Source organism: Stenotrophomonas sp. STEN030 (assembly GCF_056759995.1).
The window spans coordinates 56,275-112,679 of sequence record NZ_JBRREB010000005.1; the positions used below are offsets into that span (position 1 = coordinate 56,275).

Annotated in this window: 55 protein-coding genes (2 of these 55 only partly in view); 30 read left to right on the forward strand and 25 right to left on the reverse strand. The window is 59.9% G+C overall.

The genetic code is table 11. The annotated features are described in order from the left end of the window. The 3 genes in view from ACVOLR_RS02710 to ACVOLR_RS02720 are tightly spaced (at most 23 nt apart) and all read left to right on the forward strand, a layout consistent with a single transcriptional unit that may run on beyond the window. Nucleotides 1–1,011, forward strand: the 3' portion of a protein-coding gene (locus ACVOLR_RS02710; RefSeq protein WP_481535059.1) for a glucokinase. The gene continues 36 nt to the left of window position 1, outside the view; the window shows 1,011 of its 1,047 coding nt (coding positions 37–1,047); its start codon lies off the left edge, out of view; its stop codon occupies nucleotides 1,009–1,011. Between the two features lie 23 nt (nucleotides 1,012–1,034). Next, nucleotides 1,035–2,042 carry a glycosylasparaginase gene (locus ACVOLR_RS02715; RefSeq protein WP_481535060.1) on the forward strand — a complete coding sequence of 336 codons (1,008 nt, stop codon included), beginning with the start codon at nucleotides 1,035–1,037 and terminating at the stop codon, nucleotides 2,040–2,042. Continuing rightward, the gene (locus ACVOLR_RS02720; protein ID WP_481535061.1) at nucleotides 2,039–2,776 is read left to right on the forward strand and encodes a copper homeostasis protein CutC; all 738 of its coding nucleotides are present in this window, start codon (nucleotides 2,039–2,041) and stop codon (nucleotides 2,774–2,776) included. Before ACVOLR_RS02715 ends, ACVOLR_RS02720 begins: the two co-directional genes overlap by 4 nt. A gap of 136 nt (nucleotides 2,777–2,912) precedes the next feature. Here ACVOLR_RS02720 and ACVOLR_RS02725 read toward each other — a convergent pair whose 3' ends face one another. Further along, nucleotides 2,913–5,066 carry a TonB-dependent siderophore receptor gene (locus ACVOLR_RS02725; RefSeq protein WP_481535062.1) on the reverse strand — a complete coding sequence of 718 codons (2,154 nt, stop codon included), beginning with the start codon at nucleotides 5,064–5,066 and terminating at the stop codon, nucleotides 2,913–2,915. 792 nt (nucleotides 5,067–5,858) lie between these two features. Here ACVOLR_RS02725 and ACVOLR_RS02730 point away from each other — a divergent pair. The 6 genes from ACVOLR_RS02730 to ACVOLR_RS02755 all read left to right on the forward strand — a co-directional run bounded on the left by ACVOLR_RS02730 (nucleotide 5,859) and on the right by ACVOLR_RS02755 (nucleotide 12,754). After that, entirely contained in the window at nucleotides 5,859–6,407 is a 549-nt protein-coding gene (locus ACVOLR_RS02730) for a fimbrial protein (protein ID WP_481535063.1), read from the forward strand. A 77-nt stretch (nucleotides 6,408–6,484) separates the two neighbouring features. Further along, nucleotides 6,485–7,237 carry a fimbrial biogenesis chaperone gene (locus tag ACVOLR_RS02735; protein ID WP_481535064.1) on the forward strand — a complete coding sequence of 251 codons (753 nt, stop codon included), beginning with the start codon at nucleotides 6,485–6,487 and terminating at the stop codon, nucleotides 7,235–7,237. Then, a complete protein-coding gene (locus ACVOLR_RS02740; protein ID WP_481535065.1) occupies nucleotides 7,221–9,803 on the forward strand; it encodes a fimbria/pilus outer membrane usher protein in 2,583 nt (860 codons plus the stop codon). Before ACVOLR_RS02735 ends, ACVOLR_RS02740 begins: the two co-directional genes overlap by 17 nt. Beyond that, nucleotides 9,800–11,149, forward strand: a complete 1,350-nt coding sequence (locus ACVOLR_RS02745; protein ID WP_481535066.1) for a fimbrial protein — start codon at nucleotides 9,800–9,802, stop codon at nucleotides 11,147–11,149. Before ACVOLR_RS02740 ends, ACVOLR_RS02745 begins: the two co-directional genes overlap by 4 nt. Continuing rightward, nucleotides 11,149–11,868: a fimbrial biogenesis chaperone gene (locus tag ACVOLR_RS02750; RefSeq protein WP_481535067.1), complete on the forward strand. Its 720-nt coding sequence runs from the start codon at nucleotides 11,149–11,151 to the stop codon at nucleotides 11,866–11,868. The genes ACVOLR_RS02745 and ACVOLR_RS02750 overlap by 1 nt, the downstream gene beginning before the upstream one ends. Nucleotides 11,869–12,400: 532 nt before the next feature. Further along, nucleotides 12,401–12,754: a hypothetical protein gene (locus ACVOLR_RS02755; protein WP_481535068.1), complete on the forward strand. Its 354-nt coding sequence runs from the start codon at nucleotides 12,401–12,403 to the stop codon at nucleotides 12,752–12,754. A gap of 33 nt (nucleotides 12,755–12,787) precedes the next feature. Here ACVOLR_RS02755 and ACVOLR_RS02760 read toward each other — a convergent pair whose 3' ends face one another. From ACVOLR_RS02760 to ACVOLR_RS02800, 9 genes are all read right to left on the reverse strand, one after another. Next, entirely contained in the window at nucleotides 12,788–13,195 is a 408-nt protein-coding gene (locus ACVOLR_RS02760; RefSeq protein ID WP_481535069.1) for a DUF4124 domain-containing protein, read from the reverse strand. Between the two features lie 63 nt (nucleotides 13,196–13,258). After that, on the reverse strand, nucleotides 13,259–14,590 hold the full coding sequence (locus ACVOLR_RS02765; RefSeq protein ID WP_481535070.1) for a zonular occludens toxin domain-containing protein: 1,332 nt from the start codon (nucleotides 14,588–14,590) through the stop codon (nucleotides 13,259–13,261). 1 nt (nucleotide 14,591) lies between these two features. Further along, nucleotides 14,592–14,921 (reverse strand): phage coat protein, encoded by a 330-nt coding sequence (locus tag ACVOLR_RS02770; protein WP_481535071.1) that lies wholly within the window; start codon nucleotides 14,919–14,921, stop codon nucleotides 14,592–14,594. Further along, on the reverse strand, nucleotides 14,918–16,144 hold the full coding sequence (locus ACVOLR_RS02775) for a hypothetical protein (RefSeq protein ID WP_481535072.1): 1,227 nt from the start codon (nucleotides 16,142–16,144) through the stop codon (nucleotides 14,918–14,920). The genes ACVOLR_RS02770 and ACVOLR_RS02775 overlap by 4 nt, the downstream gene beginning before the upstream one ends. A gap of 273 nt (nucleotides 16,145–16,417) precedes the next feature. Beyond that, nucleotides 16,418–16,558 (reverse strand): capsid protein, encoded by a 141-nt coding sequence (locus ACVOLR_RS02780; protein WP_481535073.1) that lies wholly within the window; start codon nucleotides 16,556–16,558, stop codon nucleotides 16,418–16,420. Nucleotides 16,559–16,585: 27 nt separating this feature from the next. After that, on the reverse strand, nucleotides 16,586–16,831 hold the full coding sequence (locus ACVOLR_RS02785; RefSeq protein WP_481535074.1) for a hypothetical protein: 246 nt from the start codon (nucleotides 16,829–16,831) through the stop codon (nucleotides 16,586–16,588). A 3-nt stretch (nucleotides 16,832–16,834) separates the two neighbouring features. Beyond that, nucleotides 16,835–17,143, reverse strand: a complete 309-nt coding sequence (locus tag ACVOLR_RS02790) for a single-stranded DNA-binding protein (RefSeq protein WP_481535075.1) — start codon at nucleotides 17,141–17,143, stop codon at nucleotides 16,835–16,837. After that, a complete protein-coding gene (locus ACVOLR_RS02795; RefSeq protein ID WP_481535126.1) occupies nucleotides 17,140–18,090 on the reverse strand; it encodes a rolling circle replication-associated protein in 951 nt (316 codons plus the stop codon). Before ACVOLR_RS02795 ends, ACVOLR_RS02790 begins: the two co-directional genes overlap by 4 nt. Nucleotides 18,091–18,462: 372 nt before the next feature. Further along, nucleotides 18,463–18,630 (reverse strand): hypothetical protein, encoded by a 168-nt coding sequence (locus ACVOLR_RS02800; protein WP_481535076.1) that lies wholly within the window; start codon nucleotides 18,628–18,630, stop codon nucleotides 18,463–18,465. Nucleotides 18,631–18,781: 151 nt separating this feature from the next. On the opposite strand from ACVOLR_RS02800, the gene ACVOLR_RS02805 reads away from it, so the two are divergent. The 4 genes from ACVOLR_RS02805 (at nucleotide 18,782) to ACVOLR_RS02820 (ending at nucleotide 21,989) form a co-directional block, all read left to right on the forward strand. After that, nucleotides 18,782–19,156, forward strand: coding sequence for a DUF3693 domain-containing protein (locus tag ACVOLR_RS02805; RefSeq protein WP_481535077.1), 375 nt, complete (start codon nucleotides 18,782–18,784; stop codon nucleotides 19,154–19,156). A gap of 151 nt (nucleotides 19,157–19,307) precedes the next feature. After that, nucleotides 19,308–19,847 carry a hypothetical protein gene (locus tag ACVOLR_RS02810; protein WP_481535078.1) on the forward strand — a complete coding sequence of 180 codons (540 nt, stop codon included), beginning with the start codon at nucleotides 19,308–19,310 and terminating at the stop codon, nucleotides 19,845–19,847. Between the two features lie 217 nt (nucleotides 19,848–20,064). Further along, nucleotides 20,065–20,880, forward strand: coding sequence for an AraC family transcriptional regulator (locus ACVOLR_RS02815; RefSeq protein WP_481535079.1), 816 nt, complete (start codon nucleotides 20,065–20,067; stop codon nucleotides 20,878–20,880). A 26-nt stretch (nucleotides 20,881–20,906) separates the two neighbouring features. Beyond that, nucleotides 20,907–21,989, forward strand: a complete 1,083-nt coding sequence (locus tag ACVOLR_RS02820; protein ID WP_481535080.1) for an alpha/beta hydrolase family protein — start codon at nucleotides 20,907–20,909, stop codon at nucleotides 21,987–21,989. Between the two features lie 229 nt (nucleotides 21,990–22,218). On the opposite strand, the gene ACVOLR_RS02825 is transcribed toward ACVOLR_RS02820, so the two are convergent. Together ACVOLR_RS02825 and ACVOLR_RS02830 are read right to left on the reverse strand one after the other, a co-directional pair. Further along, on the reverse strand, nucleotides 22,219–23,685 hold the full coding sequence (locus tag ACVOLR_RS02825) for a serine hydrolase domain-containing protein (RefSeq protein WP_481535081.1): 1,467 nt from the start codon (nucleotides 23,683–23,685) through the stop codon (nucleotides 22,219–22,221). A gap of 8 nt (nucleotides 23,686–23,693) precedes the next feature. Beyond that, nucleotides 23,694–24,464 (reverse strand): hypothetical protein, encoded by a 771-nt coding sequence (locus ACVOLR_RS02830; protein WP_481535082.1) that lies wholly within the window; start codon nucleotides 24,462–24,464, stop codon nucleotides 23,694–23,696. Nucleotides 24,465–24,644: 180 nt separating this feature from the next. On the opposite strand from ACVOLR_RS02830, the gene ACVOLR_RS02835 reads away from it, so the two are divergent. After that, a complete protein-coding gene (locus ACVOLR_RS02835; protein WP_481535083.1) occupies nucleotides 24,645–25,451 on the forward strand; it encodes a winged helix-turn-helix domain-containing protein in 807 nt (268 codons plus the stop codon). Nucleotides 25,452–25,804: 353 nt separating this feature from the next. Here ACVOLR_RS02835 and ACVOLR_RS02840 read toward each other — a convergent pair whose 3' ends face one another. From ACVOLR_RS02840 to ACVOLR_RS02850, 3 genes are all read right to left on the reverse strand, one after another. Beyond that, a complete protein-coding gene (locus ACVOLR_RS02840; RefSeq protein WP_481535084.1) occupies nucleotides 25,805–26,527 on the reverse strand; it encodes a hypothetical protein in 723 nt (240 codons plus the stop codon). A gap of 112 nt (nucleotides 26,528–26,639) precedes the next feature. Beyond that, nucleotides 26,640–27,482 carry a methylenetetrahydrofolate reductase gene (locus ACVOLR_RS02845; RefSeq protein WP_481535127.1) on the reverse strand — a complete coding sequence of 281 codons (843 nt, stop codon included), beginning with the start codon at nucleotides 27,480–27,482 and terminating at the stop codon, nucleotides 26,640–26,642. Between the two features lie 132 nt (nucleotides 27,483–27,614). After that, nucleotides 27,615–28,550 carry a LysR family transcriptional regulator gene (locus tag ACVOLR_RS02850; protein WP_481531614.1) on the reverse strand — a complete coding sequence of 312 codons (936 nt, stop codon included), beginning with the start codon at nucleotides 28,548–28,550 and terminating at the stop codon, nucleotides 27,615–27,617. Nucleotides 28,551–28,678: 128 nt separating this feature from the next. Here ACVOLR_RS02850 and msuE point away from each other — a divergent pair, with 128 nt between their 5' ends. From msuE to ACVOLR_RS02865, 3 genes are all read left to right on the forward strand, one after another. Continuing rightward, complete coding sequence (gene msuE, locus ACVOLR_RS02855) at nucleotides 28,679–29,266, forward strand: FMN reductase (RefSeq protein WP_481535085.1); 588 nt, start codon at nucleotides 28,679–28,681, stop codon at nucleotides 29,264–29,266. Between the two features lie 74 nt (nucleotides 29,267–29,340). Then, nucleotides 29,341–30,324 (forward strand): DUF1852 domain-containing protein, encoded by a 984-nt coding sequence (locus ACVOLR_RS02860; protein WP_481535086.1) that lies wholly within the window; start codon nucleotides 29,341–29,343, stop codon nucleotides 30,322–30,324. Between the two features lie 29 nt (nucleotides 30,325–30,353). Continuing rightward, nucleotides 30,354–31,382 (forward strand): methionine synthase, encoded by a 1,029-nt coding sequence (locus ACVOLR_RS02865; RefSeq protein WP_481535087.1) that lies wholly within the window; start codon nucleotides 30,354–30,356, stop codon nucleotides 31,380–31,382. A gap of 125 nt (nucleotides 31,383–31,507) precedes the next feature. Here the strand turns inward: ACVOLR_RS02865 and ACVOLR_RS02870 are convergent, their stop codons facing one another. The 3 genes from ACVOLR_RS02870 to ACVOLR_RS02880 form a co-directional block, all read right to left on the reverse strand. Beyond that, nucleotides 31,508–32,071: a dihydrofolate reductase family protein gene (locus tag ACVOLR_RS02870; RefSeq protein ID WP_481535088.1), complete on the reverse strand. Its 564-nt coding sequence runs from the start codon at nucleotides 32,069–32,071 to the stop codon at nucleotides 31,508–31,510. 131 nt (nucleotides 32,072–32,202) lie between these two features. Beyond that, nucleotides 32,203–32,748 carry a hypothetical protein gene (locus tag ACVOLR_RS02875; RefSeq protein ID WP_481535089.1) on the reverse strand — a complete coding sequence of 182 codons (546 nt, stop codon included), beginning with the start codon at nucleotides 32,746–32,748 and terminating at the stop codon, nucleotides 32,203–32,205. A gap of 247 nt (nucleotides 32,749–32,995) precedes the next feature. Continuing rightward, nucleotides 32,996–33,655: a lysoplasmalogenase gene (locus tag ACVOLR_RS02880; protein WP_481535090.1), complete on the reverse strand. Its 660-nt coding sequence runs from the start codon at nucleotides 33,653–33,655 to the stop codon at nucleotides 32,996–32,998. Nucleotides 33,656–33,952: 297 nt separating this feature from the next. Between ACVOLR_RS02880 and fdhD the strand changes: the two genes are divergently transcribed. Next, nucleotides 33,953–34,795: a formate dehydrogenase accessory sulfurtransferase FdhD gene (fdhD, locus tag ACVOLR_RS02885; protein WP_481535091.1), complete on the forward strand. Its 843-nt coding sequence runs from the start codon at nucleotides 33,953–33,955 to the stop codon at nucleotides 34,793–34,795. A 320-nt stretch (nucleotides 34,796–35,115) separates the two neighbouring features. Continuing rightward, nucleotides 35,116–37,392: an FdhF/YdeP family oxidoreductase gene (locus ACVOLR_RS02890; protein WP_481535092.1), complete on the forward strand. Its 2,277-nt coding sequence runs from the start codon at nucleotides 35,116–35,118 to the stop codon at nucleotides 37,390–37,392. Nucleotides 37,393–37,623: 231 nt separating this feature from the next. Here ACVOLR_RS02890 and ACVOLR_RS02895 read toward each other — a convergent pair whose 3' ends face one another. Continuing rightward, nucleotides 37,624–37,839 (reverse strand): TOBE domain-containing protein, encoded by a 216-nt coding sequence (locus ACVOLR_RS02895; RefSeq protein ID WP_481535093.1) that lies wholly within the window; start codon nucleotides 37,837–37,839, stop codon nucleotides 37,624–37,626. Nucleotides 37,840–38,705: 866 nt separating this feature from the next. On the opposite strand from ACVOLR_RS02895, the gene ACVOLR_RS02900 reads away from it, so the two are divergent. The 8 genes from ACVOLR_RS02900 to ACVOLR_RS02935 all read left to right on the forward strand — a co-directional run bounded on the left by ACVOLR_RS02900 (nucleotide 38,706) and on the right by ACVOLR_RS02935 (nucleotide 46,963). Then, entirely contained in the window at nucleotides 38,706–39,089 is a 384-nt protein-coding gene (locus ACVOLR_RS02900) for a helix-turn-helix domain-containing protein (protein WP_481535094.1), read from the forward strand. A 133-nt stretch (nucleotides 39,090–39,222) separates the two neighbouring features. Further along, nucleotides 39,223–39,720 (forward strand): helix-turn-helix transcriptional regulator, encoded by a 498-nt coding sequence (locus ACVOLR_RS02905; RefSeq protein WP_481535095.1) that lies wholly within the window; start codon nucleotides 39,223–39,225, stop codon nucleotides 39,718–39,720. Nucleotides 39,721–39,795: 75 nt separating this feature from the next. Next, the gene (locus tag ACVOLR_RS02910; RefSeq protein WP_481535096.1) at nucleotides 39,796–41,199 is read left to right on the forward strand and encodes a thiol-activated cytolysin family protein; all 1,404 of its coding nucleotides are present in this window, start codon (nucleotides 39,796–39,798) and stop codon (nucleotides 41,197–41,199) included. Nucleotides 41,200–41,226: 27 nt separating this feature from the next. Next, complete coding sequence (locus ACVOLR_RS02915; protein ID WP_481535097.1) at nucleotides 41,227–42,213, forward strand: SGNH/GDSL hydrolase family protein; 987 nt, start codon at nucleotides 41,227–41,229, stop codon at nucleotides 42,211–42,213. Between the two features lie 632 nt (nucleotides 42,214–42,845). Then, nucleotides 42,846–44,417 carry an SDR family NAD(P)-dependent oxidoreductase gene (locus ACVOLR_RS02920; protein ID WP_481535098.1) on the forward strand — a complete coding sequence of 524 codons (1,572 nt, stop codon included), beginning with the start codon at nucleotides 42,846–42,848 and terminating at the stop codon, nucleotides 44,415–44,417. Between the two features lie 296 nt (nucleotides 44,418–44,713). Continuing rightward, the gene (locus ACVOLR_RS02925) at nucleotides 44,714–45,841 is read left to right on the forward strand and encodes a hypothetical protein (protein ID WP_481535099.1); all 1,128 of its coding nucleotides are present in this window, start codon (nucleotides 44,714–44,716) and stop codon (nucleotides 45,839–45,841) included. Nucleotides 45,842–45,861: 20 nt separating this feature from the next. Further along, nucleotides 45,862–46,317 (forward strand): hypothetical protein, encoded by a 456-nt coding sequence (locus ACVOLR_RS02930; protein WP_481535100.1) that lies wholly within the window; start codon nucleotides 45,862–45,864, stop codon nucleotides 46,315–46,317. A 46-nt stretch (nucleotides 46,318–46,363) separates the two neighbouring features. Then, complete coding sequence (locus ACVOLR_RS02935) at nucleotides 46,364–46,963, forward strand: DNA-3-methyladenine glycosylase (RefSeq protein WP_481535101.1); 600 nt, start codon at nucleotides 46,364–46,366, stop codon at nucleotides 46,961–46,963. 184 nt (nucleotides 46,964–47,147) lie between these two features. Here ACVOLR_RS02935 and ACVOLR_RS02940 read toward each other — a convergent pair whose 3' ends face one another. The 3 genes from ACVOLR_RS02940 to ACVOLR_RS02950 form a co-directional block, all read right to left on the reverse strand. After that, a complete protein-coding gene (locus ACVOLR_RS02940; protein WP_481535102.1) occupies nucleotides 47,148–48,149 on the reverse strand; it encodes a 2Fe-2S iron-sulfur cluster-binding protein in 1,002 nt (333 codons plus the stop codon). A gap of 9 nt (nucleotides 48,150–48,158) precedes the next feature. Continuing rightward, the gene (locus ACVOLR_RS02945; protein WP_481535103.1) at nucleotides 48,159–48,425 is read right to left on the reverse strand and encodes a glutaredoxin family protein; all 267 of its coding nucleotides are present in this window, start codon (nucleotides 48,423–48,425) and stop codon (nucleotides 48,159–48,161) included. A 436-nt stretch (nucleotides 48,426–48,861) separates the two neighbouring features. Further along, on the reverse strand, nucleotides 48,862–49,755 hold the full coding sequence (locus ACVOLR_RS02950) for a LysR substrate-binding domain-containing protein (RefSeq protein WP_481535104.1): 894 nt from the start codon (nucleotides 49,753–49,755) through the stop codon (nucleotides 48,862–48,864). Between the two features lie 742 nt (nucleotides 49,756–50,497). Between ACVOLR_RS02950 and ACVOLR_RS02955 the strand changes: the two genes are divergently transcribed. Then, complete coding sequence (locus ACVOLR_RS02955; RefSeq protein WP_481535105.1) at nucleotides 50,498–51,133, forward strand: glutathione S-transferase family protein; 636 nt, start codon at nucleotides 50,498–50,500, stop codon at nucleotides 51,131–51,133. Further along, nucleotides 51,130–52,197 (forward strand): LLM class oxidoreductase, encoded by a 1,068-nt coding sequence (locus ACVOLR_RS02960; protein ID WP_481535106.1) that lies wholly within the window; start codon nucleotides 51,130–51,132, stop codon nucleotides 52,195–52,197. Before ACVOLR_RS02955 ends, ACVOLR_RS02960 begins: the two co-directional genes overlap by 4 nt. A 169-nt stretch (nucleotides 52,198–52,366) precedes the next feature. Here ACVOLR_RS02960 and ACVOLR_RS02965 read toward each other — a convergent pair whose 3' ends face one another. The 3 genes from ACVOLR_RS02965 to ACVOLR_RS02975 form a co-directional block, all read right to left on the reverse strand. Further along, complete coding sequence (locus ACVOLR_RS02965) at nucleotides 52,367–53,578, reverse strand: MFS transporter (RefSeq protein WP_481535107.1); 1,212 nt, start codon at nucleotides 53,576–53,578, stop codon at nucleotides 52,367–52,369. A 226-nt stretch (nucleotides 53,579–53,804) separates the two neighbouring features. Beyond that, nucleotides 53,805–54,299, reverse strand: a complete 495-nt coding sequence (locus ACVOLR_RS02970; RefSeq protein ID WP_481535108.1) for a (R)-mandelonitrile lyase — start codon at nucleotides 54,297–54,299, stop codon at nucleotides 53,805–53,807. Nucleotides 54,300–54,546: 247 nt separating this feature from the next. Next, nucleotides 54,547–55,596 carry an NAD(P)-dependent alcohol dehydrogenase gene (locus ACVOLR_RS02975; protein WP_481535109.1) on the reverse strand — a complete coding sequence of 350 codons (1,050 nt, stop codon included), beginning with the start codon at nucleotides 55,594–55,596 and terminating at the stop codon, nucleotides 54,547–54,549. Between the two features lie 125 nt (nucleotides 55,597–55,721). Here ACVOLR_RS02975 and ACVOLR_RS02980 point away from each other — a divergent pair, with 125 nt between their 5' ends. Beyond that, a protein-coding gene (locus tag ACVOLR_RS02980; RefSeq protein WP_481535110.1) for a LysR family transcriptional regulator crosses the window boundary here: on the forward strand, nucleotides 55,722–56,405 show its 5' portion. Its footprint extends 204 nt past the window's final position; the window shows 684 of its 888 coding nt (coding positions 1–684); its start codon is at nucleotides 55,722–55,724; its stop codon lies off the right edge, out of view.

Below are 56,405 nucleotides of genomic sequence, written 5' to 3' on the forward strand. Positions count from 1 at the left end.
GACGCAATCCATGATTCTGGATCGGGGAGCGCCATCATCGGCGCTGATGTGGGCGGTACCTATGCGCGGTTGGGCTGGACCCGGCTGCAGGCAAATGGCGCGCTGAGCGTCCATGGTTTCCGCAAATACACCTGCGCCGAACACCCCAGTCTGGCCGCAATCCTGCGTGATTACGCCGACTGGCTGGGCTGCGAAACCGATGCGCCGCCGATCGCGCACGCAGTCGTCGCCATCGCAGGCGTCCTTGATGGTGACGGCGATACGCTGCTCAATACCAATCTGGCCTGGCCGGTGTCGCTGGCGGCAACCCGCCGTGAGTCAGGCATGCAAACGTTGGAATTGATCAACGACTTTGTCGCCGTCGCCCAAGCGATGGCACATGCCGAGGCCGATTCGCTGCACCTGATCTGTGGTGACCCCGAGCAGGTAGCGCCTGGCCCGGCCGTGGTGCTTGGCCCAGGAACCGGTTTGGGCGTGGCGGTATACCTGCCAGGTGGAAACCCTTCGGTGCTGCCCAGCGAAGCAGGCCACGCGGCCTTGGCTGGCTCCAATGCACTGGAGCAGGATGTATTGCGCCTGCTGTCGCAGCGATACACGCATATCGACAACGAACGGATCCTGTCTGGTCCGGGCTTGATCACGCTCTACACCTGTTTATGTGAGTTGCGCGGCAGCGTCCCGCAATGGCAATCGCCAGCCGAACTGGTTGATGCCGCACGCACCGGCAACGATGCATTGGCGACAGAAAGCGTGGACGTATTCTGCGCGTGGCTGGGCAGCTTGGCCGGCGATCTCGCACTGACCTTTGGTGCACGCGCGGTCTATCTGACCGGTGGCATCACTGGCCATATAAGTAGTTTTTTGCACGCGGGCGGCTTCCAACATCGTTTCCTTGCCAAGGACAGGCTGGCGCAGGCGCTGCGCCACGTGCCGGTCTGGCGCGTTGAACATGGTGAGCTTGGCGTGCTGGGTGCCTTGGCCTGGCACGTCGACAAGCTCGCTGCACGCTGAGCACAACCCAGGAGAAGCCAGCCATGAGTACCCGCAGACAGTTCCTGCAGTCGTCCGCATTGATTGGCGCATTGGGCAGCGCGGCACCGGGCCTGCTGGCATCGCCACCAGCTGCCAGCGGCGCCCGCGTGGTTTCAACCTGGGATTTCGGCGTCGGAGCGAACCAGGCCGCGTGGATGGTGCTGGCTGCAGGCGGTAGCGCGCTGGACGCAGTGGAAGCCGGCGCACGCTGGGCCGAAAGCGAACTCTGCAATCCCACCGTTGGCCGCTGCGGTAACCCTGATCGCGATGGCGTGCTCAGCCTGGATGCCAGCATCATGGCTGGCGATGGTCGCTGCGGGTCGGTTGCGGCATTGGTCGACATCCTGCATCCGATCTCGGTCGCCCGCGCGGTGATGGAAAAGACCCCGCACGTCATGCTGGTCGGCGAGGGCGCACAGCAATTCGCCGTGCAGCAGGGCTTCGAACGCCAGAACCTGCTCACTCCGGAAGCAGAAAAAGCCTGGCGCGAATGGCTTAAGACCGAGCACTACGCGCCGCAGATCAACGCCGAGCGCCGTGGCATTCCCGGTGACAAGGACAACCACGACACGCTGGGAATGATCGCCATCGATGCCAAGGGACAGATGGCCGGTGCCTGCACCACCAGCGGCATGGCCTTCAAGATGCATGGCCGCGTTGGCGACAGTCCGATCATCGGTGCTGGTCTGTATGTGGACAACGAAGTCGGCGCAGCCACCGCTTCCGGCATGGGCGAGGAAATGATCCGCAACGCAGCCTCGTTTCTGGTGGTCGAACTCATGCGACAAGGTCGCTCACCAGCAGAAGCCTGCCGCGAAGCCATCCAGCGCGTGGTTCGCAAACGTCCCGAAGCCAGCCGCACCTTGCAGGTCTGCTTCCTGGCGATGAACCGCAGTGGCGAAGTGGGCGCTTATGCGCTGCATAAAGGCTTCGTCTACGCGGTATGCGACAGCAGCAAGCAGGATGCCTTGCTCGAATCGGCGTCCGTGTACACGAGCACGCAGGCATGAGTTCGCGGTATCTGCTGGAGATCGCCTGCAACTCTGCGATGTCGGCTGTGGCAGCACAGCAAGGCGGCGCGAATCGCGTTGAATTGTTCGAGAATCTGGAACAAGGTGGTACTACCCCTTCGTCCGGCAGTATTGCGGTAGCGCGCGAGCACTTGCAGATACCGTTGTTCGTATTGATACGCCCGCGTCCTGGTGACTTTCACTACGGAAGCGTGGAGGCGGAGATCATGCTGCGCGACATCGCGCATTGCCGGCAGCTAGGCTGCGATGGCGTGGTAATTGGTGCGCTGACTGCTGACGCTGAGATCGACATGCCGCTATGCCGTGAGCTGATCAGCGCGGCCGGACCAATGGACATCACGTTTCATCGTGCTTTTGATGCCGCCCGCAACTTGCTAACGGCGCTGGAGCAGATCGCGGACCTCGGTATCAAACGGATCCTCAGCTCAGGCGGTAACGCTAGTGCCGCCGAAGGCAGCGCTGTGCTGGCTAGCTTGGCAGAGCAGGCTGGGTCACGACTGGCCTTGATGGCCGGCGCAGGACTCAACGCGCAGAACATCACCGAGGTCGCCTTGAAGACTGGTTGCCTGCAACTGCATGCTTCGGCCAAGGCGCGGCAGCGGTCGGCCATGCGTTACCAGAACCCCGCGTTGCAGGGTTTGGACAACGATTGGATTCAAACGGAGAGCGACGCAGTCAGTGCTTTGCGTCAGGCTCTGGATCAGCTGGGCTGATGCTGCTTTTCTTGGTGCCCGCTTATTAAAGTGGTGAGTCACTATAATTGAAGGGTCGCCACGTTTCATAGCCGACACATCAGACCGCATCTGGCAAAGCGCGATGCCCACGGAGCGTGGGCATCGCCGTCTATGTTTACCAGTCGATGCGTAGATCCAGAGAGGCGTTCCGCGCCTCGCCAAGCATGTCCAGATTCCAATACCTGCGATTGAACACGTTGTTGAGATTGCCGGTCAGCGTGGCGTCGCGACCAGCCAACGTGGTGCGGTACTGGACGCCGAGATCGGTGACTGTGCGGCCCGGGATCAGGATGCGGTTGGCATCTTCGTAGTACTGCTCACCGGAATAGCGCACCGTGCCGTGCACGCTGAAGCCGGTCAGCAGGGCAGGGCGGTAGTCGAAGTTGGCGACGTAACTCCGCGGCGCCGAACCCGCCGGGCGGTTGCCTCGCAACGCAGCGTTCTCCGGTGCAAGATCTTCCAGACTGGCGTCCAACCACAGACCGCCCAGCCCGATATCCAGGCTATCGGTCACGCCGTAGCTGGCGATTGCCTCGAAGCCGCGGTACAGGGTGAGACCGTCCTGCACCAGATAGCGCTGGCCATCACGCCATTGGTCGATCTTCGCACCGCGTTCAACGCGGAATGCCGCGGTAGTGAATCCGAGCCTGCCGCTCTGGTACTTGGCACCGATCTCGTATTGCTTGCTGATGGTGGCGTCCAGCACCTGGCCGGCATTGGCGTAAGGCGGCTCGCTGTCGAAGCCAACGCGTCCGCCGGACTCCAGCGACTCCACGTAGCTGCCGTAGATGGACACTGCTTCCAATGGCTTGTAGATCAACGCCAGCGTTGGTGTAAGCGCGGAGGTGGCGTAGCGCGAATCCACGGTCGGGTCGCCGTCCTTGTCGCGCTGTTCGTAATCGACATAGCGTGCGCCGAGTATCGCCTGCCATTTCTCACCGAAATGCAGGGTGTCGCTGGCGAACACCGACTTCTGCCGCTCATCCGAGCTCACCGGTGCGAAACCGAAATCCGGAACATGGTGGGAAATGAAATCCTGCCGTTGGTAAAGATTGCCCGAGAAGTCATTGCTCCAGTAAAACTCATTGCTCCAACGGTCCCAACTGCGCTGCATCGCGCCGCCAAACACCAGTTCATGGCGGATCGCACCGGTTTCAACGCTGCCGGTGACCAGCACCTGCGCAACACTGCTGCGCAGATCGGCGCCGAAGTTGTAAACGCTGCCCTCGTAGTCGCCTGCCTCATTGAGCAGGTTGCCGAACATCTTGTTGGAGTAGTGTTTGCGCTGGCTGCCGCCCACGGTGAAGTCCACGTTCCAATCTTCACTCACACGCCATTGCAGGCCGGTGGTGGCATTGGTGGTCTTCGCGCGGTAGTAGGAATTGCGGACGCGGACGTTCTCGTAGTCGTAGGTGGGGCGGGGCAGGCGATCACCCTCGTAGGTATCCCAGTAGAAGTACATCGGCTCATGCTTGAGCTTGTTGTCCTCGCGCAGCAGTTCGGCATGCCACACCAGCGAATCGCCGATCGGCTGTTCCACCGCTACCGCGATTACCTCGCGATCCAGACCTGCGCCGTTGTAGGCCTCGCCACCGTCCTTGGCCAGGTTGACGCGGACGCCGAATGAATCGGGTCCGTTCAGGCGGGTGCTGGCATCCACGCGGGCGGACCACGCGCTGTCATTGCGCCAGCCAACCGTGGTGGAAAGCATCGGCGTGCTGGTAGGCCGCTTGGTCCTGTAGCTGATGATGCCGCCGGGCGAACCGAAGCCATACATGAAACCACCGAGTCCCTTCAGCGCCTGCACTGACTCGACGGCTTCGAGCGGATACTCGCCGCCCCATTCCATCAGCATCGGCACGCCATCCACATAGTGGTTGTTGACGCCGATGCCTCGGATCTGCGTGCCCCACCAAGCAGTCGTTGCCGAAGGCTCGGCAGCGTAAACCGAGGGGTCATTGATGAAGACATCGCCCAGTGTGGTGGCGCCGCGCTTCTCAATGTCTTCCTGCTCGACCACGGTTACCGAGAACGGCGTGTCCAGCAGTCGTTTGGTGCCCAGCGCGCCGGCACTGGCGTCCAGGTTGAGGTTCAGGCCCAGGCGCTCGCCCTTGACCCTGACGGTGTCGAGCTCGGTTGCCTCCTTGGCAGCTTGGGCGGCGGGGACGCGCTCTGCCGTTTGCGCCTGCGCGTTCAGGCAGGCAGCGGTGAGGCAGACATACAGGACGGAATGACGCGGGAAACGCACGCGCGGAAGACGAGACAGCAAGGAGGTGGCCTTGGCGGGAGACACAGACAGGGGCAGGGCGGCGGCGGCCTGCCAGCAGAGGTACGGCCGCGATCCTATTGCGAATGAGTCCTAATAGCAATATTGCAGAGAGCCTCTGAAAGCCCCGGGCAAGCCGTGAGGGAGGCACTGGCGCAGGAATCTGAGTTATTGGGAGGCGTGCTGTGCTGAAGCCGCGACCAGACAATCTCTATCGCCGCGGTCAAATATTAGTGACGCATCACAAATATGAGGGCGAGAGCTCCACGGTGCGGGCTTGAGTCGTGTGGTGATGGGGCGGGGCATCGAATAGGACTGGCGCTGATTCCTGTACGGACCACCGAACGCAGGGGCAGGGCGGCAACCGATGCCACACCGGTAACACCCGACCAGACCAAAGCGGCCAAGTGCAGCGGTTCGTCTTGCGCGTTGCCTTCAACACCAGCAGGTCTACGCAAATGCAGTGCAAAACAGTAACCGCGTTGCGTTTTCCGAGACAGGCGACTCACTTGTTTCCGCATCAGAAGAAGGCATTACGGCGAGTCAACGTCAGTTCGTTTTTTGCGACTGCAGTTCTGCTGCCGTGGAGGGTTTCGGCGTTCTGTTGCCACTTCGGAATTCGTTGGACTTCATGTTTCCGCTTGGCCTTGCGCGCGTTGAGCACGCACACGAAGGCAGAAGCGCAGCCGTTGTCGAATCAGAAAACTCTGTGTTTTAGGCCTTGTCCTATGTTCCCGCCTGACGCGGGAATCAACAATGCCGCCTCCCAAAACAGAGTTCCAGGAGTAAAACCAAATGAAGCATCAAGCAAGCAGCATTCTGATTTCGTTGGTCGCAGCCATGGCCGCGAGCGCGTCGGTCAACGCAACCAATGTCATCACCTTCAATGGTGAAGTGACCGACCAGACCTGCTCGGCCGTCATCAATGGTGGCACCGATCCGACCATCATGCTTAACAGCGTTCCGGTCTCCGACCTCAATGGTGCGGTTGGCAATTCCGCTGGTGAAGGCGTGTTCACCATCACCCTGACCGGCTGTGCCGCGTCCGGCGCCGATGAAACCTTCACCACCTTGTTCCAGGCAACCAACCCCACCATCAGCGGCAACCTGACCAACACTGCGGCCGCTGGCGCCGAGGGCGTTGCACTGCAGTTGCTCGATGCACCGGGCGGTACCCCGGTGAACCTGGCCGGTGGTGCGGCTGTACGTGCTGGCGAAATCCTGCTGAGCGCCGGCGAGACGACCGCCACCCACGACTATGGCGTTCGCTACATCTCTGAAGACGCTTCCGTGACGCCTGGTCCGGTGCTGGGCTCGGTGACCTACACCGTTCGTTACGAGTAACAGGCTTGGTGAGGGCGACCTCTAAAGGTCGCCCTCACGGGTAACGCATTGCCAGCAATTCCATCTGAGGAAAGCACATGCATCAGATCTCTTCCCGTCGCTACGTGGCCAGCACTGCAATAGCCGCCATCCTCGCGCTGTTAAATGTGGGGGTGGCTGAGGCAAGTGTTGTTGTTTCCGGTACCCGCGTCATCTACCCGGCGGATGCAAAACAGGTCACGGTGCAGCTGACCAACCAGGACGCCTTTCCCAATGCCGTGCAGGCATGGGTGGACGTTGATAACCCGCAGTCCACGCCTGCTGATGCCGATGGTCCCTTCGTGGTGACACCAGCGGTTTCGCGCATGGCACCGGGTGCCGGCCAACGGATCCGCGTGATGTTCGCAGGCCAGGACGTGCCCGCAGATCGCGAATCTGTGTTTCATCTGAACGTGCTGCAGGTACCGCCGATGAACACCGCCCATGCCGACCAGAACAAGGTGATGGTGCTGATGCGTAACCGGCTGAAAATGTTCTACCGACCAACGGGAATTGCAGGCACCCCTGCGCAGATTCCAGAGCAGTTGCGCTTTCGTATCCAGCAGTCTGGGAGCAACTGGCATGTACAGGTGGATAACCCGACCGGTTACCACGCATCGTTTGGCGGTGCCACGCTGAACGTAGCGGGTGCCAGCTGGAAGCTCACCCCGGCGATGGTGCCGCCGATGGGCACTGCCCAATGGATGCCGCTTGCAGCCACCCACTTGCCCGCAGGCGAAGCGGTAGTGAGTGCGCAGCTGATCAATGACTATGGCGCAAGGATTGCAGTCACCCATGCCGCGTCACGCTAAGCGCATGCGAATCTCGCGACTCTCCGTTGCGCTCGGTGCTGCGCTTGTTGGCGCAGGCAATGTGGCCAATGCAGACGACGCGATGTACGAGTTCGACGATCGTCTGCTGATGGGTTCCACGCTGTCGACCGGCAACCTGCAGCGTTTCAATCGAGGCGACCAGGTGGATGCTGGGCGCTATCTGGTTGATGTCTATCTGAACGACACCTACGCCGATCGTCTCGAGGTGGAGTTCAAGGATGTGGACGGCAGTATCCAGCCGTGCCTGAGCGAGGCGTTCATGCGAGACACCTTGGGTGCTCGTCTGAATGCCATCGACACTGCCGATGGTAGTGATCCAAGCTGCGTGGAACTGAAGATCCGTCTGCCTGGCGCCACCGCGGCGTTGGACGTCGGCCGCCTGCGCCTGGATTTTTCCGTGCCGCAAGCCATGCTGATCAACAAGCCGCGTGACCATGTCAGCCGTGAGATGTGGGATGCCGGCAAGACCATGGCGTTCGCCAACTATGATGTGAACGCCAGCCGCTCTACGTCGCACGGTATGGAGTCGCACTATGCCTCGGCCGCCGTGAATGCCGGCGCGAACATTGGCATGTGGCGTCTGCGCCACCAATCGAACCTGACCTATTCCAGCCGCCCGGGCCAGCAGAGCAGCAACTGGAACAGCATCCGTACCTATGCGCAGCGCTCGCTGCCCAGTATTTCCAGTGACATGAGCATCGGTAACAACTACACCGACGGCACCCTGTTTGGGAACCTGAGCTACCGCGGCATCAAGATAGCAACCGATGAGCGGATGATTCCGGACTCGCAGCGCCGCTATGCGCCTGTGGTTCGTGGCACGGCAACCAGCAAGTCGCGCGTGATCATCAGCCAGAACGGCCGCAAGCTACGGGAAGACGTGCTGCCGCCGGGGCCGTTCGCTATTGATGACATCACTGGCGCGGCCTACGGCGGCGATCTGGATGTTGAAGTGCTCGCGGCAGACGGTAGCGTGAACCGTTTCAGTGTGCCGTTTTCTGCTGTGCCCGAATCCGTGCGCCCTGGCTACTCAAAGTACAGCGCCACGGTAGGTGAGGCAGGTACCAGCAACCAATCAAAGCAGCTTTTTGCTGAGTTCACCTATCAGCGCGGGCTCAGCAATCGGCTCACCGTCAACACGGGCGCCCGAGTTGCTGAGAACTACATCGGCCTGCTGGCTGGTGGTGTGGTTGCGACGCCTTATGGCGCCTTCGGTGGAAACTCGGTGTTCTCGCGTTTGCAGGAAAATGGTGTTGGAACCAAGACCGGTTACCGCCTTGAACTGAATTACAGCAAGACGTTCCAGGCCACCGATACCACCTTTACTCTGGCCGGCTACCGTTACTCGTCCAGTGGCTTCCGCGACTTCTCCGAAGCGCTCGGGCAGCCCTGGGAGCAGGAAGCATTTGATGATGATTCCAAGCAGCCAGGCTCGCAGCGCAACCAACGCAATCAATTCACCGTCGTCATGAACCAGCGGCTCGGTGACTATGGCTCGCTGTATCTGACCGGTTCGGCGGCGGACTATTTCAATGACAGCCAACGCGATGTGCAGTTTCAGTTCGGTTACTCCAACGCATGGCGGCGCCTGAGCTACAGCTTGTCGCTGTCGCAGCAACGCAATTGCGCGGTTGACCGGTGGAATCTAGGTGCTGCTTCGCAGTGCCAGCTGGGCCGATCGTTGGGGCTGACCCTGTCGATGCCGCTCGGAGCATCTGCGTCGGCGCCCGTGCTCAGCGCGATCGCCGCAAGGGATACGCGCGCGGGTGAATCCAGCTACCAGTCCGTGGTCAGCGGCACGCTTGGCGAACGCCGGGCTACCAACTATGCGGTGTCCGCAGGCCACGGCGGTAGCAGCAGTGGTAGCCAGTGGAGCGGCAACCTGCAGACCCAGACTGCCTTGGGCAGCCTCAGTGCTGGTGCCTCGGGCGGTTCGGGGATGCAGCAGCTCACCGCCGGCATCCGTGGCGCCGTGGTGCTGCATGGCGAAGGGATAACCGCCGGGCCTTACGTGGGTGACACCTTCGCCCTGGTGAAGGCAGACGGTGCGCAGGGTTCCCAGGTACGTGGAGGGCAGGGCGCTCGCATCAATCGCAACGGTTTCGCCTTGGTGCCATCGTTGTCGCCATACCGCATCAACCGCATCGGGCTGGACCCGCAGGAGATGACGCTGGAAGCAGAGCTGGTCGAAACCGAGCGCACTGTAGTGCCTTTCGCGGGGGCAGCGTTGCGGGTGGAGTTTGAAACCCTGACCGGTATGCCGCTGATCATTCGTGCCCGCCGCGCCGATGGCACGGTGGTGCCGCTGGGCGCTACCGTGGCCAATGAAATGGGCGCCACCATCGGCATGGTGGGCCAAGCAGGGCTGATCTACGCGCGTTCACCGAACCGTGCAGGGCAGCTTTCAGTGCAATGGGCGGAGGCCCTCGGCGGGAGCTGTGTAGTGCCCTATGATCTGGGTGCTCACGCCACCACCAGTGCGGCTCCTGTCATCGTCGAGGCCATCTGCCAGGACATGCAGAACTACCAAGCGGACGCGCAATGAACACATTTCTTCGTTTGCTGTTCCCATTTTGCCTGGCTGTTTCGCCGACGGCATGGGCAACCTGCTACAAGGTGGATAGCGTTGGCACTGCGACCACCACTACGCAGACTGCAATCCGGCCGGGCGAGGGCAGTGCGTCGGCTTGGGCCGGTGCCTGTGATACCTGCAATGGCTCACTTGGCCTGCCCAGCGTGATCAATGTCAGCGATCCTTCTTTCCAACCCTATCCCACGCTGATAGCCAGCGCTGTGGCACCAATTACGATGTACGGAGCCACCGGTCGCTATGATCCGGAGAGGGTTTTCTTCCGCTGTGCGCCTGGTGACGCGGTATATGAAATGTTCTCCACCAATGCAGACAACCTCTACAGCGGTTGGTACAACGGCGGCGATGCGCTGGGCAATTCCATTGGATTGCAATCGGCGTACAGGACCGCGTGGCGGAATGTGCTGCTTCGCCTGACCCACATGGAGACCGGTCAATATTTCACCGATGTCTGGGCGGAGCGGCTGTTGCAGGGACTGGATGTCGATTCCCGCGGCTATAGGTTGGTTAAAGCGAAGAACCTCAGCGCCGTGCGCTCGGAGTTGTTCAGCGCGCCCTTGGAATCTACTTTTTACTACGCGATTACCCAGTCGCAGCGCTACCTTTACACGCAGCCGGCTGGCTATATAGCAATCAAGGGACCTGGACTGGTGTATCCGGAGGTTGGCAAGACCCACAATGCAAACTACGCCGGTTGGCACTACAACTGGCCGGGCGCGATCGGGTTGTACAACGGGGTCACCCTGAAGCGTTACCCCACCTGTGCTGTACTGAACGTCACGCCGCATGTCGTATTTCCCAGGATTTCCATCAATGAGATCAACGAAGGCGTCACTCATGAGATGCCATTCCAGGTGAGCTTCAAGTGCCAGAGCGGTTTCACCAGCAGCACCGCCAACAACGGCACAGCGCTGGGCATAAAAGTATCCGCTGGCGCTGCTGCCGCAGCCTCATCACTGGGATTGACCAACGCAAGTGGTGGCGTTTCCTATCTTGTATCTGACCGCTACAACGAGGCTGGCATGGCCAAGGGTGTGGGAATTCGCTTGCTTCGCAACGGCCAGGTGATGAACCTGCTTACAAACGAAAATTCTGCAGGCGGCGTCGCGGCCACCGCACAGGCGCAAGGCTGGTATCCGGCAGTGGGCGGAGCCACCCAATCAGCGGGTACCGCCGACGGTATCACCCAATACAATGAGACCTTCACTGCCAGAATCGAAAAACTCTCTGAAGGCACCCGGCCACAGGTAACCGCCGGCCGCGTTGAGGCAACCGCGCAGATCATCATACGAGTCCAATAATGCCCCTCCAGCGTCTGCTCATCGGTGTTTTGCTGCTGACCTGCGGAAGTGCGATGGCAGGAGTGACGGCGGAACGGACGCGGGTGATCTTCCCGCAGGGGCAGCGAGAGGTGTCGCTGGTGCTCGCCAATCAGAACGACTACCCGGTGGTGGTTCAAACGTGGGTGGATGATGGCGCGCCCGACTCCGGTCCCGACGAGGCCGAAGCGCCCATCATTCCATTACCTGCGATGTTCCAGCTGGCCGCCGGCCAACGACAGAGTCTGCGTCTGTTGTTTGTAGGGCCTGCGCCGGCCGAAGACCGCGAGTCGCTTCACTGGCTGAACTTTCTTGAGATTCCCCCAAATGATCCGAGTGCTCAGGAATCGGACGCCACGCGCCTGACGGTCACGATGCGCACGCAGATGAAGGTCATCTATCGCCCCGCTGGGCTGAAAGCTGGGGCAGGGCAGGCTGCAGGGAAACTAAGCTTCCGGCTGGATGGCGCGCGTTTGTTTGCAGTCAATCCAACGCCTTTCTACGTGACACTTTCAGGGCTGGCGCTTTGCAATGGACAACCAGCAACTGTGGCGGCAGAAGGTTTGCTAGTGCCGTTCTCAGACGTACCGATCGTTGATGCCGTTCCCGGTTGCTTGCGCCAAGACACCGTGGTCCAGTTCAACTGGATCGACGACGATGGAAACAGCCAATCTGGTCGCGCTACGGTCTCTGCCAAATAGCAGCGCGCCTTTAGTCGCTCAGTTCTATTTATATGACGCGTCACTAAAACAAACTTCATTTGAAGCTGTATCTAGCCAAGCCATCAGCTCGTCGCGAATGTTTCATGCCGCAGCGCGTTGTGATTCGTGGAGCGCTCTCCAGGCGCACGGAATCTGCCCAAATCTGAAGGCCCCAGCTGGGCTGAGTGCAGCAGATCTGACGAGAATTGGAGCCTTGGTGCGAGCGATGTAGCTGCAGGAGGTTCGGACGACTGCTGCCACGCGCAACGCAGCAACGACGAGGCTTTCGTTGAGGCTGATCCAAAGGGCAGACTGGTCGAGAGGCGCGGCGGATGGCAGCGTTCGCCGGGAAGTTGCTGACAACCGGATAGGAAGCAACATCAGCGGCCTAGGCTGTTACCGAGTCTGACATAATATACATTATGCGAAATGGAGTAATTGCCTACGCCGCAGCGCGGGTCCGCTGGATCTGGCTCTGGATCACTTCTCACCTACCATCCCGGCCTCCTAAGGATTCGGGAGAAATTGAGGCATGAGCGACACCTACAACCTGGACAGCCGTCCACCGTGCTGGGAACCGGGAACGCAGTGCCCGAACAGCTGTGCCAGTGACCACTACCGGCGTGTGATCGACAACCACGTCGCTCTGACAGGCCCATGGGCTGGTTGGCGACTGGCAGGACGAGATCTGGTCGCCCCAAGCGGCGAAAGGATTCCAGAACGCAGGCTGCGCGGCCTGCTATGGCATGCCAATGCAGCCGATTTACGTGACTCGACACGTAAAAGGAACGCTGCACGAAAAGCCCGTCAACAGTCGATGGTTAAGGTCGTTGTGGTGGATCTGGGCGAGTGGCGGGAACGCCACTTCGGAACCAGCGCAGGGTAACGGCGTATTCGTAGGGGCTTGGCCCCTACACCCCTACATGCAAGCCTTCTGCACGATTCCATCCCAATGACTAGACAGAGCGAAAGTACGGTTCACACCAACACGGTCATAAGCCGCCTGGCGTTCGGCCCTAGCAAGCTCGCAAGCACTTTGATCCTGCCCAAGCGGGATAGATCTACCTGAAGACCGATACTGTTGACGAGCGGGTGCAGCATTACGCTGCGCCTGCTCCTGACGTATAAGATCCAGCCGCCGTTCTACATATGGATCCACCGGCTGAGGCGTCGCGTCCCACGTCTTCTGCGCCTGCCCCGGACAAGGCTCGCTCTGGTAAGAAACCTGCTTTCCGTTCACGCACTTATACACCTGTTGTGCGCCAACGCTGCCAGCGCACATAAGCAAAAAAACAATTATGGTTCCCCTGAGCATCCCTAGCTCCATGCCGGATATGAGCGGCAATCATAGGCGATACCGGTGTGGCTTAATTTAGTGACGAATCACTTATTAGAGCGTGCTGGTCGGCGGCGTGTAACCGCTGATCGTCTTGGCCGGGTTCAACGGGAACACATCCGCACGCTGGCCCGGCGCGTATCCAATAACACCACCCGCACCGGCAGCACCGGCTTCACTCGCTCCGCTCGCAAAACCAGTGCCGCCGCCACTCAGGTTATAGAGACGCTGCTCACGCTCACGGATGGGAGCCTGATGCGGCCAAGGCGTGGCAATGATGACGTGCTTGCCAGCTTCAAGCCGGACGCCATATGCCGCCCAGGTGACGGTGTAGCCCAACGCCTCAACCGCGGCGACTTCCATGTACTCAATCGATTCGCCGGAATCGTCGATCCATTCCAGCCAGCCACGAATCCGACCATCGATGTCAGCCCGTGCGGCAAGGCGCACACGGCCCAGATCCTTCAGCTCGGCAACATACCGCTGATCGCCCGTCAGATCCGCGTACGGATCCTGCTTGACCTTCTCCACCAGCTTGCTACCGGGTGCACTGCCCTCGCCCTCTGTGCGCACGTACTGGCCGTTTTCGTCGAACACCAAGACCGGATCACCCTGAGTCGCCGCGACGGCGCTGGCGGGCTCCGGTTCCTTGTCCTTGCCGAAGTCAAAGAAGAAGCTGAGGAAGAAGTAGGCACCGATCAAGCCGACCAGGCCGAACATCACGGCCTTGGGCAGCATGGCGAGCCACACGTTTGTTGCGCCTTCCTCATAAACCTCGGTGTTCTCCGAGCCGGGCGCGTAGCCGTGATAAAGCGGGTAGATCGCGGAATCGTACTTCTCGGTTTTGCCGCCGACCTTCTCGTATTTGCCCGGACTGGTGGTGTGAAAATAAGTGACGCGATACTTATTCTTGAAGCCGACAGCGGTCAGCTTCTGGAACACATTCTTGCGTTCGATGCGGGCGCGGATCGCCTGATGAACCCGGTTGATCCACTGCGTCATGATGACCGCATCACCGCCGTTCTGACCGAGCAGCGCCCAGAAATTCTCAACGGGTGCCGGCAGCGGCAAACGCTCGTTGACGTAGAACTCATGCACCTCATCAATGACGACCAGCGCGTCCTTGAACTGGTCGGGGATGCACCACTTGCCGGTGTCGTCCTGGACACACGCAAAGAGGGTTTTAACCTCCTTCGTGTCCACCAGAACAAGCAGATCCTGAACCTCGCTCAGCGGCATGCCGAGATAAGCGGCAATCTTTTCGTGGTCCAGCCCGTTGAGCCGAGCAAACACCCTGCGGCGCTTCTTCAGCGTCGGCAGGATGTGATTCTTTACCGCGTCATAGCTTTTGCCTGCACGCGGCACGCCTTCATTGAATACGAGCATGTCACCACTTCCCGAACGTGACGATCTTGCGCGTCACCTTGAAAACTGCGCCACCGGCAAGGATCGCCATGCACTCCGAAATCTTGAAGGTATCAACGAGCCAACCAACCGTAGGCCCAGCGTTGGCAAGTAGCGAACCGATGCTGTATTGGGTCATGAACTCAGGCACCGGCAGCGACTCAAACGCCAGCGCCACCACCTCAAGCATCTTTTCAATGGCAAGGACGATCAGGTCATTGCCGAACTGTTCAATAGCATTCCAGAGCTTTTCGATCAGCTCGCGGATCCAGTTGGTGAGGTCGGTCAACCATCCGGCGTTCATAGGAATCATGACAATGCCCAGTAAGCCGCAGCAAGTGCTGCGATAGCCATAAGCACCCAACCGATCGCACGCAGCGCGGCAAGGAAGTCACCACTACAGTGGCCGTCATAGGTCATCGCCTCCCAATACGTGGTAGCGGACACCGAAAACACCGGGCATGCACCACCGGCATTGACGGTGAAGAAATCACGGATAGCAGAAATCAGCGGTGATTCCCCTACCCTTGCTTTGAACTCCCCGAACACACCAGCAACCGTCTTACCGTTCCCGGTATAGAAATCACCCGCCCCCTCACCCGGTACGCCAGCACCGTCGTCATCGCCATCATCTTTGCCACCATTACCGCTCCCGCCCAAACTCGACCCGGATCCGGAACCGCCCTTCCCTTCTCCACTAGTGCCGCTGCCCGAAGCGCCCTGGCCCTGCGATCCATACGAACTTTGCCATTGCGTAACGTTGCTGGTATTTGCGGAACCGCCCTTGGACTCAACAACCGTTGATTGAGCCTTCTGCTCCCAATCTCCGCCGTTGTTCGGCGGAAGCGGCGGAGGCTTAGCATCCTTCCCCTGCTGCGACTTTGTAACAGCATCATTACCCGAAGCCTTGATTCCGTTTTCTCCTGGCTCCCAACAGAATTCTTTACCGCTCGATGCCACAGCGCAGTGCCTGCCATCAGATTTAACGCACTGCGTCAAACCCTCAACCTGAACGCATGAATCCTCACCGTCAGCAGGCTGCTGCCCCATATCCGGATCACTCGCCCCGCACACGTCACCCGTAGTTTTCCAGCCATCCACAACATAAGCCCGCGAGCCACCGGACCCGAGCGTATAGCTCAACGAAAACGAACCCGAGCCACTTTCAAAATGCTCAGGCGGATAAACCTTGCAACCGCGATCACACGCACCAATAACACCCGAAAATCCAGCAGAAAAAGACACAGTAGACTTGCCAGAAGCGGGACGCGAAACGCACGAACCAGCACGCGGATAAGTAAAAGTTGACTTCGCACAAATAGTCGAAGTGCCCGCAAAACTACAGCTATAGCAAGGAAAGTTGCTATATCTGCACGTGGACAGGTGAATACAGTAAGCAGTCCCGCCAGAGGCCACCGCATGCGCGCTACAAGCGGCGTAAGCCTGCCCCTGATCCGCATACTCCTGCGCACTTGCCGAGCCAATACCCATCCACGCCAGCGCGACAAAAGCCAGTACAGCAAGCCACCGACTCATGCGTCCAGCCCCTTCACCGCAGCGACCCCGCAAGCGATGCCAAGAAACCCGCAGAACAGACAAAGAATCACAGACGTCCCCTCGCGTAACGACCACCAAAGAACCGCGCAACCTTTGGCGCAGCCCATAGACAGAATTTCAACTGCGCATAGATTGCCGCAGCACCCAGCACGGCAAGCGCCGCGATAGCGGGCTCAACGCTCGCGTAGATGCTCTGGAAATCCATACTCCCTCCCTCAAAAGAATGGGGCCGGCGAACCGGCCCCAAGTGAATCAGGTGCGACCGAAGAATCCGGCGACACGCTTGGACGCCCAACCGGCGAAGCCAACCATCGCGATCAGTGCAGCTGCACCGACGATTGCGGTAACCGCGGTGTTGGTGCTCAGACCGTCCAAAATGCCCGAAAAATCCATTGCTCTTCTCCTACGTTTTGATGCTGGCTATCGAAAGAAATTCGCTACGCGGCCAGCGATACGCGCAACGACAAACCAACCGATGATCACGCCGGAAGAGCCAACAAACCAACCTGCTGCCTGCTCCGGCGTGGGTATTGCGAATGCTTGATTGATCAGCCCGTAAACAGCGTGTTCGCTGCTGGACACCAACACGTAGCCCGTGCACTCACCCACCGGTTGACCGGTTGGGATCAACGTGCCGTCCTGGGCGAGAGCTACGCAGAGAGCCATGACTTACGGCTTGGCCGAGGCAGCTGGGGAAGCTGGCAAAGCCTTCTCATCTGCTATGGGAACAAGCTTGATGCCGCGACCGATTTTCAAACGCTCGTATTCGTCGGTGACGAAGCTGGACTGATCGAACGTGTACATGCCTGGGGGATACGCAAGCTGCCCAGCCTGCAGGGAGAGCTTGAACGGCTTCGGAAAACCACCGTTGGAATCGATAATTGCTGCAACTTGCTCATGAAAGAACATCTCTGCACGCTCACCGCGAGCGGGAATGTTCTTAACCAAAACGTTAGACGAAAGAATTTGAATCTTCATAGCTCTATCACCTTCCAAGCGATTGTCCGGCCGCCAAAAATGGTTACTCGCCACGGTGAGGGCCAGAATTCACCAGTGAGTTTGTCGAACCACCCGCCAAGCGCTTTGCGAATGTCGGCAGCGGTGCCGAGGATCTCGCGTGCTGAAACGGGGGCTTTCCAGTAGCGCAGTTCGCGCTTGGATTCTTTGTTGAGGCCACCGCAGCCGTGCGTGCGGAAGCCCTTGGGAAATTGACCAGCAACAAGGCTGGTGAACTTGCTTGCGTACTTGGCGAGGTAGCCAACTGCGTTGCGTGCCTTCTGAATATTGCTGCTGCCGTGCGGCCACCAGCCAAGCTGGTCAACCTTGTGGAAGTACATGCCCTGGGGGATCCAAATCAGGACGTGGTAATGAGGGATGCCGCGCTGGGTGAGTTCGCCCACCCAGAGGTAACGGAAAACTTGACTCGCAAACCGTTTGGCGCGGGATCGAGTGACATTGAAGTAGCGCCGCATCGCTCGCAGAAGATCGCTAATGTCACGAGGGCCGCTATTGCTTCCGTCTCGGTAGGTGAGCGTGAGCATGTACCAAGCGCCCCGGAAACCCGTTGCTTTCGCTTCGTCATCGTGAAGTCTCGCGGACGTAATGACAGACTTTTTCAACCGCTGCGCCCGTGCCAGCAGAGGGTCTATTTCGATGGATACGCGACCGGTCTTCGGTGCGTCTTGACCACTTGTTTTATAAGGGACAAGCCCAAGGGCCAGCGCTTCGCGCTGGCCCTCTGAACTCAATGCAACCGGACCCGCTGCGTAGTACTCAGCAAGCGATGCAGAGCCATTGCGCTTGGCCTTGTGGATCTGCTCCGACGCGCTCTCAGTGCGGTGCTGCATGGCACGCATGTGGCCCACAGACGCGTCGAACTCATCAAGCGCGGTGCGCGGCTTATGCGCTGCTACGTTCGCATCCATGGTTGCGCGGAGGCGCGTGTAGCACGGCTCGCACATATCACCGCGATGCATCTTGCGAGGCTTGCCGCAGATGCCGCAGAACGTGCCGTGATAGCGGTAGGGTTCGGCGTCAGTCACGCGGACCTCGCATGATGCTGCGCCCGAAGACGAGGATAAGGACGCCTAGCGCAACGCAAAAAAGGAAGTCACCCACGGCGCGCCTCGCGAATCGCACGAATGCGACGACGACGAGCCCAGACGCGTAGAAGATCAATCCAGAACCACCAATCGGTGGTCAGCACTACCCACACAAACGGAGTGCAAACCGCAACGAGGAAAAGCCAGTGAACGAGACGCTGCAATTCCTCATAGCTGATGAAGATGCAAACGGGATCAGACACCGGACACCTCCGCCCTGGACACTGCTACGAGGCGAGCGGCGCGGTACGCGGAATCAACACGCGAATCCCGGCGACGAATCACCCAGCCGAACAGACCGGCTGTGCCGACCGACAAGGCCAGCGATGAAGCAATCAATGCGATGACGGCAGCTGCGTGCATGTGCATCCCCTCCCCTACCCGTGACCCGGGCCCCTGCGGGTACAGGGGGCGGGGTCGCCTACGCATGTAGACGCCGGGCGCTTTATAGCCCCCTACACCCGTAGGCGTCAACAGTCGTAGGCTACACCCGTATAGACAAAGGGTGGCCTAGATGGACTGGAACGAATTCTTTGAGAAAACGCGCAAGGCGGCTGACGTCGAGAGTTTCTCGAAACTAGCGCCAATGCTGGGAATTACGGACGGGGCTATCGGCCACTATCGACAGGGCCGACGCGTGCCGCAGGTGTGGGTAGTCGCGGATGCGTTGCGCATTCAAGGCCATCCGGAGCCGGAAAAAGCGGCAATTCAGATCATGAGGCAGGCGGCGCTCACATCGCCAGAGCGCACATTCTGGAAGCGCCTATCAGCAACGGCCATGACCCTAGCGATCGGGATAAGCCTCGCCTCCCCTGCGCACGTACAGGCCGCAGAACAGGGTAATTCTGCGCACGGTGTATACATTATGCGAAATTGCGTAATCGCCTAATTTGCCTTGTGCGGCACTGTCGGAACGCTGATCGCACACCTTTCCGTTTACATAAAATTGCTCATGCCGGAGGCCTCTTGAAAGAAGCTGCGAACTTGGACAAGCTCACCATGACACTGTGAATCAGAAACGCAAAGCACGTGAGTAAAAAATGGAAGCAACAACCCAAGCCGATGAACTAGCCCCCTCCCTCGTCAGGCCAACAGATTTCCTTGTTGGCATTTTGGAGCTTGGAAGGAACTGGGCGCTTGCAGTTGCTATAGCGGGTGCAGGTTTAGCGGTGCATCGAACCGAAATCGTTACCGGCCCTCCTAGCCTGAGTAATCTTATATTCTACGCGTGCGAAATTGTTGCTCTCGCTTGGGTGTATCTCGCTATAGAGAGATTCATTGCGGTGGCATTTCCTAACCTGCCAAATCGGAAAGGTTGGTGGCGCAGATCCACAAAGCGAGAACGCGCTCGTACTCTCGTCATCTACGCTACAACCTACGCAATCGCCTATCCCTCCGGAATGGGGATGATTCTTCTCTTGGCTCATTTGGCGGATAACAATCGAATCGTCCAAATTTGCTCCGATGCGAAATCCGCGAATAACGCCATCATTGGTAGTTATGACGAGTGCAGACGTCTCTACAAGCAACGATTGGAGTTCATTGAACGGCTCGAAGGGAAGCAAGTGCACCAAGAATAGCCAACCATCCATCATGCCCTTTCATTAAATTTCACTGCGGGCTCGGGTGCTGGATTGACGGCGAGGAGCGACAGCCCCCCAATCCTCCATAAAACGCCCTAATCACTTTTGCATTCGCACAGCTCACCTACACCGCGCAGCAACAGCAAGATCCCGCAAACGCCCTCCCCCGCGCTGCGCTACGCTTCCACCCATTCACTGGTACGGAACAGGCGTCATGGGTGCGGCACGCAAGGCCTTGTGGTACATCGAAAGCCACTTTGCCGAGAACCCCTCGCTGGCCCAGATCGCCGAGGCAGTGGAACTCTCGCCGTTCCACCTCTCCCGCTTGTTCCAGGTCAGTACCGGAACCTCGATGGCGCGCTATCTTCGTGTGCGCCGACTGACCGAGGCGGCACGGTCCCTGGCTGCTGGCAGCGAGCCCATCCTGGATGTCGCCCTGGCCGCTGGCTATGCCTCGCATGCGGCCTTTACCAACGCCTTCACCGAGCAGTTCAAGCTGCCCCCGGAAAAAGTTCGCCGGAAGGGTCTGCACGGCCTCGCGCTGTTGGAGGCCATCAAGCTCGACGCCCCACCCCTGCCTTGCGAGGTCGAACCGGTACGTCGCACGCAGGGGCCGCTACGTGTGGCGGGTATCCGTGCCCGTCATACCGCCACTACCGTGGCGTCTATTCCCTCGCAATGGCAGCAGTTGGCGCTGACCCGGGAACTGGGCAAGGACATCGCCTTCGGGGTCTGCTGCAACCACGATGGCGAGGGTGGCTTCGACTACATCGCCGGCATGGAGATCGGTGCGAGCGCCGCCGTGCCTTCAGCGTGGGATGCAGTTTCCATTCCGGCCGGGGACTATCTGGTGGCGTGGCATGCGGGCCACATCTCAACCATCCGCTCCACCTGGTACTGGCTGTTGAACGACTACCTGCCCCGCTCCGGCCTGAGCCTCGCCGACGCGCCCGACTTCGAACGCTATGACGCCCGCTTCGACGACCGCACCGGGAACGGCGGTGTGGAGATCTGGCTACCGCTGTCCTAACTGAGTTGAACCAAGGAGACCCATCCGTGCGAGTAGTGCCCTACACATTGATCCTGCTGACCTGTCTGTTCGCGCCGTTGGCCTGGGCGGCTGCACCCTTCCCCGCTGTTGGCGAAACCCATGGCGTGGCGCACACGCCCAGCGCAGCAGTCCGCGATGCCGGGCACAGCGACCAGGTGCGGTATACCGTGTGGTATCCGGCGCAGCCAGGTGTAAAACATCAGCCGCTGGCTATCGGGCCACCGGGTGCGCCGCTGTTCGTTGCAGGGTCTTCTGCCGTCGATGCCCCCATTGCGGCGGGCCGCTGGCCAGTACTGCTGCTGTCACACGGCAACGGCGGCAGCGCCCGGATGATGGGCTGGTTCGGCACAGCCCTGGCAAACTCGGGGTATGTGGTGGTCGCGGTGGACCATCCCGGCAATAACGGTGTGGACGCGATGACCGAAGCCGGAAGCATTCTGGTGTGGAACCGCGCCGATGACCTGGCTGTGGCATTGGCTGCGGTGCAGGCCGACCCCGTGCTGGCTCCGCATGTGGATGTGGACCGGCTTGGATTGGTGGGATATTCGGCCGGCGGGTTCACCGCGCTGGTGGCTGCCGGCGCGCGGCCGGATATGTCCCGGTTGGCCGCCTTCTGCAAGGCATCGCCGAAGGATGGGGTATGCATGCCGCAGGCCGAGAATCCGGAAATGACCCTTGAGCGGCGGATGGCGGCGGCCACTACGCCGGAGCTGGCACCATGGGTAGCCAGGTCGGCGGAGGATCGGCGCATTCCCAACGTTCGCGCTGTGTTCCTGATGGCACCGGCAATTGTGCAGGCGTTCGAGCCGGGTGAGCTCGCACAGTTGGAGGCTCCGCTGTCGTTGGTTGTGGGTGAGGCCGATGCGATTGCCGCGCCCGCCAGCAACAGCAAGGTCATTGCCGAGGCAAATGACAACGCGCGACTTCAGGTACTCCCCTTGGTGGGTCACTACGACTTCCTTGCGGACTGCACGGAACTCGGGCGCGAGCGGGTAGAAAAGCTGTGCGAAGTGAACGCCGATAAGCAGGCTACGCATCAGGCAACGATCGAGCTGGCCAAGTCGCTGTTTGATTCCACGCTTCAGTAGATGGACACCTGTAGCTGCGCTTGGATCATCGCCCGCATTGGGTGCGCCCCACCCCCGACAAATCCCCTAATTCCCTCCCCGACCTTAGCCAGAAGCAGACGTTGGCAACGCCAGACCCTTTACCACTCATGGCAACCCCAGAACCGTCGCTCCGGGTATGCGTTCAGGGGCTCGGCGAAACACTGATTTGGGGGCGGTTCGCCGGAACTTATCATCCCGACGGACATCATCAGTTCTCGGTTCGCTGCGCAACACGTCGCGACATGGCATAGGCCGCCTCCGCCTTGATGGCCTCGCCTTGCACGGCGTACGCCTCGCCCAGGCTGTGCCATGTATTGGTTGAGGCGGGGTACATGAGCGTATTGAGAATAAACACCCTGATCGACGTATCAACACCGAGATTCTGCTGCAGCAGATAACCGGTCGAGTTGATGATGCTCTCCAGCGCCTTGTCGTCAAGATTACTCGACGCGCGGATCCTGCGAATCTGCTCATGGGCATCCACCTCATCGGCAGGCTGAGCCGCATAACCGATCAATTCCTCCTGCAGGCGCTCGACAGGAAAGTTCTCGGGGGCAGTCGCTGCCAGCGCGCTGTCTATAAGCACCGATGACCATACATTGCGAGCGCTGCCATTGGTCAGATAGGCCGCCAGATAGGGAGGGTCATTGGACGTTTTTCCGGGCACGATGCGCACCCGGACCTTCGTTCCCCCGTCATGCCCGACGTAGTAGGTGCCGCCGCGTTCGCCATAATCCCAGCCGCTGGCAAAGATGCCGCGCCGGCCGCTGGCAAGCAAGGGCTCTTGCCAGAGCCTGGCAAGCGTATCCTTGCCCACCAGCTCACCTGACGCGAGTGCCTGGAGGAAGCTCGCCAGATCGCCAAGGGTGATATGCAATGAACCATGTGCGTAGGCGTACGACGGCAGGATCAATTCCGGGTCTCTGCGCAGCTTTCCTCCTTCACCGATATAGCTTGCAACTCTCGGACTGCCCGATGATGCATCGGTACCCAACCAAGTGTGCTTCATGCCCGGCGGTAGCAGGATGCGCTCGTGGACGATCAACGGATACGGTTTGCCGTAGTGTCTGGACAACAGTTCCGACAGCACAAGGAAGTTGGTCTGCGTGTAACGGGACTCGCTGCCGGGCGCGAACAACAGCGGCTCCTCGGTCAACGAAGCGAATAGTTCTTCCGTGGTGGAGGGATACACCATTTCCCCGGTCGAATTCCGGTATTGCGATCTGTTGAGGTACTCCGGCACGCCCGATGTGTGGTTCAGGAAATGGCGAACCGCAATTCCCTGCCAGCGCGGCGGCAGCCCGATCAAGTACGTTTCCGCTGGCGAATCCAGATCAATCTGACCAGTCTCTACGAGCTGCATCACCAAGGTGCTGGCCAAGAGCTTGCTGAGCGAGTACACCGGAAAGACATGATCAAGCGTCATCGCCTCCGCAGTCTGGAGGTCCGCTTTACCATCCACGCCACGGTATGTAACGCGCTGCCCCTGCGCGATATATACCGCCTGCCCGGCAATGCCATAACGCAGGCGATTGACTTCCATCTGCGACGCCATTGAAACAGGCATCCCATCGTCTGCGGATACCCGCCCTGTTGCACACAATGCAAGAAGAATAAGTGTGGCAATGACGAAGGCGCTTCCGTGCATCCGGTGCATGAAGGAAATCGGATTCATAGGGCAGCTCATCGTACGAAGAATGCGGTGCGTGCGACACCTGCGTTGTTGCTGGAGGCCATCCAGGCACGCACTTCCAACTCGTACAGGCCTGCAACTTCTGCAGTCAGAATTGCCTTGAACATTGCGTCAGTCGGGTCGAAAGCAAGCGAGATGCGCTTCGGGGTGCCGCCGTTCACAGTGAGATACACCTCCGAATCCACTTCGGCGGCACGCCAAGGCCCGCTCTCGCTCAGGTTGCACCCGCACAGCAGGCTGATACCCGCGCGGATGGGAATCACCTGCCCCACACGGACTTGGCTATAGGCGATCGGCTCGGCAAGATCCACGATCAGCCCCGGCAGCTCCACCCGCCAGCCATCGCCCGCCGTCAAGTGCTTCCCCGGCAGAATCCATTGCTGGCTGGTCGTGGTGGTGGTGGCCTGGGGTTGGCTCAACGGGCCGGTGGCGCTGAGGGTGACGCGACGTGGGCGATCAATATCCAGCGAGGTGCTGAACACTGCGGAGCCTGGGCTGGAAAGCGGCGCGTCGCGCCCATTGACTGGCCCCATGATTTTGGCGGTGTCGCCCGTGGTCCCCACGGTAAGCCCTTGGGCCAGCATCTCACCGGTGTCGGCATCGATGAGTTGTACCCTCACCGGCGCCGCATAGCCGCCGAGGAACTTGGCACCGCGGGCGAGGACGCGGACTTCTACATCGGTTCGTTCAGCCAGCGCCTCATGGGCAGGGACCAACAGCAGCAGCCCAAAACACAGGCAGCTCAGTAATGAGTAATGCATGGCATGTCCTTGATGAGAGGCAAGATGGATTGGGTGCGCCAGGTGACGCCGCTTCTTGGCGAGGCACTCCGACATGCCAATGAGGCTATGGATTTCTGCCAAACTAGCGAGTGACATCGGCTGACGGGGGCTGTCTTTTCGTGACCCGACGTCGTCAGACCGTTCCAGGAGCCGAAAACCATGCTGAATTTTGCTGAATTCACCATTGATCCAGACAGATTCAGCATCTGCCGTAGCCAGCAGCCACTGGACGCGCCACCACAGCTGGTCGAGGTCCTGACCTACCTGATCGAGCACTCAGAGAGGGTCGTCAGCCGGCAAGAGCTTCTGGAGCGCTTCTGGCCTCGCGCGGGCACAGGTGGCGACGCCGCACTCAACACTTGCATTCGCCGGATACGCGCCCTGCTGGAAGATGACGCGGATGTTCCGCGTTTCATCCAGACGCGCCCGCGCGCCGGCTACCGCTTTATTGGTGGGCCGGTGTCCCGTATCGCAACAGAGGCTGACGCAGTTCCGGCCCTGGCGGCCCCATCGCCCACGCGAAGTAGACCCTTTCCGCGCATCGCGCTCGCCGGCCTTGCTCTGGCCATGGTGGTGGCGGCAGCCATGGCATGGAGCTTGATGCAGTTCAACAGGCAGCATCAGCTGATTGCCGTCGAGCCACCAATGGGACTGTGCGAGTACGTGCTGTTCCCTCAGTTCAACGCAGGCCTGCGCGAAAGCTTCCTTGCCCAAGTGAGCAACGCACTGCCGGCTGGATATGGCGTTACCGACAATGCCGGGCGAGCCGACCTGCATGCGCGCATCAGCGTCCGGCAGACGCCAGAGCAGACGGTTGTCGTGCTGACTCTGGTTGACCAATCAAGCCAGCGCTCGTTGTGGTCACGAGAGTTCACAGCCACCACCGATACCAACAACTATGTACCGCTCCAGCAACACCTGGCCGAGCAGATGGCCGGCGAGCTGGCCAAAGGATTGCAGAGATAGGCAATCGCCGCGTCATTGCGCTTTTTTGGGGCGAAGAGCCATTGCTTGCCGCTGACCTTTCTCTTTGCTTGCCGTTTTCAAGGAGCGATCGGCGTTCGGTTTCGGGTAGGAGCGACGGGTTCTACGTTGAAATGACGGACGGTTGTGAAAGGGTTGAGAAACTCAAATCGCGCCTGGCGATCCTCCGCCGCATCCGACGGTTGTGGAAACGCTCGATGTAGTCAAACGCATCGGGCTTTGCCACGATTTCATCAGGAAGATGCTACAGGAACAAAAGAAACCCCATCTTTTGCGAGTGACTCCACGCGAACCAAAAGCTTCGTGCCGCTGCGCAGATTGGTAGCTATACAGGCCTACCGTGTTTTTGTTGCCTTCGGTACTGACCGCTGCGTCGCCCTACGCTTCCCTCGCATCTTGGCTAGCTTGTTTCCGACTACAGCCTTCAGTTCCTCCACTGGTTCTGGAACCAATGAAGGTTGCATGCTCTGGATCTTGAAGAAATTCTTGCGCGCGCTTGCGAGCTCGAAACCATAGTCCAAGGACTTGATGGCAGTACCTCCCAGCAGCAATCCAACCAATACCATCACCACCAGCACTGCACCTGAGGGCGTACCAAAGCCTCGATAGCTCAACCAAAGTATCAGCATCGCGGCTGGTGCCAATAGGAAATACATCCCAAATGCCGCCATGATGTTGAACATCGCGGATAGCGCCTTTTCGTGGCGCCTGTTCCTCCATCGAACAAAACCATCGTCAAGCTGAAAGAATCCCGTTGAGAAGCTCAGGGCCCACAGGGTATCCGCGGCCTGGGAGTTCGAAGCTACGTTGATGACAATCCGCGCCGGCAGGAACTCGCGGCAGTAGTGACGAATCAATACCTCACACCAGAGTGGATCGCGCTTTGCGCGTTCGAAGTCCCAAAGCTGCAGGAACTCTTGCCGTGCTTTGGCTCGGTCGCCGTTGAGCGAGTAAAGACCTTTGAAAGCCAAAAATAGCAGCAAGGCCAAGACGACAATAATTTCGCCAGCCGTCCTGTGTCCAAAGCTTCCTGCCAACTTGAGTACAAGCTCCTGCACCTGCCCTCCCTCGCCTTCACTGGCTGCACTTTGAATGGATCATAGCCGGGTTCTCCGGCTGTTTGATCGCAGCAGTCTTCTTCCGACTACAGTTTGGTCGCGTGCGCCCGAATTAGTTACGAGCGCGGTAATGCTCCACCCATTCCACGGACTGCGAGATGCCGCCGAATGGGAAGATATGCAGGCTCACGCTTCCATGTGCTTCCGTCAGCCCGCTGGACAGGCGATCAACAAACTGATCCGGCCCGGCTGTGCCAAACAGCTTGCCGATCGAAATGCCGTACTTGGACCAGATCGACGCGCTAGCGCTGACGCCGCACATCGCCGCATAGCGTGCGAGCACCGCAATACCTGCTGGACCGGGCACGCCCACACACACCGGGTACTCGATGCCGCGCTCGCGCAGTGCCGAAAGCCAGGTCAGTACGATATCGGCATCAAACCCGAACTGGGTGACGATCAGCGGCGTCATGCCTCGGTTTTCGATGCTGCGGCACTTGCGCTCAAGCATTTCCCAACGCTCGCTTTCACTCATCACCGGGTGCCCTTCAGGATGCCCGGCCACTCCAACGAGTTTGATGCCTGAGTGTTCGAGTACGCCCGTTTCAATCAATGATGCGCTATCCGCAAACGGACCTTTGGGGGTTGGTGAGTCTCCGGCAATCACAAAGCAACGCTCGACACCGGCCTCATCAACCGCACGAGCGATGAACGACTCCAGCTCAGCGAGCGAGGCAATGCGCCTTGCCGGTACATGCAACATGGGTTCAAAGCCCAATCCACGAACTTTCGCAGCTGCAGCCAACCGGGCTGCGTTGTCTTCACCCGGCAGGTAGGGAATGAAAACAGTCGAGCCGGGTGCGATCCAGGCTGCTGCTGCGGTCAGCGCTGGAATAGCTTTGGGGCTCACCTCCAAGGAGTAACCAGCAGTGATGTCGTTCGCGTACATGGGCATATCGTGATGATTCAAGGGTCTTACCGTAATGGCTTTCAAGTGAACGCTCCGCCGCGCTCTCTGATCGAGCGGACGAGGCGCCAGGCAGCAGCTTGCTCGTGGTGTTCGCCAAGCAGCGTCGGTGGTCTAGGTTCAACGACGTGGCTTGTCGTCAGCAGCCTTTCCAATGCTCGACGCAGCCACCGCGGTTGAGTGCCGTGCCAGCTCGATGAAGGCTCGCACGTAGTCGATGCTGGTGTCCGTCTCACGTGCACCGAGGAAGATCTGCTTGGCGATGCCGCGTGCACCAAGCCGCACCGGTACCACGTCCATCCTGCTTGCATACTCCTCCACCAGCCAGCGTGGCAGCGCGGCCACGCCGCGGCCACTGGCCACCATCTGCACCATGATGTCGGTGGTTTCGATGGCTTTGTGCCGTCTGGGGGTGATGCCCGCAGGCAACAGGAACTGGCTGTAGATATCCAAGCGCTCGATATCCACCGGATAACTGATCAATACCTCGCGGGTCAGCTGCTGCGGCTTCACGTACGCAACGGAAGCCAGTGGATGGTCCTTGGCTACCACCAGCACCTGCTCGTAGTCGAACACGGGCTCGAACTTCAGGCCCGGCTTGAACAAGGGATCAGGCGTGACCAGCAAGTCGATCTCGTAGCCGAACAGCGCCCCGATTCCGCCGAACTGGAACTTCTGCCGGACATCCACGTCCACGTCCGGCCACGCCGCCAGATAGGGCGACACCACCTTGAGTAGCCACTGGTAGCAGGGATGGCATTCCATGCCGATGCGCAGCTCGCCGCGCTCGCCCTGCGCGAACTGGCCCAGGCGCTCTTCGGCCAGGTCCAGTTGCGGCAACACCCGGTTGGCAACCGCGAGCAGGTACTGCCCGGATTGGGTAAGCCGCAGGCTGCGACCTTCACGCAACCAGATGTCGGTGCCCAGCTGCTGTTCGAGCTTGCGGATGCTGTGGCTCAGGGCTGACTGGGTCAGGTTCAACACGCCCGCTGCGGCCGTCAACGAGCCCTGCTTTTCGACCTGCTGGACGATGCTCAGATGGATGCGCTCAAGCATATGAATGAATTTTCTTCATGGAATGGTGAAATTAAACCATTTTACCTCATGGAAAACCGCAACTAGGATCGAACCTCACCAGCCGCTCCATTCAGCTGGCGACGATCCAGTCCCCCATGAAGGCAGAAATGACACACCCTCCCCCACTTCGCGTCGTCGCGGTTTCCGGCGGCCTGCAGCGCCCCTCCAAGGCCGGAGCTCTGGTCGAGCATCTGTCGAACCTGATTGCTGCCGAGGTCCACTGCGAAACCCAGCTCGTCGAGCTGGGCCAACTCGCCCCTCACCTTGCCGGTACGGTCAGGCGCAGTGAGCTGCCCGATACGGTGGAGCTCGGTCTGTCGGCAGTCGAGCAGGCTGATGTTCTGGTGGTGGCCACGCCGGTTTACCGCGGCTCGTACACGGGGCTGTTCAAACATTTCTTCGATTTTGTTGACCAGGATGCGCTGATCGACACGCCTGTTCTATTGGCCGCAACCGGCGGCAGTGAGCGCCATGCGCTGGTGATCGACCACCAGTTGCGACCACTTTTCAGCTTCTTCCAGGCACGCACGCTGCCGCTGGGCGTTTACGCCACCGACAGGGACTTCGCCGGTCACGTACTGGAGAACAACGATCTGATCCAACGCGCCCGGCTGGCAGTCGAACGGGCGTTGCCGGTGCTTGAGCTGACCCGCCGCGCGGCAACAAATCCACCCAGAACCATCGTCGCTGCCTGAAAGCGAACTCCCCCGCCGAATCAGCATGACGCTGTGCTGGCCTCTATCCGCAGAACCTACGGTAGCGCACTGCCATGAAAGACAACTTTGAATTCAGCATCAAGCGAATCTGCTTCGACGAAAACTACCAGCCGTTGGACAGTACGCGGCTGACAACCAACTTCGCCAATCTGGCCAGGGGCAGCAGCCGCCAGGAAAACCTGCGCAATACGCTGAAGATGATCGACAACCGATTCAACAGCCTTGCCGATTGGGACAATCCAATGGGCGACCGCTACGCCGTCGAGCTGGAAATAATTTCAGCCGAGATGGGTGTGTCCGGCGAAGGTCAGACAGAGGCCTTCCCGCTGATCGAGATACTGAAGACAACCATCGTTGACCGCCAGACCAAGGCGCGCATTGAAGGAATCGTAGGGAACAACTTCTCTTCCTATGTGCGTGACTACGATTTCAGCGTGTTGTTGCCGGACTACAACAGCAACCGCACCGCTTTTTCCGCACCGGATGACTTTGGTGACCTGCACGGAAAGCTGTTCAAGCATTTCGTGAACTCGCTTGCCTACAAGGAAAACTTCAACAAACTTCCAGTGATATGCATCAGCGCGTCCAGCAGCAAGATCTACCACCGCACTGCCAATCACCACCCGGCACTGGGCGTGGAGTACCTGCAGAACGAGCTGTCCTCAACCGATCAATACTTCGCAAAGATGGGAATGCAGGTCCGCTTCTTCATGCCGCCGGACAGCGTTGCGCCGTTGGCGTTCTATTTCTTCGGCGACCTGTTGGGCGACTACACCGATCTGGAGCTGATCGGCACCATCAGCACGATGGAGACCTTCCAGAAGATCTATCGGCCCGAGATCTACAACGCCAACTCTGCAGCGGGAAGTGTCTACCAGCCCAGCCTGAAGCATCAGGACTACTCCCTGACAAAGATTGTCTATGACCGTGAGGAACGCAGTCAGTTGGCGATCAAACAGGGACGCTTCACCGAAGAGAACTTCATCAAGCCTCACCGGCAAACGCTGGAACAGTGGGCCGCCGCCTGCGCGCTCTGATCACTCCAAGGAACTAGAAATAACCCGCCATGAAGAAATTGTTGCCCACCTCAACCGCTGGAAGTCTGCCCAAACCCGTTTGGCTTGCCGAACCCGAGAAACTCTGGTCACCGTGGAAGCTTCAGGACGAGGAGTTGCTTGAAGGCAAGCAGGACGCCCTGCGTCTTTCACTGCACGAGCAGTTGCAGGCGGGCATCGACATCGTCAGCGATGGCGAGCAGACCCGCCAGCACTTCGTCACCACCTTCATTGAACACCTCGACGGCGTTGACTTCGAGAAGCGCGAGACAGTGAGGATCCGCAACCGTTACGACGCCAGTGTGCCAACCGTCGTCGGCGCCGTCAGTCGGCAGAAGCCGGTGTTCGTCGAGGATGCCAAGTTCCTGCGTCAGCAGACCAAGCAGCCGATCAAATGGGCCTTACCCGGCCCGATGACGATGATCGATACGCTCTACGACGATCACTACAAGAGCCGCGAGAAGCTTGCCTGGGAATTCGCCAGGATCCTCAATCAGGAAGCCAAGGAGCTGGAGGCCGCCGGCGTCGATATCATCCAGTTCGACGAACCAGCCTTCAATGTCTTCTTTGACGAAGTGAATGATTGGGGTGTTGCTGCCCTTGAGCGGGCGATTGAGGGGCTCAAATGCGAGACTGCTGTGCATATCTGCTACGGCTACGGCATCAAGGCCAATACCGACTGGAAGAAGACCCTCGGCTCAGAGTGGCGGCAGTACGAAGAGTCCTTCCCGAAGCTGCAGCAGTCGAGCATCGACATCATTTCGCTGGAATGCCAGAACTCGCATGTGCCGATTGACCTGATCGAACTGGTACGTGGCAAGAAAGTAATGGTGGGCGCGATCGACGTGGCCAGCGACATCATCGAGACCGCCGAGGATGTAGCCAATACCCTGCGCAAGGCGCTGCAATTTGTGGACGCAGACAAGCTCTATCCGTCCACCAACTGCGGGATGGCACCGCTGCCTCGCCACGTGGCCAGAGGCAAGTTGCATGCACTCAGTGCGGGTGCGGAGATCGTTCGTCGCGAGCTGTTGGCCTGAGTTCTGTGGCCCGGGTGAGCATGCAGCGCGCCCGGGATTTGATTTCGATAGCCGCCAGAAGCGGGGGCCGGGTCTAGTCGAAATGTCGATTGGACCGTAGAAGCACTATCTTCCGCTGCAGCCGGCTATGAACCGCACGCACGCCGGTAGTGCATGGCGACTACGCCGTTAAGAAGTGGCGACGACGAGATCAGCTCCAGTCGTCGCGTATTGTTCAAGCCGCGCTGGTGCAGAGTTGGTCCGTGCCCGGCGATCCTGGGGTGGACGAGGAACTTGTACTCGTCGATCAGATCGAGCCTGTCCAGCTCGGTAGCGAGCATGCCGCTACCGAGAAGCACGCCGGCTGGGGTCGCATCCTTGAGTTTCTGCACGCTCGAGCGCAATTCGCCGACGATGTGGCGGCTGTTGGTCCACGGGAAGTCCGTTCGCTTGGACGACACCACGTACTTCGGCTTGGTCTCCAGCTTGAGCGCCCAGTCGCGCATCGCCGGTGTGGCCTCTTCGTCGCCACGAGCGACCGCCGGCCAATAGGCCTCCATCATCTCGTAGGTGGCACGCCCCCAAAGCATCGCTCCAGCCTCGTCCATCAGGCGACTGAAGAAAGCGTGGGTTTCGCCGTCGGCGACACCCTCTTTGTGGTCAACGCAGCCGTCCAGGGTGATGTTCAGGCTGAAGATCAGAAGTCCCATGCGAGCATCCTCAGAGTTGGGCGTTCCATTGGATTGCCACTTGTCGACGGGTGCCTAGCAGCAATGAACTGGTATCCATGCCGCGATCAGCCGGCGTATCCCGGCCATCTGCGTACGCCATGCAATGCAGCTCAGGGCACCACATTCGATTCTTTGCTTTGTTGGGGCGCGCAATTGTTGCCTTCTTCAACCCCCCACGTTCGCAGGATGTGTCTGTACTTTCGCCCCGCACTGCGCTGGCTCTGCTCTTTCAATCCTATCGTCACAAGACTCGGCTCACCCTTCGTGCTGGGACCTGTCAGCAGATTCGCCCCCTGGCCGACAAGTCTCTCTTCAAGCTGCACGCGCCGCCAAGCGGTGCCGTCTACCGACTGGTATTCGATATAGGGTGGTATCGGCCTATCCAGCGCATACCAGGTATCGCAATAATAGAACGTCGCCACGATCGACCATGTATTAGTTTCTGTGTTGTGATCGAGAAGAACCGGCACGTAGTTATCACGCCACTCGGGTGGCAACGTGAAACCATCTGGCATTTTGATGATTGAAATCGACATCTCGACCGGATCTCTCCAACCACCAGTCCCGCCAAGCTCCGAGTACGTCTCACCTCGCGCAGTCCGTGCAGCAACGATGACCTGCCCATCAGCGAGCCGTACTTCTTCGGACCATTTCACGCTTGCTCTGTCGCACCCGACAAGCGTAGATATGACCACCAACGCAAATGAGAAAGTTGTCCGTCGCGTGTGAGAAATACTTGTTGCAACTCGTTTGAATGAGAGCACGTTTTCCTCCTGCCTTGTCTTCTAGGGGGATTCAGTTGTCAATGACAACGCTGAAACCCGACCTTTCCAATCTGAGGCCAAACACCCGAGACAAGACAGATCTGCCGCCTCGAGTAGTGGCCGGGAACTGAAGGAGCTATCAGCTGGCACCTGCTTGCATCCAGCCAACCGACAAGGCGAGGATGATCTGTGCGCCGTAGTAGAGCGGCAACCCCCAGAGCTTATTGCTGGCAGCCGGAGCCACGAAACGGTTGCGAGCAACGGCGACGTCCGAGATTGCAAATATCACCGCACCAACTGCAAGCGTCCACATACCGGAAGTTACGCTTGCGGAAATCGCCAAGGCGCACATCGCAACAATAGCCGTCACGTATGCCGTAACGGCGAGGCGATAGAAGGATTTCAAATGGCGCCAAAGCCATGCAAGAACCGCGATCCCAAGAGAGCTCATGAGAACGAGCCCCAGGACCAACGCCGTAACATCTGTAGGCAGGGTCGCGAAAGCGACGGCAAAAATCAAATGAGCAAGCAGGAAACTGGCCAGACCAAGCAGGAACAGGCGGCTCTTCTGGGACAAAAGGAATACATCCCCCACCCAACTGAGTCCGAGTGCCATCAGGATCAATTGGCCATAGGCTGATGCTGTCGCGTTGAGTTGAAGCGCCAAAGCCAGGAATGCCGTACTGGCGACAATTTTCAGTATGGCCTTGCCTATCCTCCAGCCGCGGTACTCGCTGAGTACCAGCGCGGCACAAGCGATAAGACAAACGCTGATTGTGAAGCTAATTCCGGTCACCATGGTGATCTGCGTTCTCCAAAACGCTGTAATGATGTTGATCTATTGGGGGCCTGGGTAACTGTCGGCCGCGATCACAGCGACCACCGGCCAAGCTGGAACGCCAAACCGCCCGTCGCTGCAAGATTGCCTTGGCCAGTGCCTCGTAGGCAACAAGGTCGATTTTGATTGGGCCGAACGGGATTACTGTGTTGCGACGCCGCCCTGATTTGACCATCACATGCTTGAGCTATTCTTCGACCAGAGAAGCACGCTCCAGAACTCCACATCGCTCAGCCAAGCCGCCAGGTCGCCGCCCGCATGTCCAGAGTCGATCCAACTTCTGTTGATGAAACGCCGCCAGGGGTCGCCGCCCGGCGAACAATCCGCTGGTGCAAGGGTGAGCGGAGCCAGATCGTCGACAGCGTCGCCGAGGAAGTCCCGGTTGCGATGCGCTACAACGATGTACCCTTTTCCGTAATGATGGCCACACCATCAGACTTGGAAGACTTGGCACTTGGCTTTTCACTGACCGAAGGCCTGATTGCGGATACCTCCGAGTTGATCGGTATCGAAGTAAGCCCCTGCATCGAAGGCATCGAGATCCATATGCAGGTGACCAGCATGGCGCCGGCAGCTTCCCTGTCAGCCACCTCGACCCGGACGCTACCCGGGCGCAGCGGATGTGGTTTGTGCGGCGCACGACTGCTGGAGGACGTCCTGCGGCTGACACCGCCGATTGAAAGAAGCTCGACATTTCCTGTGGCTTCATTGCGGTTGGCGCTGTCATCTCTTCCCAGAATGCAGCCGATGAACCTGGCCACCGGTTCCACCCATGCGGCGGCCTGGGTGGATCCGGACGGTCGAATCACGCACGTTCGAGAGGATGTGGGACGGCACAACGCGCTGGACAAGCTGATCGGCGGCCTGCGTCGAGGGTCCGTATCGACCGAAGCAGGCCTTGTTCTCATATCGAGTCGGGCCAGTTATGAAATGGTGAGCAAGGCGGCGCACGCTGGCATCGCTGTTGTTGCAGCAGTTTCTGCGCCGACGGCACTTGCCATTGACCTGGCGAACGCGGCGGGCATCTGCCTGATCGGCTTCGCCCGGCGTGATCGATTCAACGTGTATTCGCATCCCGAGCGATTGCTTGGATTTGAATAGGGTTGGTGATGCCGAAGAAAAAACAGGCAGAACGATGGCAGAACGTCCCTGTTCGGAAATCACATGAAAACAACATTCGCACGCTCAGTGTTGCAGGCGTATCTGGAAGTGTCGCGTTGCCTGGGATGAAATCCTGGTGCCACCGTTTGTGAGATTCGCTCGATGATCACTTCGTCTCGACTCAGTTCTACAGTACTGGCGAAAATCAGACGTTCCATAGCCGCATCGCAAGTAACACAGACGGATCGTCCTCGTCGGGCACCGGTTTCAGGCTCGCCCTCCCCTGCTTTGATGTGCCCATATGAGAGTGAGGCATCAAAATGACTGAGAAAGACATCCCCGGCATCCGCAAATACGATGCTCCGGCAGGCGGCTGGGGAGCACTCAGGGCGACTGCGAAGGCGATCAGTGAACAGATGGCGGCCCCGGAAGCTGCAATAACGCTGTTCAGGACCAACAAGCCGGAAGGCTTCGATTGCCCTGGCTGTGCCTGGCCCGACCGCCACCATACCTCGACCTTCCAGTTCTGCGAGAACGGCGCAAAGGCCGTGACCTGGGAGGCCACCAAGAAGCGAGTCACTCCGGAGTTCTTGGCATCCAATACCGTTTCCTCGCTGCTGGAAATGACGGATTTCCAGTTGGAGGATCAAGGGCGCCTGACCCATCCCTTGGCCTACAACCCAGAGAAGGACATCTATGAGGCGGTGGAGTGGGATGAGGCGCTCAGCCGGATGGGGCAGATCCTGCGCGACCAGCCAGACCCGAACATGGTCGAGTTCTACACCTCCGGGCGCGCCTCCAATGAGGCTGCATTCCTCTACCAGATCTTCGCCCGTGAATACGGAACGAACAATTTCCCCGACTGCTCCAATATGTGCCACGAGGCCACCAGCGTTGGTCTGCCGTCGTCCATAGGTATCGGCAAGGGTACCGTCTCGCTGGATGATTTCGACGCCTGCGAGCTGATCATTTCCATCGGGCACAACCCGGGAACCAATCACCCCCGCATGATGGGAACGCTGCACGAAGTCGCACGCCGCGGCGCCCCCATCATCGTGCTCAATCCGCTGCGGGAACGCGCCCTGGAGCGCTTCGCTGATCCGCAGGACGCACTGGAGATGGCAACACTTGGGGCAACGGAGATTGCCTCTTCCTACCTGCAGCCGCGCATAGGCGGCGACGCCGCAGCACTGAAAGGCATCATGAAGGCCCTGCTGGAGATGGATGCCGACCAAGGTAGAGCTGCCGGCATTCTTGACCATCAGTTCATTGACGAACATACCAATGGGTTCGACGCCTTGGCCGAAGACCTGCGTGCGGCAAGCTGGGAAGGAATCGTTTCGGAATCGGGCTTGCCTGAGGACGATCTGCGCAAGGTCGCCCAGGCCTATGCCAAGTCCAACGCAACCATCGTCACCTACGGCATGGGCATCACCCAGCACAGCACGGGCACCAGGAACGTCCAGCAGATTGCCAACCTGCTGCTACTGCGCGGCAACTTTGGCAAGCCCGGTGCAGGCATCTGCCCACTCCGCGGGCACTCCAACGTCCAGGGCGATCGCAGTGTCGGCATCACCGAGAAGCCCAGCGCAGAGATGATCGATCGGATCGAAAAGCGGTTCGGATTCCGCGCCCCAAGTCCGCATGGTCACGACGCGGTTGCTGCCATGCAGGCCATCATTGATGGCCGCTCGACCGTGCTCATCTGCCTTGGCGGAAATCTTGCAGTCGCGCTCCCCGATGGCGAAGCCTGTTTCGCAGGCATGCGTAGCCTGGAGATGTCGGTACACATTGCGACCAAGCTCAATCGTAGTCATCTGCTGGTCTGCAAGAACACGTTCATCCTGCCCTGTCTCGGCCGTACCGAGCTGGACATCCAAGCCACCGGGCCGCAGGCAGTCACCGTGGAAGATTCGATGTCGATGGTGCATGCATCGCGGGGCAAGCTGAAACCAGCGTCTGAACAGTTGCGCTCGGAGCCGGCAATTGTTGCCGGCATCGCCAGCGCGACCCTGCCTTCCAGTCGCGTGCAATGGATGGAGATGGTGGCTGACTATGATGTGATACGTGAAGCGATCGAAGCGGTGTTCCCCGATTTCTCGGAATACAACGCCAGGATACGGATTCCCGGCGGCTTCCGACTGCCGTTGCCGCCTACGGAACGTATCTGGCGCACAGCGTCGGGAAAAGCGGAGTTCCTACGCTTCTCGGGATTGGCTGAAGACCCAAAACCCGTCGACAAGGCGGTGCTGAAGCTGGCCACCATCCGCAGCCACGATCAGTACAACACCACGATCTACAGCCTGGATGATCGCTACCGTGGTGTCTTCGGTCGCCGTGATGTCGTGTTCATGAACGAAGCGGACATGAGCGAGCGCGGGATCCAGCAGGGAGATCGGATTCGTATAAGGACGGCGCTGGACAACGAAGGCGACAGGATTCTTGAGAACGTCATTGCAGTGAGTTACCAGATTTCCCGTGGGTCGGTGGCGACGTATTACCCGGAGGGCAACTGCCTTATCCCACTGAGCTATATCGATCCGGCGAGTGGCACCCCTTCCTACAAGTCAGTACCGGTGCATATCAGCTTGGCCTAGTCGTATGACCGGTCCGCTCGTCACTGCGGAGCCGGTGGATGCTCAGGTCAACAACTGCCAGCGTTGGCATATTCGCGATCGATGTTCACCGCGACAGGCCGCTCCCTATTGCGAGCCCCTCGCCGCTTCACATCGATACGCCAATGATCACACTGGATGCATTGAACAGCACCACCGCCGGGCCGCCCTCCTCCAGCTCCAGCGCGGCTGTCCCGGCTCGCGTGATGACGGCTACAACACTGCGCCGTGGCCGACATCCACCACCACTTCGTCGTTGACGGCGCCTTCGGTGATGCGCGTTACCGTGTCATTGAACTGATTGCGTGCCGAGCACCGCGTGCCTCGGCCCTGCGCTAGTGGCACCGACGATGCTTCGATCAGTGCATAGGCAGGCACGCCAAGCTCCTGCCCCAGCAATCCCTTGCAGCCGTGGGTGTTGGTCGCCACGACGGTCAACCCAGGCGCGACTCAAATCGGCACTTCGTCGTTCAAAGCACCGGTGGCCACGGCACTGATCCTCCCGTGGAATTGATTGCGCGCACTCGCGATCTTTCCGATCCTCCGAATCAACTTTCGCCAAGCAGAGTAACTGTCAAGTCCGGGTCGATGCATGATAGTCCCCGCTCATGTCGTGCGCTGCAGACCATCGCTCGGTGCGTAGACCATTTTCGGTCAGGCGGCCAGGCGGCTCGGCGCTACATACTTTCAAGGCCTGCTTCCCGACAACGTCTGTAGAGCGAAGAAAGGTCGGTCCCCGGACTTTTTCTAGCGCCTTGCCTCTGCGCGCGCACATCACCTGGATGCTTGGCATGACCTGGTGGGGCACCCTCGCGTGGAACACCAAGCTCTGCACTACGTCCTCCGCGCGCAGCCGCCCGGCACAGGCAGCGCAGCGCCTGATCTGCCAATCATTCTGCCAGCCAACAACCAACGCTCATCGGGCCAAGTGACGAATGCCGTTGTCCCGATAGCCGTCCGCAGCGCTGCGCTCTTACGTTTCATTCGGAACAGCAAGCTTTCACCAACAAAAGACGCTACTTGAACCTGAGCAGTGCCTGCACGTCCCAGCGTTGGCAGATAGGACCAACTGCCAAAGGCGCTGCTCGCGAAACCTGCGACAGTCCAGACATTCTTGGCCAGCACCTTGACCGCCCAAACCTGCGCTGCACGAGTCGCTCTCAGCGTTGACGGCAACTCAAGGATCCGGTGTCGGCATGAATTCGAATCATGTGCAGCGCCTTTCTCTGAGCATGCTCGGCCCCATAGGACAATCGCTACGGAAGTTGGCACAACACAGGAGAGCACGGAAGCACATGAAGCAAGGAACCTGTCATCTACGAGGCACGGACATCGCCGCGCGCGGCGCCCGCCTGAGCTATGCCATGCGCCATCGGGGATTCAACAAATTGAGCGTTCTGGCATACCGCCTCGGCGTCACGGAGAGTGCGGTCAGTCGATGGCGTGCCCAAGGGAACATGACCATCAGCAATGTCATCGCGTTGTGTGACGTACTCGATGTATCAGCGGACTGGCTTCTGCTTGGCCGAGGCGCAATGGAATTCCGCATGACGGAGCCAGTGGAGGAAGACAGCTTTCAACCTTGGTTGCACCAACTCCCGCCAGATGTTCGCAAGCTGATGATCGAGCTCGTGCACCATCTGGTTCATCAGCCTGGAGCACGACGCAAGATCACTTGAGCTGAGCGCAAGCGCTCCCCGTTGAGATTCACACCTACGGAAAACATTATCGCCCCGATGCTGCTTTGTTAACTGTTGCCGTCTTCGCCTCAACCAACTGAGTGCGAACGGTATACCGCCAGCGGGGGAATGGATGAACCTTGTAGACGAGCTGCACCGGACTGTGCGCTTGAAACCACAGATGTGCCATGTCGGCACCAACCAATCGCCGCTCTTACGGGAGACCTACGCCGATGCGTGCGGCTACATCTCCGCCAACTTCGCCAACCCTCTTCTCGATCCGGGGACACTGGCACTGGAGTTGCGCTGCTCCCGGGCCACCCTCTATCGCGCCTTCGTGGCGAACCACATCTCTGTCGCCGCGCACATCCAGCGCACCCGCTTCCAGAACGTGCTCGCCTTGTTCGCACGGTCGCCTCCACGCATACCGATCAGCACGATCGCCGCGAACTGCGGCTTCGAATGCCTGCGACATTTCAGTCGCCGTTTCAAGCAGGTATATGGAGTGACGCCGGGGGCATGCAGGGATGCACTTCGATCCATTCACGTCGTGCACCCGTCGCGCGCTCTACCTGCGGCTCCCGACGGCATGCAGGCAACGAGGGTGTTGGTACGGGACGTCCCTGATTGATCCACCCCGCCATGGTGGCGCGACCCCTGCGGTTTCAGCATCGATCCTGCGTCAACCACCAACGAGGAAATTGATATGAAACTGAGCGAATACATCTCTGGACTCTCCTACGACCCGAGGATACTGCTGAGCGTCGTCGAGGACGGCGCCACCCAGGCGTTGCCGGTAAAGGAACGAACCACGCAATCAAACGCGGTCGTGATTTGTACCAAGACCAAGACCAGCTTGAAAAAGAACCTATCGGAGGTCGCGATCATGAGCCCGGCGGCTGGCGTGGTATTTCCGGGTGCGCTGATCCTCGCCGACGAGGACCTGATGGAAGGCAGGCCCACCCCGCTGGCCGCCCTTGAGCGCAGGGAATGCACTCTGTCCATCGACCTGCCCGGGCTGAAGGATGCGCATCGCAAAGTGATGCCCAGTGGCTCTTCGGTCCAAAAGTACGTCAACGATGTGCTCGAAAGCTGGAACAACGATCCCAAGAGCCAAGGCTACGTCAACGCCGCGCGCTCCTTCATGCAGGTCACCCAGGCTTTCTCTTCCGAACAGACCGCGCTTGACCTGGGATTCCATTCCAAGTGGGCAAGCGGCAACATCGCTTCGCAGTTCAGTGCGGTGAGCAATACGGAGAAGTCCGTTGTCGTGGCCTATTTCAAACAGGTCTTCTACACCGTGACGATGGACAGCCCGGAAGGTGCAGCCAACGTTTTCGCCGACTCCGTGACCACCGATCAGGCACGGGAGTGCTTTGGCAACGAGCACCCACCGGCCTACGTCCGCAGCGTCGATTACGGCCGGATCCTGATGGTGAAGATGGAGACCTCGGTCGTCGATAGTTCGATCAACCTGAAGGGCGCGTTTGAGCAGGCGACGTCCGGTGGTGTGACAGTCGGCAGCGACCTTTCGCAGAAGTACCAGTCCATCATCAAGAACTCGACCTTCAGTGCGGTCGCCATTGGTGGCGGCGCCGAGACGCCGCTGGCGGTGTTCACAGGCAATTCCGACGAGGCGATGAAAGGCTTGCGCGACTATATCCAGAAGGGTGCCACCTACCGCAGGGACAACCCCGGCCTGCCGGTGGCGTACCAGGTTGCCTTCCTCAAGGACAACCGCTTCGCGATGATCGGGTTTCCCACCGAGTACACCGAGACACAATGCGTTCGCTACCCGAACGGATTCGTCAGGTTCGAGAACAAGGGTGCCTACATTGCCAAAGCCGAGGTCACCTGGCGCGAGACCGATGCCAGTGGCAACCCGGTCGTAGACCGCAAGTGGGAGTCCGGCAACAAGACGGCCGGATGGAACCAGACCGTCGATGTTCCTGGTGATGCGCAGGGGTTGCGCCTGAAAGCCTGGTGCAAGACCGGGCTGTTATGGGACCCGTGGGGCGAGATCATGAACGTTGCCCTCGAGGGGCCCAGCAACAAGACCTACCGGTTCAAGGGCACGACCCTGATCGGCCGCGGCTACGACGTGATCTGAAACCAAACGCCTGCAGGGAGACCAACCATGAGTGTGAACATTTCTCGGCTGATCGTCTTTGGCGACAGCATGTCAGACATCGGGGTCAAGCGGAAGACGGTCACCGGCGCCATTGCGTCGTTGTTCGGCCTGATGCGGACCAACCAGGTAAACCGCTACAGCGACAATCGCAACTGGACGGATTTCATCTGGGAGTGGGCTGGAGGTCAACCACTGATTCGCGTGGACAAGAACACCTCTGAAACAGCGGCGCAGCCGCACCTTACCTGGAACCCAGCAAGCGCCGCCGGCTCCCCCGCGAACAGTCCGCTTGCCTATGCCAACTATGCTGAAGGCGGCTCGATGGGAGGTTCCGATCGGTGGGCGGCAGGGCTTGGCACGTTCCGCGAGCAGGCGGACAGGTACATCAACGACCTGCATCTTCATGGCCCGCCGCCCGGCAACGGTCTCTATCTGATCTGGTTTGGGCTCAACGATCTGGTCACCAACGAGCGCGACCCCACCGACATGAAAGCAGTCGCGCTGCAGATGAGCCAGATCTGTCAGGACATCATCGCGGTGGACAGCAGTGCCGCGTTTCTCTTTGGAAACCTGCCCAACCCACAAAGTGCGGTGCGCTACCTCGGGCAGGAGGCAACGGACAAGGTCCTTGGTTTTAACGAAGGATCGCTGAATTTTGGCAACGAGCTCGCTGCCGAGATCAATGCCAACTTCCGCAACAACCGGGCCGGGATCGTCGATCTCTACACCCCGATGGAGCATGTCTGCACGAACCTCGACGGTTATGGTCTTCTGCGCAAGGCCCAGCCTAAAGGCGTCCAGGTGCGGTACGGTGCACCGCCAACCGATCCCACCATTGCGTTCTCCACAACCACCAGTGACGGCGCCCATCCAACCGAAGAGGTATACAGGTTGATCGCACAGATCTGGGCGGATGCGATCCGCAAGCACTTCGTGCTGGGCCGGCTCAACACGAACAACGAAGCCAAGTTCGCGGTTCGCGGGACGCAGTAACCCAATGGGCGCGGGCCCCAGCGTGGGCCCGCGCCGCTCATTGGCCTGTTAGTGGGTAGTCCACGGCGCCGTCTCGCGAGACTCCCAGCGCGCAACTCGGTGCTTCCGTGCCGGTCCAAGCTGCGAAAGCTGCATCAACGTGCTGGTGCCGGGCGCCGGATCCTGCGGCATGTGCCTTGGCAGCCTGTGCGGCTCAGGCTGCGGCAATGGCTGCCATCAACAACACTGTGCGCGTGACGGGCATAGGGACCTGCATCCCTGGACGTGGCGGCGGTGGTCAGCAAGCTAGCACTGCAGCTGACGCCCCACCTCTCCCAGAAGTCTTTCAAATGGACTTGCCGCTATCCCGCTTTGCTCAGCCCGCTGCCCCGCCCCGCTCTGCCGGTTCAACAGCGGCGCTTCAGGCACCTGAAGGCGTTCTCGTCGGCCAAACTCCCGTTCTTCGGGCCTTCAACATGGCCGAATTGGTGATTTGCCCACCCACAACGACTCGGATTGGCGCCAACCCCCTGATATCTGGGACAATTGCCGCCGACCGGGCGTTCCCGGTCCGCTACAGCATGGACCCGCATCGAGGCGGTCATCGCTCTGCTGTCCATTCAAGGCTTGCTGCCGCTATTCCGGATCGTCATTTGAACGCCATCGATACCCCCGTTGCCCCTGCCCTGCCCTTGGCCGATCGCCTGCGCGAAGCGCTGGATCTGCTGGAGGCCATTGAAGCCGATCGCGGCATGCTTGATGCGCTGCCCGAAGCCGACCGCGTGCGCCTGCACCAGGTCGTGGCCAAGGTATTCCACCCCGAGCCGAAGGCGCGCCGGCAGATGCTCAAGAAGCAGGCCCGTGAACGCCACCAGGAAAAGGTTCGCAAGTCCGAGGCGTTGCTTGAGCAGACCGGTATCCGCGCCCTGCGCCGGAAGCCGGTGTTCAGCACCCCGAACTACTTCCCGCCACATGCAGCAGGCCTTCACGATGCCAGCAATGGTGAAGGCGCTGCGGCAACCGAAGAAGCCGTGCACTCGCCCGAGTTGCGCCATTGCTACGTGTGCAAGCAGAAGTTCACCCAGCTGCATCACTTCTACGACCAGATGTGCCCGGCCTGTGCCGACTTGAACTACATCAAGCGCACCGAGACCGCGGACCTGCGTGGACGCGTAGCGCTGCTGACCGGCGGCCGGGTCAAGATCGGCTATCAGGCCGGTTTGAAGCTGCTGCGCGCAGGCGCCGAACTGATCGTCACCACCCGCTTCCCGCGCGACTCGGCGGCACGTTATGCCGAAGAGCCCGATTTCGCCGTATGGGGCCATCGCCTGCAGGTATACGGGCTGGATCTGCGCCATACGCCGAGCGTGGAAGCGTTCTGCAGCGAGCTGCTGGCCACGCGTACGCGCCTGGACTTCATCATCAACAACGCCTGCCAGACCGTGCGCCGCCCGCCGCAGTTCTATGCACACATGATGGCCGGGGAAACCGCTGCGGTGCAGAGCCTGCCGGAAACCATCCGCAAGCTGATCGGCAACTACGAAGGGCTGCGCAGTGCCGACCTGTTGCCGATCGCGGCGGCCGCACTGCCGTCGCCGGACGCTGTTGGCAAGGACGGCCTGACCCGCGCTGCCGAACTGTCGCAGGTGCCGCTGCTGGCCGACGAACTATTGGGCCAACGCCATCTGTTCCCCGATGGCCGCCTGGATCAGGACCTGCAGCAGGTGGACCTGCGCGACAGCAATTCCTGGCGCCTGCGCATGGCCGAAGTGCCGTCGGTGGAGCTGCTGGAAACCCAGCTGGTCAACGCCATCGCACCGTTCATCATCAATGCGCGCCTTAAGCCGCTGATGCTGGCCACACCAGAGCGCGACAAGCACATCGTCAATGTGTCGGCGATGGAGGGCCAGTTCTACCGCAACTTCAAGACCACCCGCCATCCGCATACCAATATGGCGAAGGCCGCGTTGAACATGATGACGCGTACCTCGGCGGCCGATTACCAGAACGACGGCATCCATATGAACAGCGTGGATACCGGCTGGGTGACCGACGAAGATCCGGCAGGCCTGGCAGCCCGCAAGGTGCAGGAAGAGCGCTTCCACCCGCCGTTGGACATCATTGATGGTGCCGCGCGCATCGTCGACCCGATCATCCACGGCTTCAACAGCGGCGAGCACGTCTGGGGCCAGTTCCTCAAGGACTATGCACCTACCGATTGGTGAGGTGGCAGGGGTTGATTGAAACGGTAGTTCTGGCCCCGCGAACAGGGGCAGAACCAGCGACGATTCAAAAGAACCCCGAGTACAGTGATGCGCCACTAAATCAGGTGTTGCAGCGTACTCAAATCCAGCATGGGTCCGCACCGACCAATGCTTACCCCTGTTTGACCAGATCTACCGCACTACCGATGGCCGGCCCCCCCCCGGCACCCGCTGGGGTAGTCGACAGCGCCCTCGCCTGGTCATAGGATTGCGCCACGACAGGGGGGTCTTTGATGAACACAGGGAATGCTGCGGGCATGCTGCTCGTGCTGGTGTTGTTGGCGGGCTGTGATTTTCTTGATCGCCCGCAGGAGCAGGAAAAGCAGGCAGGAAGCCTTGCCGGTGCGGATGCAGGCGAGGACGCTTCATCCCCGCCTGTCTCGCACGCTACTGATATCGACCCTGCCAGTAAAAGCGGCGCCGTTTCATCTGCTCCCACCAGCGCGTCGGCAACGCTAAACGATAACGCAGCGCCGACTGCAGAAAGCCGCCTGGTACCGTTCCAAGCCAACGCCGCTGCAGCGTCGCCTTCCGGGCCTACGGCCTGCGAAATGACAGGCCTGCCTGCAAAGTTCATCGTCTACGCCGCCGGTGCCTATTCCGGCCGCAAGCTGGACTACCAGATTGACCAAAGCGGCCATGAAGCGACCCAGATTGACGTCGCCGTCAACGAATCCAGCGCCCCCGTGGTGTTGATGCTTGGCGCTTACGAGCCCACAGTCTGGAATATTGGTTGGTCCGCACAGACGCGCATCGTTGGCGTGCTGGTCAGCGGTTATCACCGGCAAACCATTGCCGGCTTGCCGGCTTCGGTGCCGCGCTTGAACAGTAGTTACGACAACAAGGGCGCGTGCGGCTACTTTTATCTGAGCGAGAGCAGGCTTGATCAGATCAACCCGATCGCGCGACGGCTGTTTGGTCAGCCGGTGGCGCGGGCATTCATCGCCAACAACGGCTTCGTTACCGTAGGGACTGCGACCGGTACAGGGATGATGACCGATGCCAGCCAGTCTCCAGACCAGTTCCGCGACCGTAGCGCGCCGCTGGCCGGCGAAGCCGGCTTGCGTGATGCCGTTGCCAAGGGCTTGCTGCGTGAAGCGCGGTCCAGCGACGCGCAGGAATGGCAGGTCGCCTACGACGCCGCGAACAAAAAGGATGTCCCGCCCGTATCGGGTGCGAGCGACAATCGGCGTAGTCGGTCCTATCTGCATAACGGCTACGTCGTGCTGAAAGCGATGCACATTCCTGCGGGGCTGTACGGCGCCCACTCGGCTACCTTCATCGTGCCCTACGGTGTTCCGCGCCCCACCGGAAACCCGGGTCATTCGACGTTGCTGGACTACAATACGATGACCTGCGCCGGGGCCAGCTGCGGGATGGATTAGGAGTCTTACCGGGGTATTTCATGGAACGAAAACGCCAGGAACCAACATTCGGCAAGGCCGATCTGAGCGAGGTGGAAATCCGTCCACGGCACCGGCATGCGGCGCGAACTTCCGCCAATCCCCTGCCTTCGGACGAGTCCAGATTCTGGTTGCGGGCGATCATCCTGGTCGTCGCAGCCGTGCTGATCGCCATGGGTTTGATCGAGTGGAATGCAAGACGGCAGGTGGCTGCGTTGGAGCGCGCACTGACTCCCACGCCCGAGCAGCAGGCGAAAATTGAAGCCGAATTGAAGCAACTGGAACGGCAGATGGCAGCCGCAGACAGCGTTGGCGCAGCGGAAGCCGCTCGGCTGCGGCAACTACTTTGGGAACAATCCCGTCCTGCCCCACTTCGCGCTGGGCAACGCTGCATCCAAGGGCGTCGACTGGAACGCATTGAAGGCGGATGGCGCGACCTTCCCAAGGAGCCCTGCTGACAGGGTGCCCCGCGCGCAGGCTCTGCGTTGCGGGTAGGATCGGCCTATGAAGTCTCTTCTTGAACGCACCCTGGTGCTGCCACGCGAGTTCTATCGCAGGCACCCCACTGTGGTGGCGCCGGAGCTGCTCAACAAGATCCTGCTACATGATGACGGCCGCTGTGCGCGCATCGTTGAAGTGGAGGCCTACGCCGGCAGCGAAGATCCCGCGGCTCACTCGTTCCGCGGCAAGACCGCGCGCAACGCGACAATGTTCGGCCCGCCGGGGCATCTGTATGTCTACTTCACCTATGGCATGCACTGGGGAAGCAATGCAGTCTGCGGCGAGGTCGGTGAAGGTGTCGGCGTGCTGCTCAGGGCAGCGCAACCCCTGAACAAATTGGATCTCATGTATCAGGCCAGGCCTGCTGCAAAGCGCCCGATCGATCTGGCCAATGGCCCCGGCAAGCTTTCCCAAGCATTCGGAATCAACCGCGCGCATGACGGCGCGGATCTGGTGAGCGGTGATCGTGGCATCCGGATTGTGTCCGATGGCACCCCTCCCCCTGCTGCACCGGTGATAGGTCCTCGGGTCGGGATATCCAAAGCCGTGGATCTGCCATGGCGCTGGTCCGTACCGGATCAGCCCTATACCTCCAGAAAGTAGCAGCAGGCTACGAACCCAGGGCTGTTGTGGTAACGAGTCCTCGTGTTTGTGAGCGCGGCGCGCCAGTAGCGCTGGGGAGCATCATGGGCGCCATTCTCTAGGGCACTTTTTCCATACGCGTTGTGGCCTCCCCTCGGTCATGGGGCCGGCGGCGAGCCTGTGTTCTTGGCAACCCGCACAGCACTCATCCCGGCGTATGGAACACATCCGCGTGCAGATCACCCGACCGCAGACCATTGGCCTTTGTAATCTGGATCGCCGCTTCAATCATTCCCGGTGGTCCAGCGCAGTACGCTTTCCAGCCATCAAGATCGTGTAGATCTTCGGCAACAGCATCTGCGACCAGCCCGGTCCGCCAAATGCTTTCCCCGGAGACACCGGACAGCACGGGAGTAAATGTCAGATTGGAATGCTGCCGCGTCAAATTCTGGAAATGCTCAACGAGATAAAGATCTCTGTCGCTTCGTGCGCCAAAGTAGATATGTATTGGCTGGCGCATACCACTCGCAATTGCTGCCTCAACGATGCATTTGATCGGAGCAAGGCCCGAACCGCCCGCGATGCATAGCATTGGCCCAACGTGCTGTTCGCGCAGGAACGAAGATCCAAATGGACCTTCAACAAGCACCGAGGCACCAGGCTTCAGTTGCGCATGGATGTGTTCACTCGCTGCGCCACCAGGTACTCGGCGAATATGGAACTCCAGCGCGTGAGTTCCGGAGGGGCTGGCAAAGGAATAGTCGCGGGTAGGTGCGCCCGGAAATGTGAGCCGAGCATACTGGCCGGCAGCAAAGGTCAGCGGCTCGCCCTCTTCGTTGGCGACCTTGATGCGGTTGATGTCGTGTGTGGCCGTGTCGATCGCCGTCACCTTGCAGTTCAGGCGACGGAACGGATTGGGAACTACCTGATCTTCATCAAGCCAGCTGGCTATCCCATCCGTTGTTGGAATGGCGCAACACGCCAGAATCAATCCTTGAGATTTTTCCGCTTCTGTCAGCGCAAAGCGACTGTGTTCAAGGTATTCAACCTCACCGCTTACGAGGCGGGTTTTGCAGGACCCGCAGCGGCCGGAACGGCATCCGTGTGGATAGGCGATCCCATTGGCGAGCGCGGCGTCCAGAAGGGTGACACCTGCCGGCACCGCGATGCTGACCCCAGCCTGCAATATTTCTACGTGTATCGTCATGTCCGCTACTCAGGCAGTGTTGGATAGGCCAAGCGCCTCGACCAAGCCTGGTTTTTGCGACGCAAAGGTGCCGTAGAAAACGCGCTCGCCGACCAAAGTGATCGGCGCGACGCGCACGCCGGTGCGGGCCTTGGCCTCGTCCCTGATTGCAGGGTCGGTCAGATCACGCTCTTCAAACACTACCCCTACTCGGTTGAGCCAGTCCTTCAGCATTCGGCAATCGGGGCAAGTCGGTGTTGTGTAGACGATTACGTGCCGGCTGGATGCATTGCTCATGACGGTGTCCTCAGCGTTGTATTGGTGCCTGCTCAAGCCGCGCTTCGTTTCAAAACGTAGCTGGCCCGCTTGGGGTGCGACAGGTGATTCGAACGATTGGATTCCGTTCCAGGAACCGCATTACTGAGCGCGTCGTCCTTTGATTCCTCGTGTTGGCGCGAAGTCTAAAGATTGCCGCCGTTGGAAGGTCAAGGGGGTTTGAACAACTTTTCCACCGCGCATCCGAGCGGAAGCGCAAAACATCAGCCGGTAGATACCGCGCTGCAGTGACCGGCGTCGGTGTGCGGCCAGCCGGAGCGGCTTTGGGCCGCAGCTTGGTATTGGCGCTCGATCGCTGCCTGACAAACAACGCGGCGAGGCAGCTTGGCTATCTATACGGGCAGAGCTTTCGTTGGCGCCTGCAGCCGCCAACGAAAGCAACAGTTTTGAATCAAGACTATCCGTCTTCGCGCTGAGCTTCGCTCTGCACCCATGACAGAAAAGCGGCGATTGCCGGCTTCTCATCCGCGCCGGGAAGGGTCACGGCGTAGTAGGCAAACGCGGTTGGCCACGGCCGGTCCAACGCAATTGCCAATCGGCCGCTCGCCGCTTCGGCCTGCACATACACATCGCGTACCAAGGCAATGCCCTGCCCCGCCTCTGCTGCGCGGATCAACAGCACATCATCATCGAACGCAGCGCCTCGTTCGATGCGCGGATCGTCCGCAACACCCAAAGCCTTGTACCAAAGCCGCCAATCACTGCGATCGGAGTCCTGCAGCAATGGGTACCTGAGGCAATCGCTTGGCTTGCGGATTGGTTTGCCACCAGCCAGCAAGCCAGGACTCGCTACTGGCAGGAACACCGGCGAAGCCAGGTGCCGTGAAACCAGTCCCGGGTACTCGCCAAGACCATGCCGAATCGCGATGTCGATAGGATCGCGGCGCAGATCGACCAAGGCAGATGAGGCTTCAACCCGCACCTCGATATCGGGATGCTTGTCGGTAAAGCGACCCAGTCGCGGTACCAGCCAGGACGCAGCAAAGCCAGGCACCGTGCTGATGGTCAATGTCTGCCGCCCATTTATCGCCTCCAGTACAGCCATGCTGTCCTGGATGGTGTCGAAGGCGCGAAGCAACGCCGGATACACCTGCGCACCCGCAGGACTGAGCGCAACACCGTGGCGATTGCGGGTGAACAGCGTGACACCCGTGCGATCACTTAACAGTTTCAACTGTTGGCTCACCGCCCCCGGTGTAACGCCCATGACCTCGGCAGCAGCCTTGAGGCTGCCGTGCCGACCGGTCTCGACAAATGCGCGCAATGCCAGCAACGGTAGGACGGCACCCATGGATTCAATTTCCCGGTCTTTCAAGCTTGGAAGCGAAGGTGTTTGAAGCGAGCCAATGCCCGTCCATTCACCTCAGCCTGGATCATTTCTAGAAGTGAGAATAGCTGAATTTAGAATCGCGCAGCGCGACAAGCGGCGCGGGAATGGTAAGCAACCGCTGTGCACCAGTTCGTCTGCAACGTTCCTGGCATCAGTATTAGCTTGAATATGCGCTACATTTGCTCATTGCGTAGCTGATAGGAAGCACCGGGAGGTAGCTCATCCAGCCTGCCGCGCCTCATACCTGAACTGCACAACATAAAGTTAGTAAAACTAATGTTCTGCTGCAGATAAGATCGTTTTCCCGAACTACTCGCGATCCCTAGACTGCAGCCATTCCCAGCCAGCAGGACGATGGAGCAAGTGAACCATAGAGCACATTGGGCGCAGGCCCCATCTTTGCCTCAGGGGCCAAACGATCAGCACGCGCCGGCAACTACCAGTCAGTAAACGCGCTCGATAGAAAGCACTAGAAAGAGAAGGCGCCACAAGGGATCCAATACATCCGGGTCAGATCAAGTGCAGTGAAACAACGTTCGCCTGCTGCTTTCACCAAGCGGGCGAAGCGCCGACGACCACCCAAGCGAACCTGCGTTGGACGCTGGCAGCTAGCCATCTCCTCCCCTTCCCTTCCCATATCCACGCACCGGGCTTTGCTCCTGTGTGCGTTTGCTGAGCTGCACCCTTGAAACAAGGAAAAACCATGGAAAACCCAAGGCTTCATCTCTACACCGACAGCTCACCAAACGGCTTCAAGATAAGCATTGCGTTGGAAGAGCTCGAATTACCCTATCACTTGCACCACGTGCGCATCGCCGAAGGAGCACACCAGCACCCGGATTTCCTGAAACTACATCCGCATGCACGCATTCCGGTATTGGTGGACGAATCCACCGGCATCACCGTCTTCGAATCGGCCGCAATCCTGCTTTATCTGGCAGACAAGAGCGGCCGACTTCTGCCAAAACAGCCGGCCGCACGATGGGAGGCGATCACCTGGCTGATGTTCCACGCTGCCAGCGTCGGGCCGATCCTAGGCCAGCGGGTGCACTTCGAGATGTCCGCCGACGTACCACTCCCGCCCGCCATAGAACGTTATCAGCGCTTGAGCAATGAATTCTTCGCGACCCTGGATCAGCGCCTGGCTGACCGGCCTTGGCTGGCAGGGGACGAGTACTCGATCGCCGACATTGCCGGCTTCGGTTGGACGCATATAGCCCGCGTCATCGATCTGGACTTCAGCGCTTACCCACACCTGAGCAATTGGCATACGCGCGTCGCCCAACGCCCAGCCGTGCAACGCGGTGTACTGATCCCCGAGCCGGCGACCGGCCCATGATTGAGATCCAGAACATGATTCCATCAAGTAACAGCGTCTCCGCACCGGCAATGTTGAAAGGGGCGTCTGCGCCTGCGTTCGCCAGCCATCTTGGTTACCAGCGAGTGTTCCGCGAAGATAAATTGAGCTTGGGGATCTTCCTCCCCCTGCGTTTCTATCGCGGCGACATGAAGGTTATGGCCGGGCAGTCGGCGCTGGTTGGCCAACTTGATCGCGCAGGTTTCGCTGCGGTTTGGGTCCGCGACGTTCCCTTGTTCGATCCTTTGTTCGGCGATGCCGGGCAGGTCTTCGATCCATTCACCTACCTTGCGTTTCTTGCGGCGCAAACCGAGCGCATCGCCTTGGCAACTGGCAGCGCCATCTTCTCCCTGCGTCACCCTATTGACCTGGCGAAGTCTGCAACCACGATTGACCAGCTGTCCGGCGGGCGTTTGGTGATGGGTATCGCTTCTGGCGACAGGCCGGTTGAGTTTCCAGCGTATGGCATCGAACACGCACAGCGAGCCGAGCGCTTTGCAGATGCGGTCAGTTACGTCCGCGAGCTGATGCAACCGGGCACGCTGAATATCAACTCGCGCCTGGGCCGTGCCCAAGGCGTTGAACTGCTGCCCAAGCCAATGGCCGGCGCCGTACCCATGCTGATCACTGGAACCTCCCGGCAATCGCTGCAATGGGTGGCCGAACATGCCGATGGCTGGCTGACCTATCCGGACGCTACGCATCACTCCGCAGGCCCGAAACGTCTGGCCGGGAAGATACGTGCATGGCGCGGACTGATCGAGGATGGCGGCTTCCGACCGCACGTCACCAACGAGTGGATCGACCTGATGGAAGATCCCAACTACCCCAGAACACCCATCGACGGCGGCTACACCCTGAGGACCGGGCGCAACGGCTTGATCGATCTGCTCGGTGAGTGGCAGCGCGCAGGTGTCAATCACGCCGCCCTGGGAATCCAGTTCAGTCAGCGCCCGGCGCAGGACGTCCTGCAGGAGCTGACGGAGTATGTGCTTCCCCTGTTCCCTTCGCATGATGCACCGGAGCGGCCGGCGATTCGCTGGTAGCTCTGTCGTCAAGTTGCCGGATCGCGATGCATCCGGCACGCATTTCTGACCAGCAACATACCTTGGTGGCCTGCGAATTTATGGGGCCACCAAGGCCATGCCGATGAAGCGTACACCTCAGCAAAGCGGGATATACGGACCTACCAATCAATCGTGCAGAGAGGCGCGACTACGGTCTGGATACAGCGGGAGGGCGAGAGATCACAACGGAGAGCAGCGCTGCCGATGCAAGTACTGCAGCGCTCATGACGAACGTGCTCTGGTACCCGCTGTGATCAAACAGCAAGCCGCCAAGCGTCGAGCCCAACGCGATTGCCAACTGGATCACCGCTACCAACAGGCCCCCGCCTGCTTCCGCATCACCGGGCAGGGTCTGCGCAATCCAGCTCCACCAGCCCACCGGGGCAGCGGTGGCAAGCAGCCCCCACAGTCCCAACAGGACGGTGACGGCAGTCAGTGATTGTCCCAACGGGATCAAGGTCAGCGCGATCGCGGCCATCAGGATCGGTATGACGATAAGTACCCGATGGAGGCCCTTTTTGAGCACGCTGCCGACAAACGCCGTGCCGATGAAACCGCACAAGCCTATGCTCAGCAGCACCCAGGACAACGCCGACACGTCGAGCTGTGTCACCGTTTCAAGGAAGGGCCGCACATAGGTAAACAGCATGAACTGGCCCATGAAGAACGCAGCGCAAGCTGCCATACCCATCGCCACCGATTTGCGCTTGAGCAGGCCAAGCACACCGCTGGAGACATCGGCACGCTCAGTCTTCATTGAAGGCAGGCTGCACCATTGCCAGACCAGCGCGATCAGCGCTATCGGCACCAGGCAGAAGAATGCACTGCGCCAACCCATGACGGATCCAAGATAGCTGCCCAACGGGGCCGCGATGACGGTCGCCAATGCATTGCCACTGTTGAAGATGGCCAGTGCGCGCGGCACCTGTGCCGCTGGTACCAGACGCATGGCGGTGGCCGCGGACATCGACCAGAATCCGCCAACAACCACACCGATAAGCGCGCGACCAATGAGATAGACCGGATAGTTCGGCGCCAGTGCCACGACGCTGCCGGATACCGCCATCAAGGCGGTCAACGCCAGCAGCAGCGTCCTGCGATCGGCACTGCCTGCCAATCGCGATATGCACAGGCTGGTCAGCACCGCGAACGCGCCTGAGATGGCGATGCCCTGCCCCACCAGGCCTTCACTGACACCCAGGTCAGCAGCCATCGGGGTGAGCAGGCTGACCGGGAGGAATTCGGACGCGATCAAGGCGAATACGCACAGGGTCATGGCAAATACGCCACTCCAATGCGATGCAGCCTCTTCCAGATCCGGACAGGCACGCACGAGCGTGCCGGCGACAGGAGTCGACATGGAGAACCTCTTTGATGATGTTGGTTGTTATTGGCAGCGCGACGTTGGCGCAGGTGCGAGTCACCCGAGCGCGTGCGCTCAGGCCTGCTGAAAGAACAGCAGGAGGATCACGATTTCATTTTCAATCAGCGCTGGTGCTGATTGAGTGCAAGCCGCGCGGTCACGAAGACGGCTACGACCTTGCACGACAGTCAGAACGCATCGCTAAAGGCAGCGGCACAAAGCCCTATCGAGAAGCGCGATATTGCTCTTCGCTTACCTGCTCCATCCACTCGACGTTCTGGCCATCCAGTACGCCGGTGACGGCCAGGTGGGTCATCGCGGTCGTGGCTGCGGCACCATGCCAATGCTTGACGCCCGCTGGGCAGACAACTACGTCGCCCGGGTGGATCTCCTGCACAGGCTTGCCCCATTCCTGCGTCAGCCCCACACCGGACATCACCACCAGGCGCTGCCCTGCTGGATGGGTGTGCCACGCCGAACGTGCACCCGGCTCGAAGGTGACCCAAGCGCCGGAGGCGGTAAGCGCCTGATCGGCAGACCACACCGGGTCAATGCGGACGCGGCCAACGAAGTACTCTGAAGGACCTTGCAATGAGGGCTGGCTGCCAACGCCTGCCACATGCTGGGCCAGCGCTGCCGCAGCCCGCGGCGTTTCGGCGATCGCAGCCATCGGCAATGCCACCGCGACGAGCCCAAGGCTCTTCAGTGAGTCGTGCATGTAGGTTCCTTGATGGTGCTCTGGCGTGTAGGCCAGGCGGTTAACGACTTCTGCAGTCAACTGGCAAGTCGGTGATGAGGATCCACGCTGAGCGGACGACGTCGCATGCGCAGCTCACCCTGCCTTTCAACGTAGCTGACATGTCACTCCCGCCAACGGGAGCGACCTCTACTTGAAACGATCCCCTGAGCCGGGACCGCATGGCTGCCCTCAGGCAACCATGCACTTGCTTGAACGCCAGCCGGACTTAGTTGCCCAAGGTGGCGTTGTCGATCACGAAGCGGTACTTGATGTCGCCCTTGAGCATGCGCTCATAGGCTTCGTTGATCTCCTCGGCACGGATCAACTCGATGTCGGCCACGATCTTGTGCTTGGCACAGAAATCCAGCATTTCCTGGGTTTCAGGAATGCCGCCAATCATCGAACCGGCCAAGGTGCGGCGCTTGGTGATCATGTTGAACACATTCGGCGAGGGATGCGGCGTTGCCGGCGCGCCAACCAGCACCATTGCGCCGTCGCGCTTGAGCAGCGCCAGGAACGCATCCAGATCGTGCGGCGCGGCCACGGTGTTGACGATCAGGTCGAAGCGCTTGGCCTGCGCAGCCATTGCCTCGGGGTCGCGCGACACCACCACTTCATCCGCACCCAGTGCCAACGCTGCCTCGCGCTTGGATTCGGACGTGGTGAAGGCAATGACGTGTGCGCCCAGCGCATGCGCCAACTTGATGCCCATATGGCCGAGGCCACCGATGCCGACCACGCCAACCGTCTTGCCTGGGCCGGCATTCCAATGCTTCAACGGCGAATACGTGGTGATGCCAGCGCACAGCAAGGGCGCTACCGCAGCCAGCTGGTCTTCGGGGTGACCAATGCGCAATACATAGCGCTCGTGGACAACGATTTCCTGCGAGTAACCGCCCAAGGTCCAGCCCGGCGCATCAGCGGTGGCGCCGTTATAAGTGCCGACCATGCCGTCGCAATAGTTCTCCAGCCCAGCATCGCAGTCGTCGCAGTGCTTGCAGCTGTCGACGATACAGCCGATGCCGACCAGGTCGCCCTGTTTGAAGTCGCTTACGTGTGCGCCAACCGCGGCAACGCGGCCGACGATCTCATGGCCCGGCACGCAGGGGAACTGGGTACCCGCCCATTCGGCACGGACCTGGTGCAGGTCCGAGTGGCAGATGCCGCAATAGGCAATGTCGATCTGCACGTCATGCGCACCGGGTGCACGACGGTTGATATCCATCGACTCCAGCGGCTTGTCGGCGGCATAGGCGCCATAGGCTTTGACAGACATGGGAACTCCGGCGGTCACAGGGGGAAGGCGGTCATTGTCCACCGGGACGACTCGGCTGATAAGGTAATCAATGCTTCTAGCCACTATTAGCAAAATTAATCAATCAACCATGCCACACTGCCGTCATGGCACGACGTAACCTCAATGACCTGCTGGCCTTTGTCACCGTCGCACGTGAAGGCAATTTCACGCGCGCGGGAGCGCTTCTGGGCGTTTCACAATCTGCTCTTAGTCAGGCTATCAAGGCGCTGGAAGAGCGGTTGCAGATCCGTCTGCTCACTCGTACCACACGCAGCGTCTCGCCTACCCCGGCCGGCGAGCGCCTGTTGCTGGCCATCGGTAACCGCTTCGACGAAATCGAAGCCGAGCTCGAAGCCCTCACGGAACTACGCGACAAGCCGGCCGGCTCGCTGCGCCTGACCTGTGGCGATCACTCGCTGCAGACCATTCTGCTGCCCAAGTTATTGCCGCTGATGCACCGCTACCCGGACATCCGCATCGAGTTCGACGTCAGTTATGCGCTGCGCGACATCGTCGCCGATCGCTTCGATGCCGGCGTGCGGTTGGGCGAGAGCATCGACAAGGACATGATCGCCCTGCCGATCAGCCCCAAGGTGCGCATGGCCGCAGCCGCCTCACCGGCCTACTTCGAGAAGCATCCGATCCCGAAGGTTCCTGCAGACCTGACCCGGCACAACTGCATCAACATCCGCTTCGCTACGTCGGGCGGGATGTACGTCTGGGAATTTGAGCGCAACGGCAGGCAGGTGAACGTGCGTGTGGAAAGCCAGGCGGTATTCAACACCTCA

Coding starts and splice junctions, on each gene's coding strand:
- ACVOLR_RS02715 (WP_481535060.1), top strand. CDS start 1,035: ATGAGTACCCGCAGACAGTTCCTGCAGTCGTCCGCATTGATTGGCGCA.
- ACVOLR_RS02720 (WP_481535061.1), top strand. CDS start 2,039: ATGAGTTCGCGGTATCTGCTGGAGATCGCCTGCAACTCTGCGATGTCG.
- ACVOLR_RS02730 (WP_481535063.1), top strand. CDS start 5,859: ATGAAGCATCAAGCAAGCAGCATTCTGATTTCGTTGGTCGCAGCCATG.
- ACVOLR_RS02735 (WP_481535064.1), top strand. CDS start 6,485: ATGCATCAGATCTCTTCCCGTCGCTACGTGGCCAGCACTGCAATAGCC.
- ACVOLR_RS02740 (WP_481535065.1), top strand. CDS start 7,221: ATGCCGCGTCACGCTAAGCGCATGCGAATCTCGCGACTCTCCGTTGCG.
- ACVOLR_RS02745 (WP_481535066.1), top strand. CDS start 9,800: ATGAACACATTTCTTCGTTTGCTGTTCCCATTTTGCCTGGCTGTTTCG.
- ACVOLR_RS02750 (WP_481535067.1), top strand. CDS start 11,149: ATGCCCCTCCAGCGTCTGCTCATCGGTGTTTTGCTGCTGACCTGCGGA.
- ACVOLR_RS02755 (WP_481535068.1), top strand. CDS start 12,401: ATGAGCGACACCTACAACCTGGACAGCCGTCCACCGTGCTGGGAACCG.
- ACVOLR_RS02760 (WP_481535069.1), bottom strand. CDS start 13,195: ATGGAGCTAGGGATGCTCAGGGGAACCATAATTGTTTTTTTGCTTATG.
- ACVOLR_RS02765 (WP_481535070.1), bottom strand. CDS start 14,590: ATGCTCGTATTCAATGAAGGCGTGCCGCGTGCAGGCAAAAGCTATGAC.
- ACVOLR_RS02770 (WP_481535071.1), bottom strand. CDS start 14,921: ATGATTCCTATGAACGCCGGATGGTTGACCGACCTCACCAACTGGATC.
- ACVOLR_RS02775 (WP_481535072.1), bottom strand. CDS start 16,144: ATGAGTCGGTGGCTTGCTGTACTGGCTTTTGTCGCGCTGGCGTGGATG.
- ACVOLR_RS02780 (WP_481535073.1), bottom strand. CDS start 16,558: ATGGATTTTTCGGGCATTTTGGACGGTCTGAGCACCAACACCGCGGTT.
- ACVOLR_RS02785 (WP_481535074.1), bottom strand. CDS start 16,831: ATGGCTCTCTGCGTAGCTCTCGCCCAGGACGGCACGTTGATCCCAACC.
- ACVOLR_RS02790 (WP_481535075.1), bottom strand. CDS start 17,143: ATGAAGATTCAAATTCTTTCGTCTAACGTTTTGGTTAAGAACATTCCC.
- ACVOLR_RS02795 (WP_481535126.1), bottom strand. CDS start 18,090: ATGGATGCGAACGTAGCAGCGCATAAGCCGCGCACCGCGCTTGATGAG.
- ACVOLR_RS02800 (WP_481535076.1), bottom strand. CDS start 18,630: ATGCACGCAGCTGCCGTCATCGCATTGATTGCTTCATCGCTGGCCTTG.
- ACVOLR_RS02805 (WP_481535077.1), top strand. CDS start 18,782: ATGGACTGGAACGAATTCTTTGAGAAAACGCGCAAGGCGGCTGACGTC.
- ACVOLR_RS02810 (WP_481535078.1), top strand. CDS start 19,308: ATGGAAGCAACAACCCAAGCCGATGAACTAGCCCCCTCCCTCGTCAGG.
- ACVOLR_RS02815 (WP_481535079.1), top strand. CDS start 20,065: ATGGGTGCGGCACGCAAGGCCTTGTGGTACATCGAAAGCCACTTTGCC.
- ACVOLR_RS02825 (WP_481535081.1), bottom strand. CDS start 23,685: ATGAATCCGATTTCCTTCATGCACCGGATGCACGGAAGCGCCTTCGTC.
- ACVOLR_RS02830 (WP_481535082.1), bottom strand. CDS start 24,464: ATGCATTACTCATTACTGAGCTGCCTGTGTTTTGGGCTGCTGCTGTTG.
- ACVOLR_RS02835 (WP_481535083.1), top strand. CDS start 24,645: ATGCTGAATTTTGCTGAATTCACCATTGATCCAGACAGATTCAGCATC.
- ACVOLR_RS02845 (WP_481535127.1), bottom strand. CDS start 27,482: ATGCCCATGTACGCGAACGACATCACTGCTGGTTACTCCTTGGAGGTG.
- ACVOLR_RS02850 (WP_481531614.1), bottom strand. CDS start 28,550: ATGCTTGAGCGCATCCATCTGAGCATCGTCCAGCAGGTCGAAAAGCAG.
- msuE (WP_481535085.1), top strand. CDS start 28,679: ATGACACACCCTCCCCCACTTCGCGTCGTCGCGGTTTCCGGCGGCCTG.
- ACVOLR_RS02860 (WP_481535086.1), top strand. CDS start 29,341: ATGAAAGACAACTTTGAATTCAGCATCAAGCGAATCTGCTTCGACGAA.
- ACVOLR_RS02865 (WP_481535087.1), top strand. CDS start 30,354: ATGAAGAAATTGTTGCCCACCTCAACCGCTGGAAGTCTGCCCAAACCC.
- ACVOLR_RS02870 (WP_481535088.1), bottom strand. CDS start 32,071: ATGGGACTTCTGATCTTCAGCCTGAACATCACCCTGGACGGCTGCGTT.
- ACVOLR_RS02880 (WP_481535090.1), bottom strand. CDS start 33,655: ATGGTGACCGGAATTAGCTTCACAATCAGCGTTTGTCTTATCGCTTGT.
- fdhD (WP_481535091.1), top strand. CDS start 33,953: ATGTCCAGAGTCGATCCAACTTCTGTTGATGAAACGCCGCCAGGGGTC.
- ACVOLR_RS02890 (WP_481535092.1), top strand. CDS start 35,116: ATGACTGAGAAAGACATCCCCGGCATCCGCAAATACGATGCTCCGGCA.
- ACVOLR_RS02900 (WP_481535094.1), top strand. CDS start 38,706: ATGAAGCAAGGAACCTGTCATCTACGAGGCACGGACATCGCCGCGCGC.
- ACVOLR_RS02905 (WP_481535095.1), top strand. CDS start 39,223: ATGAACCTTGTAGACGAGCTGCACCGGACTGTGCGCTTGAAACCACAG.
- ACVOLR_RS02910 (WP_481535096.1), top strand. CDS start 39,796: ATGAAACTGAGCGAATACATCTCTGGACTCTCCTACGACCCGAGGATA.
- ACVOLR_RS02915 (WP_481535097.1), top strand. CDS start 41,227: ATGAGTGTGAACATTTCTCGGCTGATCGTCTTTGGCGACAGCATGTCA.
- ACVOLR_RS02925 (WP_481535099.1), top strand. CDS start 44,714: ATGCTGCTCGTGCTGGTGTTGTTGGCGGGCTGTGATTTTCTTGATCGC.
- ACVOLR_RS02930 (WP_481535100.1), top strand. CDS start 45,862: ATGGAACGAAAACGCCAGGAACCAACATTCGGCAAGGCCGATCTGAGC.
- ACVOLR_RS02935 (WP_481535101.1), top strand. CDS start 46,364: ATGAAGTCTCTTCTTGAACGCACCCTGGTGCTGCCACGCGAGTTCTAT.
- ACVOLR_RS02940 (WP_481535102.1), bottom strand. CDS start 48,149: ATGACGATACACGTAGAAATATTGCAGGCTGGGGTCAGCATCGCGGTG.
- ACVOLR_RS02945 (WP_481535103.1), bottom strand. CDS start 48,425: ATGAGCAATGCATCCAGCCGGCACGTAATCGTCTACACAACACCGACT.
- ACVOLR_RS02950 (WP_481535104.1), bottom strand. CDS start 49,755: ATGGGTGCCGTCCTACCGTTGCTGGCATTGCGCGCATTTGTCGAGACC.
- ACVOLR_RS02955 (WP_481535105.1), top strand. CDS start 50,498: ATGGAAAACCCAAGGCTTCATCTCTACACCGACAGCTCACCAAACGGC.
- ACVOLR_RS02960 (WP_481535106.1), top strand. CDS start 51,130: ATGATTGAGATCCAGAACATGATTCCATCAAGTAACAGCGTCTCCGCA.
- ACVOLR_RS02965 (WP_481535107.1), bottom strand. CDS start 53,578: ATGTCGACTCCTGTCGCCGGCACGCTCGTGCGTGCCTGTCCGGATCTG.
- ACVOLR_RS02970 (WP_481535108.1), bottom strand. CDS start 54,299: ATGCACGACTCACTGAAGAGCCTTGGGCTCGTCGCGGTGGCATTGCCG.
- ACVOLR_RS02975 (WP_481535109.1), bottom strand. CDS start 55,596: ATGTCTGTCAAAGCCTATGGCGCCTATGCCGCCGACAAGCCGCTGGAG.